54 protein-coding genes and 1 pseudogene (2 of these 55 cut by a window edge) are annotated in these 57671 nt (G+C 47.6%); 25 read left to right on the top strand and 30 right to left on the bottom strand.

Annotation, left to right across the window (positions count from 1 at the left end):
- Positions 1 to 309, top strand: the end of a protein-coding gene (locus AC0J20_RS07695) for an EAL domain-containing protein (RefSeq protein WP_473021243.1). 1413 nt of this gene lie to the left of the window's left edge; the window shows 309 of its 1722 coding nt (coding positions 1414-1722); its start codon lies off the left edge, out of view; it ends in the stop codon at positions 307 to 309.
- Between the two features lie 85 nt (positions 310 to 394).
- Entirely contained in the window at positions 395 to 601 is a 207-nt protein-coding gene (locus tag AC0J20_RS07690; RefSeq protein WP_473021242.1) for a hypothetical protein, read from the top strand.
- 30 nt (positions 602 to 631) lie between these two features.
- Here the strand turns inward: AC0J20_RS07690 and dapE are convergent, their stop codons facing one another.
- Complete coding sequence (gene dapE, locus AC0J20_RS07685) at positions 632 to 1867, bottom strand: succinyl-diaminopimelate desuccinylase (protein WP_473021241.1); 1236 nt, start codon at positions 1865 to 1867, stop codon at positions 632 to 634.
- Positions 1868 to 2011: 144 nt separating this feature from the next.
- On the opposite strand from dapE, the gene AC0J20_RS07680 reads away from it, so the two are divergent.
- Positions 2012 to 2182 (top strand): hypothetical protein, encoded by a 171-nt coding sequence (locus AC0J20_RS07680; RefSeq protein WP_229528675.1) that lies wholly within the window; start codon positions 2012 to 2014, stop codon positions 2180 to 2182.
- Between the two features lie 57 nt (positions 2183 to 2239).
- Here the strand turns inward: AC0J20_RS07680 and AC0J20_RS07675 are convergent, their stop codons facing one another.
- The 3 genes from AC0J20_RS07675 to AC0J20_RS07665 all read right to left on the bottom strand — a co-directional run bounded on the left by AC0J20_RS07675 (position 2240) and on the right by AC0J20_RS07665 (position 5509).
- Entirely contained in the window at positions 2240 to 3373 is a 1134-nt protein-coding gene (locus tag AC0J20_RS07675) for a sodium ion-translocating decarboxylase subunit beta (protein WP_229528674.1), read from the bottom strand.
- Between the two features lie 13 nt (positions 3374 to 3386).
- Complete coding sequence (oadA, locus tag AC0J20_RS07670; RefSeq protein WP_473021240.1) at positions 3387 to 5174, bottom strand: sodium-extruding oxaloacetate decarboxylase subunit alpha; 1788 nt, start codon at positions 5172 to 5174, stop codon at positions 3387 to 3389.
- A 77-nt stretch (positions 5175 to 5251) separates the two neighbouring features.
- A complete protein-coding gene (locus AC0J20_RS07665; RefSeq protein ID WP_473021239.1) occupies positions 5252 to 5509 on the bottom strand; it encodes an OadG family protein in 258 nt (85 codons plus the stop codon).
- Positions 5510 to 5809: 300 nt separating this feature from the next.
- On the opposite strand from AC0J20_RS07665, the gene lepB reads away from it, so the two are divergent.
- The 3 genes from lepB to AC0J20_RS07650 all read left to right on the top strand — a co-directional run bounded on the left by lepB (position 5810) and on the right by AC0J20_RS07650 (position 7591).
- The gene (gene lepB / locus AC0J20_RS07660) at positions 5810 to 6469 is read left to right on the top strand and encodes a signal peptidase I (RefSeq protein WP_473021238.1); all 660 of its coding nucleotides are present in this window, start codon (positions 5810 to 5812) and stop codon (positions 6467 to 6469) included.
- 152 nt (positions 6470 to 6621) lie between these two features.
- Positions 6622 to 7305: a type 2 periplasmic-binding domain-containing protein gene (locus tag AC0J20_RS07655; protein ID WP_473021237.1), complete on the top strand. Its 684-nt coding sequence runs from the start codon at positions 6622 to 6624 to the stop codon at positions 7303 to 7305.
- An 82-nt stretch (positions 7306 to 7387) separates the two neighbouring features.
- Positions 7388 to 7591, top strand: a complete 204-nt coding sequence (locus tag AC0J20_RS07650) for an NF038104 family lipoprotein (protein ID WP_473021236.1) — start codon at positions 7388 to 7390, stop codon at positions 7589 to 7591.
- A gap of 4 nt (positions 7592 to 7595) precedes the next feature.
- Here the strand turns inward: AC0J20_RS07650 and AC0J20_RS07645 are convergent, their stop codons facing one another.
- Positions 7596 to 7961 carry a response regulator gene (locus AC0J20_RS07645; RefSeq protein ID WP_229528668.1) on the bottom strand — a complete coding sequence of 122 codons (366 nt, stop codon included), beginning with the start codon at positions 7959 to 7961 and terminating at the stop codon, positions 7596 to 7598.
- A 90-nt stretch (positions 7962 to 8051) separates the two neighbouring features.
- Here AC0J20_RS07645 and aceK point away from each other — a divergent pair, with 90 nt between their 5' ends.
- Entirely contained in the window at positions 8052 to 9785 is a 1734-nt protein-coding gene (gene aceK / locus AC0J20_RS07640; protein ID WP_473021235.1) for a bifunctional isocitrate dehydrogenase kinase/phosphatase, read from the top strand.
- Positions 9786 to 9853: 68 nt separating this feature from the next.
- Here aceK and AC0J20_RS07635 read toward each other — a convergent pair whose 3' ends face one another.
- Positions 9854 to 10255, bottom strand: coding sequence for an MAPEG family protein (locus AC0J20_RS07635; protein WP_229528666.1), 402 nt, complete (start codon positions 10253 to 10255; stop codon positions 9854 to 9856).
- A gap of 87 nt (positions 10256 to 10342) precedes the next feature.
- On the opposite strand from AC0J20_RS07635, the gene AC0J20_RS07630 reads away from it, so the two are divergent.
- A complete protein-coding gene (locus tag AC0J20_RS07630; RefSeq protein ID WP_473021234.1) occupies positions 10343 to 11236 on the top strand; it encodes a 1-aminocyclopropane-1-carboxylate deaminase/D-cysteine desulfhydrase in 894 nt (297 codons plus the stop codon).
- A 65-nt stretch (positions 11237 to 11301) separates the two neighbouring features.
- Here AC0J20_RS07630 and AC0J20_RS07625 read toward each other — a convergent pair whose 3' ends face one another.
- The 6 genes from AC0J20_RS07625 to AC0J20_RS07600 all read right to left on the bottom strand — a co-directional run bounded on the left by AC0J20_RS07625 (position 11302) and on the right by AC0J20_RS07600 (position 21029).
- Positions 11302 to 13401 carry a TonB-dependent receptor plug domain-containing protein gene (locus AC0J20_RS07625; protein ID WP_473021233.1) on the bottom strand — a complete coding sequence of 700 codons (2100 nt, stop codon included), beginning with the start codon at positions 13399 to 13401 and terminating at the stop codon, positions 11302 to 11304.
- A 491-nt stretch (positions 13402 to 13892) separates the two neighbouring features.
- Positions 13893 to 14693, bottom strand: coding sequence for a polyphosphate--glucose phosphotransferase (gene ppgK / locus AC0J20_RS07620; protein WP_473021232.1), 801 nt, complete (start codon positions 14691 to 14693; stop codon positions 13893 to 13895).
- A gap of 72 nt (positions 14694 to 14765) precedes the next feature.
- A complete protein-coding gene (locus AC0J20_RS07615) occupies positions 14766 to 15245 on the bottom strand; it encodes a DUF192 domain-containing protein (protein WP_473021231.1) in 480 nt (159 codons plus the stop codon).
- A 72-nt stretch (positions 15246 to 15317) separates the two neighbouring features.
- On the bottom strand, positions 15318 to 15770 hold the full coding sequence (locus AC0J20_RS07610) for a hypothetical protein (RefSeq protein ID WP_473021230.1): 453 nt from the start codon (positions 15768 to 15770) through the stop codon (positions 15318 to 15320).
- Entirely contained in the window at positions 15767 to 16789 is a 1023-nt protein-coding gene (locus AC0J20_RS07605) for a 2-dehydropantoate 2-reductase (protein WP_229528661.1), read from the bottom strand. Before AC0J20_RS07605 ends, AC0J20_RS07610 begins: the two co-directional genes overlap by 4 nt.
- 109 nt (positions 16790 to 16898) lie before the next feature.
- The gene (locus AC0J20_RS07600; RefSeq protein ID WP_473021229.1) at positions 16899 to 21029 is read right to left on the bottom strand and encodes a S8 family serine peptidase; all 4131 of its coding nucleotides are present in this window, start codon (positions 21027 to 21029) and stop codon (positions 16899 to 16901) included.
- 177 nt (positions 21030 to 21206) lie between these two features.
- Here AC0J20_RS07600 and AC0J20_RS07595 point away from each other — a divergent pair, with 177 nt between their 5' ends.
- Positions 21207 to 21974, top strand: coding sequence for an isocitrate lyase/PEP mutase family protein (locus tag AC0J20_RS07595; protein ID WP_473021228.1), 768 nt, complete (start codon positions 21207 to 21209; stop codon positions 21972 to 21974).
- 51 nt (positions 21975 to 22025) lie between these two features.
- Here AC0J20_RS07595 and acnB read toward each other — a convergent pair whose 3' ends face one another.
- On the bottom strand, positions 22026 to 24638 hold the full coding sequence (gene acnB / locus AC0J20_RS07590) for a bifunctional aconitate hydratase 2/2-methylisocitrate dehydratase (RefSeq protein WP_473021227.1): 2613 nt from the start codon (positions 24636 to 24638) through the stop codon (positions 22026 to 22028).
- A gap of 277 nt (positions 24639 to 24915) precedes the next feature.
- Entirely contained in the window at positions 24916 to 26094 is a 1179-nt protein-coding gene (locus AC0J20_RS07585; RefSeq protein ID WP_473021226.1) for a tetratricopeptide repeat protein, read from the bottom strand.
- Positions 26095 to 26228: 134 nt separating this feature from the next.
- On the opposite strand from AC0J20_RS07585, the gene AC0J20_RS07580 reads away from it, so the two are divergent.
- Complete coding sequence (locus AC0J20_RS07580) at positions 26229 to 27128, top strand: hypothetical protein (RefSeq protein ID WP_229528656.1); 900 nt, start codon at positions 26229 to 26231, stop codon at positions 27126 to 27128.
- 11 nt (positions 27129 to 27139) lie between these two features.
- Here the strand turns inward: AC0J20_RS07580 and AC0J20_RS07575 are convergent, their stop codons facing one another.
- Positions 27140 to 27451 (bottom strand): hypothetical protein, encoded by a 312-nt coding sequence (locus AC0J20_RS07575; protein WP_473021225.1) that lies wholly within the window; start codon positions 27449 to 27451, stop codon positions 27140 to 27142.
- 139 nt (positions 27452 to 27590) lie between these two features.
- On the opposite strand from AC0J20_RS07575, the gene AC0J20_RS07570 reads away from it, so the two are divergent.
- The 4 genes from AC0J20_RS07570 (at position 27591) to AC0J20_RS07555 (ending at position 31746) form a co-directional block, all read left to right on the top strand.
- Positions 27591 to 28403, top strand: a complete 813-nt coding sequence (locus AC0J20_RS07570) for a helix-turn-helix domain-containing protein (protein WP_473021224.1) — start codon at positions 27591 to 27593, stop codon at positions 28401 to 28403.
- 239 nt (positions 28404 to 28642) lie between these two features.
- Positions 28643 to 30136 (top strand): WS/DGAT/MGAT family O-acyltransferase, encoded by a 1494-nt coding sequence (locus AC0J20_RS07565; RefSeq protein WP_473021223.1) that lies wholly within the window; start codon positions 28643 to 28645, stop codon positions 30134 to 30136.
- A complete protein-coding gene (locus tag AC0J20_RS07560) occupies positions 30133 to 30936 on the top strand; it encodes an esterase/lipase family protein (RefSeq protein ID WP_229528652.1) in 804 nt (267 codons plus the stop codon). The genes AC0J20_RS07565 and AC0J20_RS07560 overlap by 4 nt, the downstream gene beginning before the upstream one ends.
- A 93-nt stretch (positions 30937 to 31029) precedes the next feature.
- A complete protein-coding gene (locus AC0J20_RS07555; RefSeq protein WP_473021222.1) occupies positions 31030 to 31746 on the top strand; it encodes a hypothetical protein in 717 nt (238 codons plus the stop codon).
- Positions 31747 to 31769: 23 nt separating this feature from the next.
- On the opposite strand, the gene AC0J20_RS07550 is transcribed toward AC0J20_RS07555, so the two are convergent.
- The 4 genes from AC0J20_RS07550 to AC0J20_RS07535 form a co-directional block, all read right to left on the bottom strand.
- Positions 31770 to 32555, bottom strand: a complete 786-nt coding sequence (locus AC0J20_RS07550) for an SDR family NAD(P)-dependent oxidoreductase (protein WP_473021221.1) — start codon at positions 32553 to 32555, stop codon at positions 31770 to 31772.
- A gap of 78 nt (positions 32556 to 32633) precedes the next feature.
- Positions 32634 to 32897 (bottom strand): DUF1289 domain-containing protein, encoded by a 264-nt coding sequence (locus AC0J20_RS07545; RefSeq protein WP_229528649.1) that lies wholly within the window; start codon positions 32895 to 32897, stop codon positions 32634 to 32636.
- 291 nt (positions 32898 to 33188) lie between these two features.
- A complete protein-coding gene (locus AC0J20_RS07540) occupies positions 33189 to 33395 on the bottom strand; it encodes a hypothetical protein (RefSeq protein WP_473021220.1) in 207 nt (68 codons plus the stop codon).
- A gap of 423 nt (positions 33396 to 33818) precedes the next feature.
- Complete coding sequence (locus AC0J20_RS07535) at positions 33819 to 35903, bottom strand: M13 family metallopeptidase (protein WP_473021219.1); 2085 nt, start codon at positions 35901 to 35903, stop codon at positions 33819 to 33821.
- Positions 35904 to 36438: 535 nt separating this feature from the next.
- On the opposite strand from AC0J20_RS07535, the gene AC0J20_RS07530 reads away from it, so the two are divergent.
- Together AC0J20_RS07530 and AC0J20_RS07525 are read left to right on the top strand one after the other, a co-directional pair.
- A complete protein-coding gene (locus AC0J20_RS07530; protein ID WP_473021218.1) occupies positions 36439 to 36702 on the top strand; it encodes a hypothetical protein in 264 nt (87 codons plus the stop codon).
- Positions 36703 to 36856: 154 nt separating this feature from the next.
- Positions 36857 to 37192: a hypothetical protein gene (locus tag AC0J20_RS07525; protein ID WP_473021217.1), complete on the top strand. Its 336-nt coding sequence runs from the start codon at positions 36857 to 36859 to the stop codon at positions 37190 to 37192.
- Between the two features lie 54 nt (positions 37193 to 37246).
- On the opposite strand, the gene AC0J20_RS07520 is transcribed toward AC0J20_RS07525, so the two are convergent.
- The 7 genes from AC0J20_RS07520 to ampD form a co-directional block, all read right to left on the bottom strand.
- Entirely contained in the window at positions 37247 to 38605 is a 1359-nt protein-coding gene (locus AC0J20_RS07520; protein WP_473021216.1) for an IS4 family transposase, read from the bottom strand.
- Positions 38606 to 38698: 93 nt separating this feature from the next.
- Positions 38699 to 40123, bottom strand: a complete 1425-nt coding sequence (gene lpdA / locus AC0J20_RS07515) for a dihydrolipoyl dehydrogenase (protein ID WP_229528644.1) — start codon at positions 40121 to 40123, stop codon at positions 38699 to 38701.
- A 198-nt stretch (positions 40124 to 40321) separates the two neighbouring features.
- Positions 40322 to 42307, bottom strand: a complete 1986-nt coding sequence (gene aceF, locus AC0J20_RS07510; RefSeq protein WP_473021261.1) for a dihydrolipoyllysine-residue acetyltransferase — start codon at positions 42305 to 42307, stop codon at positions 40322 to 40324.
- Between the two features lie 12 nt (positions 42308 to 42319).
- Positions 42320 to 44992 carry a pyruvate dehydrogenase (acetyl-transferring), homodimeric type gene (gene aceE / locus AC0J20_RS07505; protein ID WP_229528643.1) on the bottom strand — a complete coding sequence of 891 codons (2673 nt, stop codon included), beginning with the start codon at positions 44990 to 44992 and terminating at the stop codon, positions 42320 to 42322.
- A 101-nt stretch (positions 44993 to 45093) separates the two neighbouring features.
- Positions 45094 to 45861, bottom strand: a complete 768-nt coding sequence (gene pdhR / locus AC0J20_RS07500; protein ID WP_229528642.1) for a pyruvate dehydrogenase complex transcriptional repressor PdhR — start codon at positions 45859 to 45861, stop codon at positions 45094 to 45096.
- Between the two features lie 228 nt (positions 45862 to 46089).
- On the bottom strand, positions 46090 to 46908 hold the full coding sequence (ampE, locus tag AC0J20_RS07495; RefSeq protein WP_473021215.1) for a beta-lactamase regulator AmpE: 819 nt from the start codon (positions 46906 to 46908) through the stop codon (positions 46090 to 46092).
- Positions 46909 to 46921: 13 nt separating this feature from the next.
- Entirely contained in the window at positions 46922 to 47467 is a 546-nt protein-coding gene (gene ampD / locus AC0J20_RS07490; protein WP_229528640.1) for a 1,6-anhydro-N-acetylmuramyl-L-alanine amidase AmpD, read from the bottom strand.
- 160 nt (positions 47468 to 47627) lie between these two features.
- Between ampD and AC0J20_RS07485 the strand changes: the two genes are divergently transcribed.
- The 8 genes from AC0J20_RS07485 to yacG all read left to right on the top strand — a co-directional run bounded on the left by AC0J20_RS07485 (position 47628) and on the right by yacG (position 53734).
- The gene (locus AC0J20_RS07485) at positions 47628 to 48104 is read left to right on the top strand and encodes a retropepsin-like aspartic protease family protein (RefSeq protein ID WP_473021260.1); all 477 of its coding nucleotides are present in this window, start codon (positions 47628 to 47630) and stop codon (positions 48102 to 48104) included.
- A gap of 89 nt (positions 48105 to 48193) precedes the next feature.
- Complete coding sequence (gene nadC, locus AC0J20_RS07480; protein ID WP_473021214.1) at positions 48194 to 49114, top strand: carboxylating nicotinate-nucleotide diphosphorylase; 921 nt, start codon at positions 48194 to 48196, stop codon at positions 49112 to 49114.
- A gap of 300 nt (positions 49115 to 49414) precedes the next feature.
- Complete coding sequence (locus AC0J20_RS07475; protein ID WP_473021213.1) at positions 49415 to 49843, top strand: pilin; 429 nt, start codon at positions 49415 to 49417, stop codon at positions 49841 to 49843.
- Between the two features lie 97 nt (positions 49844 to 49940).
- Positions 49941 to 51155, top strand: a complete 1215-nt coding sequence (locus AC0J20_RS07470) for a type II secretion system F family protein (protein ID WP_229528637.1) — start codon at positions 49941 to 49943, stop codon at positions 51153 to 51155.
- Between the two features lie 34 nt (positions 51156 to 51189).
- Entirely contained in the window at positions 51190 to 52074 is an 885-nt protein-coding gene (locus AC0J20_RS07465; protein ID WP_473021212.1) for a prepilin peptidase, read from the top strand.
- Positions 52074 to 52703, top strand: coding sequence for a dephospho-CoA kinase (gene coaE / locus AC0J20_RS07460; protein WP_229528635.1), 630 nt, complete (start codon positions 52074 to 52076; stop codon positions 52701 to 52703). The genes AC0J20_RS07465 and coaE overlap by 1 nt, the downstream gene beginning before the upstream one ends.
- Before the next feature lie 28 nt (positions 52704 to 52731).
- Positions 52732 to 53484, top strand: a complete 753-nt coding sequence (gene zapD, locus AC0J20_RS07455; protein WP_229528634.1) for a cell division protein ZapD — start codon at positions 52732 to 52734, stop codon at positions 53482 to 53484.
- 34 nt (positions 53485 to 53518) lie between these two features.
- A complete protein-coding gene (yacG, locus tag AC0J20_RS07450; protein ID WP_229528633.1) occupies positions 53519 to 53734 on the top strand; it encodes a DNA gyrase inhibitor YacG in 216 nt (71 codons plus the stop codon).
- A 51-nt stretch (positions 53735 to 53785) separates the two neighbouring features.
- Here yacG and AC0J20_RS07445 read toward each other — a convergent pair.
- Positions 53786 to 53845 (bottom strand): annotated as a pseudogene (locus tag AC0J20_RS07445) (hypothetical protein); the annotation flags it as partial.
- Positions 53846 to 54525: 680 nt separating this feature from the next.
- A complete protein-coding gene (locus AC0J20_RS07440) occupies positions 54526 to 55203 on the bottom strand; it encodes a hypothetical protein (RefSeq protein WP_473021211.1) in 678 nt (225 codons plus the stop codon).
- 262 nt (positions 55204 to 55465) lie between these two features.
- On the opposite strand from AC0J20_RS07440, the gene AC0J20_RS07435 reads away from it, so the two are divergent.
- A complete protein-coding gene (locus AC0J20_RS07435; RefSeq protein ID WP_473021210.1) occupies positions 55466 to 56263 on the top strand; it encodes a bestrophin-like domain in 798 nt (265 codons plus the stop codon).
- Positions 56264 to 56326: 63 nt separating this feature from the next.
- Here the strand turns inward: AC0J20_RS07435 and mutT are convergent, their stop codons facing one another.
- The gene (gene mutT, locus AC0J20_RS07430; RefSeq protein ID WP_229528630.1) at positions 56327 to 56725 is read right to left on the bottom strand and encodes an 8-oxo-dGTP diphosphatase MutT; all 399 of its coding nucleotides are present in this window, start codon (positions 56723 to 56725) and stop codon (positions 56327 to 56329) included.
- Position 56726: 1 nt separating this feature from the next.
- Positions 56727 to 57671 carry the final stretch of a preprotein translocase subunit SecA gene (gene secA / locus AC0J20_RS07425; RefSeq protein ID WP_229528629.1) on the bottom strand. Its footprint extends 1758 nt past the window's final position, so the window shows 945 of its 2703 coding nt (coding positions 1759-2703); its start codon lies beyond the right edge, outside the window; its stop codon occupies positions 56727 to 56729.

Raw genomic sequence — 57671 nt, 5'->3', positions numbered from 1 at the left:
TTTAACATCGCAATCGATGACTTCGGCACCGGCTATTCCAATTTAAGCCTGCTGACCCAGTTACCTTTTTCTAAAGTGAAAATCGACCGTTCACTGATAAACGAAATTCATTGCTGTGAAAAGACCGAGGCTCTGGTGAGTTCAATCGTATCATTCAGCAAACGCATAGGCTTCGTGGTGTTGGCCGAAGGCGTTGAAACGCCCGATCAGGCTGACACTTTGAAAGCGCTAGGGGTTGACGAAGTGCAGGGTTACCTTTACGGCAAACCCAGTCCACTATCGGCCATCAGGCAAGCCATTAAACACTAAAATAAGCGCGTATCAGGTAAACAAAATTATTGCTAATTAAGCATAAAAGGGTAAATTAGAAGGCTAAAAGAAAACGGAATTTCACATGGATATTAATGCAACACTTTACGGAAAAGTCTTCCTGGTTCTGGCCATTTTCATGGCTGTATTTTGTTATTACTTTGGCAAAAGAAAAACACAAACGCCGGTAGTTACCTCGGTACTTGGATTTTTCACAGCGATATTCCCCCCCTTAGCCCTGGTCTTTTTGATTGTCCTGGTATTAAAAGATGATCTGCCGCCCAAAGATTAGCACCCTCACTTAGTCACCCAAAAACAGCTGTTATTCAAACAGTAGATCGGCGAGTAAATCCGTGTAGATATCTTCCAGTGTTACCAGATCCGAAATATGAATCCGCTCATTGATCTGATGGATGGTTTTGTTTGGCACTCCAACTTCTACCACCTGCGTGGTGTCACTGGCAAAAAAGCGTCCGTCAGAGGTCCCACCAGCGGTTGAAAGCACCGGAAATCTGCCAGTATTCTTTACAATCGCCTGCTCTACGGCTTTGATAAGACTATGGTGCTGATCAACATGCGTAAAATAAGGAACACATGGTCGTTCCCATTGAATTTCGACACCATCAACTACGGCATCTATGCGCGCCTGTAACAGTGCTGCCAGACTTGCCATATCGTAATCATGGTTGTAACGAATGTTGAAACAAATACGGCAGTTTGCCGGTACTATATTGTCTGTAAACTCACCGGAATCAATATGCGTTATTTGCAGACTGGTACCCGGAAAATCTTCACTTCCGGCATCCCAGTCAATGCTATTGATTGCATCAATGACTTTGGCCATTTTGTGAATCGCATTCTCAGCATATTGAGGATAGGCGACATGTCCCTGCTTACCTTTAACATGGATCCGGCCTGAAATGGCACCTCTTCGCCCCACTTTAATCGTGTCGCCGGTAACCGTTTTGGCGGTCGGTTCGCCAACAAGAACACAATCAACCTGAATGTTCTTTGCATCCAGCCAGGCTTTAATGGCTTTGCTGCCGAACTCCGCTTCCCCCTCTTCATCACTGGTAATAAACCACATAAATTTGTGATTCAGTTGCCGCGATAGTTTCAATACCCTTTCACAGGCCGCCAGCATCGCAGCCACCCCTGTTTTCATGTCTGCGGCACCCCGACCAATTAATTCACTATCCGTAATGGTGGGTTCAAAGGGCGGTGTGTGCCATCTTTCCAGAGGTCCGGGCGGGACAACATCCGTATGGCCTGCAAACGCGATCACCCGCTCGCCTTCTCCAATTTCTGCCACCAGGTTCTTTACCCCCTGTACTTCAAAAGCATGACAGGTAAACCCCAGTAACCGGAGCTTTTCCTGCAACCAGTCCTGACAGCCAGCATCCTCAGGGGTGATTGACTGTCGTGACATTAGCTCTACACTATAAAGTATCGAACGGGTCTGTCCGGCAATAGCAAAGCTGGTAAGTGGGTTAATCTCAGGAGTGTCAGGTGATAAAAACTGCGATTGAAAAGCTTCTGGTGCAAGGGGCATTGACATAAAATAGCGATCCCGTCTAACGTAACACCCGTATTAGACGCTGACCTGATGACAGACTGATTTCAAAGATGTAACACTTTTTTGAAAATCGACAGCGATGCACTACCACTGCCTTAATGATAATAACTAACCAGGGAGCCAGCCTTGATCCGATTTTTGTTTTTGATACCACTATTGCTGTGCCTGGGTTGGTTTGTTTACCTAAAACAAAATGGCTACACCCTGGAGCAAGGTAAAAAAGGCTTTATTTATATTTTGGTGATCAGTACTGCTATTGCCGCCTTCTATGGCATCTTGATTCCGCTCACCCACTAACAGAAACAAAAAGGAAGCCGCAGCTTCCTTTCTGAACACAAGTTATTAAGCCTGAGGCTAGGGCCCAACCAACGCCAGCAGAATGCCCGCTGCGACTGCTGAACCCAGTACACCAGCTACATTAGGCCCCATGGCGTGCATTAACAGGAAGTTGTGGGGATTGGCTTCCAGCCCGACTTTGTTCACCACCCGTGCCGCCATCGGAACCGCCGAAACACCGGCGGCGCCGATTAACGGATTAATCTTACCACCACTGAGCCTGCTCATCAGTTTTGCCATCATAACACCCGCTGCCGTACCAATTGAAAATGCCACAGCGCCCAGCGCTAAGATAGCTAAGGTTTCGCCGGTTAAGAATTTATCAGCAGATAACTTAGACCCTACCGCAAGACCCAGAAAAATAGTTGTGATGTTGATCAGCTCGTTTTGTGCCGTCTTGCTCAGGCGATCGACTACGCCACTTTCTCGCATCAGATTCCCCAAACAGAACATGCCAACTAAGGGTGTCGCGGTGGGCAAAAACAGAATCGTCAGGCCCAATACCGCCAACGGAAAAATGATCTTTTCCCGTTTACTGACGGTGCGCAGTTGCTGCATTTCGATCTTGCGTTCTTCCGGCGTCGTTAACGCCTTCATGATAGGAGGCTGAATAATGGGTACCAGCGCCATATAGGAGTAGGCCGCTACCGCTATTGCCCCCAATAAATGGTCGGCCAGTTGCGACGCCAGGAATATCGCGGTAGGTCCGTCAGCACCGCCAATAATCGCTATAGCGGCAGCTTCCTGCATAGTGAACTCCAGTCCGGGTACCAGATTGAGTAAAATTGCACCAAACAAGGTAGCGAAAATACCAAACTGCGCGGCCGCACCTAACAATAACATGCGCGGATTCGCGATAAGAGCGCCGAAATCCGTTAGCGCACCGACGCCCATAAAGATCAGCAACGGAAACACGGTAGAGCCAATACCCACCTCGTACACATAGTACAAGATCCCGCCTGGATCGGTGAAACCACCCAGTGGTATGTTTGTCAAAATAGCCCCGAAGCCGATCGGCAATAACAACAGCGGCTCGTATTTTCTGGCAATGGCCAGATAAAGAAGTAAAACCCCGACAGCCATCATCAGAAGTTGCCCCAGCTCAAAATTCGCCAGGGCGGTGGTTTCCCACAGTATTGTTAGTTTTTCCATTTAGCTGACTACCTTAAGCAAAAGTAAGCAGAGGTTGCCCGGCCTGCACAGCATCACCTTCTTTGACAGCGATACCGGCAACGGTGCCAGCTTTAACGGCCCGGACTTCGGTTTCCATTTTCATGGCTTCCATGATCAACACTACATCACCCGCATTTACTGCCTGCCCGGCAGAAACATTGATACGCACAATATTGCCTGCAAGGGGTGAATTTAATGGCTCAGCGTTCCCTTGGGAAGCGGCCGGAGCCGGAGCGGTAGGCGCGGCAGCGCCGGCTGCAGGTGCGATGTCTGTCAGGCTGCCATCCGGAGCCACTTCAACGCGATACACCTTGCCATCGACGCGCACAGAATAAGCCGCGCCCCCTGCAGAGTCAGACGTTGCTGGTGTTACCGCCGCGGGCTCTGCCTCGTTACCCGGAGCCGGTTCAAAAGCATCCGGATTATTGCGATTTTCCAGGAATTTCAGGCCAACCTGCGGAAACAACGCATACGTCAGCACATCGTCAATGGTATCCTGAGCCAGGTTGATATTTTTTTCAGCGGCAAGCGTGGACAGTTCTTCTTCAAGTTTGCTTAATTCAGCGTCCAACACGTCGGCAGGACGACAGGTAATGGGTTCCGCGCCCTCCAGCACACGCGCCTGTAACTCTTTGTTTACCGGTGCTGCGGTTGCGCCATATTCACCTTTCAACACCCCTGCGGTTTCTTTGGTGATGCTCTTATAGCGCTCGCCCGTCAGTACATTCAGCACCGACTGGGTACCCACGATTTGTGACGTAGGTGTCACCAGTGGAATAAAGCCCAAATCTTCGCGCACTTTCGGGATTTCCTGTAACACTTCGTCCAGCTTATCTGCTGCGCCTTGCTCGCGTAACTGGTTTTCCATGTTGGTTAACATGCCACCCGGTACCTGAGCAATCAAAATACGGGAGTCAACGCCCTTCAAACTGCCTTCAAATTTTGCATATTTTTTGCGAACTTCTCTGAAGTAGGCGGCGATCTCTTCCAGTAATCCCAGATCCAGACCTGTGTCACGCTCGGTATTTTCTACAATGGACACCATGGTTTCGGTGGCACTGTGCCCATAGGTCATACTCATTGAAGAAATAGCGGTATCCAGCATATCGATACCGGCATCAATGGCTTTTTGATAAGTGGCGGTACTTAGCCCGGTGGTGGCGTGACATTGCATTGCAATTGGGACAGAAACCGTTTCTTTCAGTCGGGTAATTAATTCTTCACACTCGTAGGGCTTCAACAAGCCCGCCATGTCTTTAATGCAGATGGAGTGAACACCCAGATCCTCCAGCTGTTTAGCCATATCCATCCACAACGACAAGGTATGCACCGGACTCACGGTGTAGGACATAGTGCCCTGAGCATGAGCGCCAACCTGAATAGCCGCCTTTACGGCGGTTTGCAGATTGCGCATGTCGTTCATGGCATCAAAAATACGAAAGACATCTACCCCATTTTGGTGGGCGCGCTCAACGAACTTTTCCACCACATCATCAGCATAGTGGCGATAGCCGAGTAAGTTTTGTCCACGCAACAACATTTGCTGCTTTGTATTGGGCATGGCTGCCTTCAGTTTTCTGATGCGCTCCCAGGGATCTTCGCCCAGATAACGAATACAGGAATCAAAGGTTGCTCCACCCCATGATTCCATCGACCAGTAACCAACCTGATCAAGTTTCGCTGCAATCGGCAACATATCTTCGATACGCATACGGGTAGCCAGTAATGACTGATGCGCATCTCTTAAAACCAGCTCCGTTAAGGCCAATGGTTTTGCCATAATTTGTTCCTCTCCAACAAGTGATGCTTTTTATAATTTGGTGGCTGTCGAACCACGTTCAGTTTGGTTACTGATTATTATTTTTTATTACGGTATTGATGTATTGCACTGCTAATCGCAGCGACAACCTGAGGGCTAACCTCATTATTTTGGGTTGCTGTAGCAGATACTGCTGACGCACCTTGCGCCAGTTCAGTGTCGGGAAATTTGTTGCAAATCCATTCGATCAAATGAATTGCGCCAATTAATATGGTCAGAAACACAAAAACAACCGACATACCTACCAGTAGTAGCACGGCTGAATCCGTTAAAATTGTAGAAATATCGTTATTCATAGAAAACCACTTTTTTCGCGACAAACCCGCATATTAACCAGACAAGTGCCTAAAAGACAAACAAAAGTGCTGAATATCACAGCGAATCAAGTGATGTTTTATGCACTTTTTAAGCATAATTAATCACTTCTGATTCTTGACAGTCTGTGCTGATTTATTTTGCTCTGTTGAGTGTAGAAAAGCCCGTCTGTTCCTGCAATATTAGCCATGACATAGTTTGTAACAGCTGCGGGCACAGATAATCGAAACTCTCAGCGACTATTTTAGTCCAAGTTTAAAATCGACTAACGGATACCTGAAATGCTAAAAAAACTACAATCTGTCTGGATCAACAACCGCGTCTTTGTGCTATTTATCGCCTTAATGATTGTGTTTCGCAGCGCAGTAGCCGACTGGAACCACGTGCCAACCGGCTCGATGCAACCTTCAATTCAAATCGGCGATCAGATTACTGTAGACAAACTGGCTTATGATGTACGGCTGCCATTAACGCACATATCTTTACAGGCGCTCAACGAACCTCAACCCGGTGACGTGGTGATATTTGATTCTCAGGTTTCTGATAAACGCTTGGTTAAACGCGTGATTGCGATCCCCGGCGATCAGGTTGCCATGCGCAACAACCAGTTAATAATCAACGGCAACCCCCTGCGCTACGACACTCTGAGGGAAGAAGGCAACATCCAGATCCTGACTGAACATTTACACGGCACACAGCACACCATTCAGATCCGAAAAAATCCATCTAAATGGGCGAACTTTACCGAAGTTACCGTACCGGCCAATCACTTTCTGGTGTTGGGTGATAATCGGGATAATAGTGCAGATTCTCGTGCCATTGGCTTTGTTCCGCGCCATGAGATAGTCGGTAAAGCGGAAACCGTGGCCTTTTCACTGGATTACGACCATTATTATCTGCCGCGCCTCAATCGTATAATTACGCCAATTGACAAGATTTAGCGAGCAAGGCGCTAAACAGCGCCACATTTTCGCGCTAAACTTGCATTGAGTTCTCTGTTTTTGGTGGTCACATGACAGCGTTACGGCACGCCACTTGTTTCCTGTTTATACCTGGTTTGTGCCTTCTTTTGCAGGGTTTTGCTGAAGCCCAAGTGCTGAACACAACTCAAAAAACCTATAAACTGGGGGTGCAAAATTTCGATTATTTCCCTCATTACAATTTTATCGATAACAGCAACGACTCCTATTTAGAAGAATTGATTACCCTGTTCACGCTAAAAACAAATATACGCTTAGAAGCGGTTCCCCTGCCCACAAAGCGCCTTGAATATGCGTTTTTTGAAAACCTTGAACTGGATGTTATTTACCCCGCTAATTCACGTTGGTACCAGTCAAAAAAGCAAGATATTATTTACAGTGATACCTTCATTGTTTCAGTTGCTGGTACAATGGTGCGGGAGCCTGGAATTCCGGCTGACAAAATACGCTCGGTAAGCATTCCTTTTGGTTTTACCCCTGTCAAATGGATTCAGGATGAGCGCACCCGACAGGTTCAAATCTTCGGTGTGCCAACAGCCAATATGGCATTGCAGATGGTCGCAGCCAACAGAACCCAGGCAGCGGATGTTGAATTCAATGTGGCACAGCACCTGAATATTATGATGGGTCACGGTTTGGTCTTAGATCCAGACCTGCCATTGTCATTTCCTGAGTTTCAATTTGCCAGCATCAAGCACCTTGAACTAATCGCACTGCTGAACGCTTTTTTAATGGAAAATAAGGAAGAAATTGCCAACCTGAAACGCAACCTGAACCTCAGAGAATCGGTTGACTGAATACACCTCGTAGAAAATCGAGCAACAATTAAAATGAAAATACTAGCTATGGACCTGAAGGTCTGTTGAGGAGATTACAATAATGAAAAAACAATTACTTGCGTTACTGAGCTGCCTGTTGCTACTCAATCTGAGCGGCTGCGTTGCGGTTGCCGTAGTTGATGCTGCAGTTGGTGTGACAACGACCGTTGTTGAAGGCACTGTGGATGTGGTTGATGCGGTGACACCTGATGTGTTCTCAGATGATGAGGATGACAACGAAGACGAGGACGAGGACGAAGAGTAACCGGTTAATACAAGCCGTACATTTGTAATGACTGAAGCAGTTTTTCCTGAGAGACGGGTTTCTTAATGAAATCCAGTGCCCCAAGACCCAGTACCCGTTCTCTCATCAAAGGCTGTACATCTCCTGATACAACAATCACAAACACTTCCAGTTTTTCCGCCCGAATCGCTTCCAGTACTTCTACGCCGTCCATCACAGGCATGGTCAGGTCCAGGAATAATATCGTAATATCCTGAGTGCGCAGTAATTCCATTGCCTCCTGACCGTGGCCAGCCATGTATATTTCCGACGCCAGCCCATCAGGTAAGCTGCGTTCAACAGACTTGCGCCCAAGTTTAGAATCGTCACAAATTAAAACGGGAAAACTCATGCCTTATCGGGACTTCCATTATTGATTTATTAATATTATTGTCAGGTAATACCAGTTTTGGCCTGCGTTAACATACCAGCGGAATTTCACATGTCAATCAAGCAAATTACCACCTCAAAAATTGCCTATGAAATCCTGAAAGGATTTGAGAAGAGTTTCCGTTTGTACAACCGCATTACCGCCGAAGCCCAAAAGCGCTTTGAAACAGCCCAATGGCAAGCCTGCCAGCGGGCATCGAAAGAACGCATCTCGCTGTACGAAAAAAGCCTGTCAGAAACCGTTGCGCAACTTTATGAGCTGTTTTTACCGCAACAGCAAAGCCTGACTTTCTGGCAGCAATTGAAGCAGGATTTTATTCTGCAACTGGATGACCACCCGCAGTTTGAATTGGCCGAGACATTTTATAACTCAGTCATTGGCCGGATTTTTAAACATCAAAAAATTGATAACGACATGATGTTTGTATTGCCAAGCCGCTGCTATTTATCAGGCTTCAACCGCCCCAGAGTGATCAATACCTTTTGCACCGATAGCACCGTTAAATCCACCCTGCAGCAAATGTTTACTCATTATCGCTTCAACGTGCCTTTTGAAGACTATCAGCGGGATTTACACAACCTCACCAGCGCCATCAAACAACGGCTCAGCATCAGAGAACTGACCCGGGTTCAACGGGTCGAAATGCTGCAGTCCGAGTTTTTCCGTGGCCGGGCCGCCTATCTGGTCGGTCGAATTTGCTTTGCCGACCACTATAAGCCATTTGTGGTAGCCCTGCTGATGAGTGACCAGGGTGAGTTATATGTTGATACCTTGCTCACTGAAAAGCGCGATCTGAGCGTTCTGTTTGGCTTTGCCAGGGCCTATTTTATGGTGGACACCCAATACCCTGCGGAAGTCGTGGCCTTTTTACATGAGTTGCTACCCAACAAAAAACACTTTGAATTGTATACCTCGCTGGGTTTTTACAAGCACGGAAAAACCGTGTTTTACCGCAATTTTTTACAACACCTGGATGAGTCAGACGACCAGTTTGAAATCGCCCCCGGGATACGGGGCCTGGTGATGATGTGTTTTCACCTGCCATCCTACGGCGTGGTGATAAAAATCATTAAAGATGAATTCGCGGAAAGCAAAAAAATTACTCGCCAACACGTGATTGACTGCTACAAACTGGTCAAATCACATGACCGAATCGGACGCATGGCAGATACTCATGAGTTTGCCAACTTCCGGCTTCCTAAAAACCGAATTCACCCTGACCTGCTGCAAGAGTTACTGGATACCTGTAAAAACAGTATTGAAATACTGGATGACGAGGTACTGATCAAACATCTGTACATTGAACGTAAAATGACGCCGTTAAATCTCTACCTGGCAAGCGAAACTGATGCAGACAATATCCGCAATGCCATTCAGGATTTAGGGCTGGCCATCAAACAAATCGCTGCAGCGAATATCTTTCCCGGTGATATGTTGCATAAGAACTTTGGCATCACCCGACATGGACGAGTGATATTTTACGACTATGATGAAATTTGCTACATGTCTGAACGCAATTTCAGAAAGTTACCGCACTCTGATGATCCCTACGCCCTGGATACCTTATCAGTGGCACCGAATGATGTTTTTCCGGAGCAATTTGAGCACTTTATAATTGGAAAGCGCGAACTCAAGGCCATTTTTAAAACGTTACACGCTGACTTGTTCACCCCTGAATATTGGCAGCAAGTTCAGAAGCAGGTAGCCAATGGCGATATTATTCATGTGAACCCCTACCCTGAAGAAGCCAAATTTCCCCGTCAGGCTCTGCAAAAGCAGGCCTGAATGGGAGACCATGTCAGATGATACCGAACTACAACCTACGCAATGGCTTAGGTTTCAGATGGTGGATACTACCAACTCGCCACCATTGCCATAGCCTGCCATAACATCAGCAGCGAAAGTACAAAGCCGACGCCCCAAAAGGTACTACGCAAAATATGCTGATCCAGCCAGTACATCAGTAAATAACAAAACCGGGCAAACACAAAGCCCATGGCGTAATACTCGGTTAATGGGGTCACCGCATCAACTGCCACCACGGCCAGCGCCCCGGGAATATACATAATCAACGCCTCAAAACTATTGTAATGGGCCGCTTTGCACCTGGCGCCGAAGCCCTCCAGACGATCCTGCTGTTGCCTTGGGTTGCGATTGTCATAGCCCTTTAATCTGTGCATCTCTAACGCCAACGGGGCCTTGGCCAGAATGGGCATAACAGTGGCAATAAACAAACTAATCAAAACAATTTCCATAGCGCTCTCAACTTTTTCGCAATTATTTGAATATTCACAAAGTTGCAATTAGCATACTCCCGAATTAGCACTACAGCCAGTTTTGTCATGACCAGCAACACATTACCGGGCCTGACCCTTCCCTCTCCCTGGCAACCACTCACCGGATTGCCACATGCGGATCTGTGGGTAAAACGGGATGACCTGATCCACACCATCATCTCCGGCAATAAATGGCGCAAGCTACAGGGTTTCATGACGCAAATCAGACAACAACCTCCGGCAAAGATCATCAGCTTTGGCGGCGGCTACTCCAACCATTTACACGCACTTGCCTACCTTTGCCATCAGTTGGACATTCCCTTTATCGCCATGGTACGCGGTAATTATTCTCTTAACATGACACCCATGCTAAATGACATCCTCAATTGGCAGGCGCAAATACACTGGCTGAGCAAACTGGAGTATCAGCAGAAGCACCACGAGCACTGGCTGGCCAGCAAAATACCAGATTTAGAACGATGTTTAGTGATCCCTGAAGGGGGTTCTGCCATAACGGTTCATGCGGGAATGTACAACTTAGTTGCGGAGCTACCGGATAACCTGGATCTGTTGATATGTCCGGTGGCCAGTGGCGGCACTATGGCAGGGATAATTCAGGCCCTGTGGCAACAACGGCGTAAAACCCGGGTGATGGGCATTGCAGTATTGAAAGGCCTGGATTATCTGGAAGACCTGGTACTGAATCTGCTCAGCGACGCACAAGCCAAACACCATCCCTGGCAAATCAATCATGATTTTCACTTTGGCGGGTACGCCAAAACAAGCGAGGAACTCAGCCAGTTTTGTCACGACTTCAGCCAGCTGACTTCGGTGCCGCTGGAACCCGTATACAGCGGCAAAGTGTTTTTTGCCCTGCAACACATGTTGCTCAACGGAGCGCTGCCGGAACATGAAAAAATAGCAGTGTTGCATACTGGTGGGTTACAGGGAAAACGCTGAGCCTCCCCTGGATTGAATCCACAATTATCCGTTATCAATAGCGACCGTTTCCGGTCGCATTGCTGTCAGCTTCCAAACTGCACGCGGAAACCGGCATTTACCGTAAAACCATCATTGCGTGACCAGATATCGGTAGTCCATCGACCACTTGCGGCCTGTTGCATTAACAACAGTGGCTCTTCTCTGGTTTGACGTATGTTGAGCAAATTCTCAGCATTTAAGAACCAACTGACCCGCCCGGTCGTTATTTGCCCCAACAGCCCCAGATGCCAGTATGGCTCGCTTCGGTCGCGATAAGGATTCCCTTCCAGGTGTTGTGTACCGGTGTAATAGGCTTCAAAGCCCAGTAAGTGACTACCGTGTTCTTCCCACATGATAACCAGACCTGCTGAGTGTCGGGGTGTAAGTGCCAGCGGTATGCGGTTGCTTTGCCCTTCGCCGGGTTTGCTGGCATCCGAGTATAAATAACTTCCGGTAAACTTGATATCTCGCCATCGATAGCGCAGCAGCAATTCTGCGCCGGAGATTTCAGTTTCGCCCTCGACATTCACCAGCTGCACCCTGGTATCGGTGACAGCACTTTCGGGTATTACCTGCAATTCCGTGACATTTTCCACTTCGGACCGAAACAATGTCACACTGGTTTCCAGACTGTTTGTGATGTAACTGATATCCATGGATGCGGTGGTCGCCTGCTCCGCTTCCAGATCGTGCAATGGCGCCAGTCGTGATAAGCCCGCGTCATCTATCTCTTCAATAAAAGGGGTAGGCGCAAAATAACCCTGTCCAAAGGCTCCCCTGAAAGTCCAGTTTTCCGGTCGGTAGAGCACAGAAACCCGTGGACTAAATTGGATTCCGTATTCGCTGTGCCAATCGGCTCGCGCACTGACAGACATGGCCAGGTTATCCCTTATGTCGTAGTCTACCTGTGAAAACAGGCCCGGTATTTCATAGTTATAATCAAACAACGGGAATGCTTCAGAGTCGAAGCTTTCCGCCTGATAAGCGGTACCGATTAGCCAGGCCAGATTGTCACCAAATCCGGATAGGCTGGACTCCACCAACCAACTCTTGTGATTATCGTCTTCAAAAACAGTCCCAAATTGGTGTTCGTGGGTCTGGTCCATTATTGAGCCACGCAGATTAAGATTCAGGTTTTCATTGAGGGGGGTATCAAAAACAAAACCGAAATCGGCTCTTTGGGTGTCCTGGTTTTGTTGAAACTCATCTCCACCCGGCACCGACGCCGTGTCCAGTGTTCCACCTCGACGATTTTCCTGCATCGCACCCACGGTCAGATACAGATTTTCGCCATCGTCACCTTGCCAATACAGTCTCGGCCGGACACTTCCTCGCTCATGCCCCGCCAAATCAATCCATCCGTCATCATCCAGATCTTGTTCTTTTTGATGGTGCAGCCCGGTGGTTACCGAACCGCTCCACGATGAATTAACCGGCGCAGACCAGTAAGAGGTAATATCCTGCCCCTCTTTTGAGGTGACATTCACTAATATTTCCCCTTCGAATTCATCGGAAGGTGTTTTCGATATCAGGTTGATTAAACCTCCCAATGCCGAACCACCATACAAAGAAGAGGCAGATCCTTTAATGATTTCCACATTAGCCAGGTCCGTTGGCGGGATTTGTAACAAACCAATCGATGCAGACTGGCCACCATAAAGCGGCAGGCCATCGCTTAGTAGTTGCGTGTATCGGCCATATAAACCTTGTAGTCTGATATTGGCGCTGCCCAGTGCCGGAGAGGTGGTTTGCACACGCACACCTCCCGTTTCAGCCACCAGCATCGAGATATTCCCCGGCCGCATCAGTGCCTTTTCCTGTATTTCCTCGCCATTGATAATCTCTGTTCGGGTGGCTGATTCGGTAACAATGCGCCCTAACCGGGAAGCCCTAACCTGAATCCTCTCTACCGCTTTGTGCTCATGTTCGTGATGATCATGTTCGTGATGATCATCATGAGCGTGCCGCTCCTGATGATCCTGTCGGTCCTGATGTTTGTGCTTTGTATGCGCAACCTGTTCCTGTTGCTCTTCCTGGTGATGTTGCTCTTCCAGGTGATGTTGAACGGCCTGCTGTTCTGTTGCGATGGCAGGTAAAGGCAACATTACAATTGCCAGTGCAATATGGCTATGCTTAGTAAGCATGTTAAACCTCGTCAATGCTTAAACTGAGTTTTGTTTTTTAAATAGTTGTTTTTTAAGGCCCGGGAAAGGGCCTATCAGACGCACTGATCCCGGGAAATGGGAGGGCGGTAGACGGGGTTTATGACAGAGTTAGGAGATCGCTGGCAATAATCGACAACGGGTTCACTCAGTAACCTGGTGTGCATTACCGAAAATTGGACTACCCAAAAAGTGCTCCCCGAACAAAGTCCTTCGGAACAAGGACAACCAGCCGAACAGCAATTTGCATCGCAACACGCTTCGTCATTCTCATGGCTGTCGACTACGTTGTTGCCCGATAATGCTAAATGGGTCTTCTGGCTCACTGCTGACTCATGAGACGTACCACAGGGGGTGATTGTTACAGCTGCCTGCAACTGGCCTAAAAAGGAGGCAAGCAGCAATATCACACTCATTATACGAACACATGGACTAAACATATTCTGCGCTAAATTGTCTTTTAGTAATTTTGCTTACATTGCATTATGGCGGGTGGCCAGCCTGATTTTACGGGCGATGGCTTGTTGCCGTTTGCGTTCAGTTTCAGCGTAAACCGCGGCGCCAATTATCCCGGCTTCGTTGAGTAATGTGGCAGCCACTACGGGTGTCTTAAGCGTTAACAAAGACTCGAATTTTTCCATTTTTTTACTGGCACCGCCACCCAGAATGATTAAGTCTGGCCAGAAAAGCGCTTCCATCGTAGTTAAATAATGGTTGAATCTGGGGGCCCACTGTTTCCATTTCAAATCCTCGCGTTTCCGTGCTGAATCGGCGGCGTAACGCTCGGCCTCATGGCCATTATCCAGGTAGATATGCCCGAGTTCGGTATTGGGCAGCAACTCACCGTTGGTAAATACTGCGGTCCCCAGGCCCGTGCCAACCGCCACAAAGATCACTATCCCTTGTTTGTACTCCTGGCCCTTACCCAATTTAAACTCTGCCATTCCAGCGGCATCTGCATCATTAACGCAGTAGACATCACAACCGGTTGTTGCAGCGAACAGCTTTTCAATATGGGTATCGATGAAGGCATCATCGACATTCGCCGCGGTTTTTGCGACACCGTGCTGGATAGCGGCAGGAAAACCACATCCAATTGGCCCCTTCCACTGGAAGTGCGTCACTAACTGCTTGATTGTATCAGCAACAGCCTGGGGGGTGGCCGGTTGTGGAGTGGGGATTCGGTGACGCTCAGTCAACATCTCTCCGGTGGCGGTATCGACTATCGCGCCTTTAATCCCGGAGCCCCCGACATCTACACCTAAAATTCGCATAATATGTTCCCGACTATTATTTAAATTTAAGCCTACCAGGCTTTTGTAAAATCGCAAATGGCGCAATTATCCCTATTGCGACAGCGCTTTTTTCGCACCGGTCTGCAAGATAGTAATGCGATCCCCTTCATTTATGCCATTTTGGGAAAACCAATCGACATTCATTTCCAGAGCGTACAAGACGGGCGCAGAGCTGGGTACCGAAGTCAGATCCAGAGGCTGCATTTGTTTTATATCTACGATTTCACCGTCACTTTTAAAAAACGCCACATCCAAGGGGATTAGAGTGTTCTTCATCCACATGGATATCAGGCGTTCGCGGTCAAACCGGAACAACATGCCACAATCTTTGCAAAGTTCGGTGCGGAACATCAGCCCCCGGGCACGAAGCTCCCAGGTGTCAGCATATTCAACCTGCAAATGTTTACCGTTAATCGCAATTGAAGCCTGTTTAAACTCCTGTTCCTGAGGAGTTAACTCTTGAGCCTGGACGCTGCCAAACAATGCCAGACTTACCCATATCAGCCATGTAAAAAATTGATTTTGTCGCATAATAACATCCATTTTTTCTCGCACTTTACTGTCTCTTTAACTAAAACAAAAGGACAATCTGGCGGCCCGGGGTCAACTCAGGCTGATTTGCTCTGGCAAATACTCCAGTCGTACCTTGCTGCCATAATGGACGCCCTTAATGGGCTGGCAAATGACTTCCAGCAAAGAGGCATCGTGAAAATGTTGGGTTTTGGTTTCCGGGTGGGGGTAATAAACAAATCCCTGATAGGCTTTACCTGAAAACCAAACCGTACACTCAGCAAAAGAAAAGGTTTCAGCGTTGAAGCCCGCTATCCAGGCCACCTTTTCAAAGCAATAAGCGGGATTGAGCATTCTAAACTGAGCCGGTGCCACTGAAATGTTTAATGTGCCTGGAAAATAACCCGTGAGATCCAATCCCAACGCCTTAAAAAAGGGCATTTGCAGGGACACACTTCCGCCCGGATAAGGACTGTCTTTGGCCATCCCTGAAGCAATTTGATGCCCCTGCACAACCACCCCATGGACAAATTTAGATTGTGTCATTTTGCGTTTTCCGATGATTCGCTTTGTACCTTGTTCAGTAACATTTTGGCGGGAATGCCTGGCTTAAGCATTCCGGATTCGACCTCTTTAATCAGATGATAAATTGCGGTATTTGCCGGTGCGGCCTGGTTAACCGATTCGGCAAGCTTTGCCACAGCTCCGTTTAAATAGTCTATTTCAGTTTTTCTGCCACTGCTCACATCCTCCCACATTGAAGAACGCGCCTGCGGATCGATAGCCAACATTTTCTGCGCAATCAGCGTAAACAGCCAGTCAGGCAACCTAAGTATAAAGGGGATCCAGTCCGGGGCCACGGCGGTAAGTTTCGCCAGTTTAATGTTTTTTGTCCGGCAGTATTGCAATAGCTCTGTCTGACACTGTGCCAAAACCCGTCGGTAATCTCGCTGTTGCAATTGAGATTTCAAAGGAATATCCGACAACGCATTGATGGCATTATTGAGATTCAGGAGTAACTTGCCCCACACAATCCCCTCCAGATTTTCATTCAACTCGCAACCCAGGCCATACTCCTGCCATGCGCTTTGCAACGCCATCAATGGGGCTCTGATTGGCAAATGCAGACCGCCCTCTGTAGCGCGATGAAAACGCGCGCCGGCGGATTGCACAACATTAAACGGCGTGATCCCGGCAAAGACTTTAAAATCCGGCATCGCCCGCTTTACCTGTTCCACGGCCCCCACCCCATTTTGCATACACAATATCAATGCACCGGGATTAGCATGTTGTTGCATTTCAGCAATGGCCGATTCAATGGCTGTACACTTCAGGGTAACCAGAATGATATCGGCTTGTTGCAACACCTGCGGGGAAGTTTCAAAGGGCACATCTGTGACCCGGTCATGTCGGCCCTCATAATCGCTCAGGGTGATTCCGCCAGCCTGCTGGATTTCATCTTTGATACGTTGCCGTCCCAGCAAAGTCACGTCGACATGCTGAAGATGTAAAATAGCCCCGATATAGCAGCCAATCGAACCTGCGCCATAAATAACTGTGCTCACAACGGTACCAGAAGTGATTAATACTGTTTCTAGGCTATGCCTGTGTCAGCATTTTTGCAATGTAAAAAGGCTGCGCACTTTTAATTGGCAGCCCTTAACACTTCCCGGTTTACTTTGAACAGCGATATAAGGCGTTGAGGTTGTGATAAAACAGCCTCAGCAACAATGCGATACACAGTAGTGCTAATAACGGGTACATACTCCCACCACTGGATTGACTGCGATTAAGTACCGTTACGGTAAGGGTTTGCGCTTCACTGTAAAGCTGGTTATCACTGGCCTGAATTCGAAATGACAACTGTGTTTTTTCGGAAACCTGCGGTGCCGTGAAACGAAGCTGTTGCTCATCAGCGTTGATAGCAACCACCACACCGGCGGTTTGCTCTACCTGAAACGTCAGCTCATCACTGTCAGGATCGCTGGCTTGCGGAGTAATCACCACAGACTGCCCTTCCTCAACCGTGATGCTGGAGAATGCCTGCAAGGTTGGCGCGTCATTCACCGGCGTTACCGAAACGGATACAGGTGTAGCACGCGCATACTTTCCGCTGCCATCAGCCACCTTGTAGGTAAACTGGTCGTTTCCACTAAAATCAGCAGCAGGCGTATAGCGAAACTGCCCCGCAACCAGCTCTACCGTGCCGTTCGCTGGCTGCGTTACCAGCTCCAGCGAAGCAGCATCCAGTCCTCCTGAAGCTTCAACAAAAGCCGTGGCAATCGCTTTGTATTCGATATCGAGGTTCATCTGCGATGTTAAGGTCACCGCCGTGCGGGTTTGGTCGTTGTCCAGTACGTCCAGGGTCATCGCTGAGTCTTCGGTCACTGTCAGTGTGTCAGCAACACCATAATCCAGCTCTCCCGTCAGTTGCAATTGTGCCTCCAGCGTGACCTTACCTTCTTCCACGGCTAACAATTTAAGTGCCGAACCCGATTGAGGTAACTGGCCTGTAGCCGGATTAAGTTCGTCGTAATAAAACTGCGTCACACCAATGGTGCCATCCCGATTTTCCGCGCCGACAGAAACAAACGCTGGTTGATAGGGAATATTGAGGTAATTGAACCAGATGTTGTCGGTGTTTTCCTGAATGATAAGTTGAAATGTAAAGCCTGAGCGATCAGTCTGTGGTTGTTCCGGATTGTCACCTTCCCCTTCAGGTATTTCATTCAGGTTAAAGGGTTGCACATTATCCCATTCAACGACCAGGTAGTTCAGGTCATCTATCACCCGAATCGCGGCGCGCATATGGCCACCGCCTGTGTCACTCTGTTCACTGGGGTCGATGAGGTCAAACTCTGTCCAGAATGGTGCTATTACATTATTTAGGTTATCAGCTTGCGGAAATTGCTGATTAAACAACGCGCTGAAATAGCTGATATTGCTCGCGCCTGGCACAGCAAAGCCATTATCAGTGACGGTAACAGTCTGGTAGTTTTCGCCATTAAACTGAAAATCAAAATCCAACACCAGGCTAAAACCATTGCACCCATTTGAACAAGGTAATGGCGCTACCTGAGCATCAGACAACAAGAAATCATCCCACAATCCCTGCGGGGCCAGAGACATGCTGCCAGCCATCAATTGCCCCTGCCAGTTGAGAGTCTGATTATCATCTGACAATGCAAATTCAGCAGTTATGGCATTGGTGACGGTTACCTCCTCGGAACCCGCCACAAATTGCGCGTTGTCTGGTGCAATAAGCTGCGCAGAAGCCTGCTCAGTAGTCCCAATGTTGCGCAGTCGCGTGGTGAAACTAACGGGGTCAGCAGACTGCAATTCAGTGCCATCGTAACTTACCAGCAAACTGCCTTCATCACTGGTATCGTTTGCATAGATCACCAGCGGCATGTGCTGCACATCTCCCTGACTGTTGGTGGCGGTCAGGCGGCCAAATACCCATTTATCAAACAGGATATGCTCGGGATTGGCTCTGGTAGCATCGACATTCAGGGCGATGTTGGCATGGTCGGCGTCTTCACCTTCTGGCGCTAACTCGATAACCTCCGGCGTAACTGTTCCAGTCGTTTCACCATCAAAAAATGCCACACTCAGATGCCACTGCTGTGTTTGAGATGTTTCGTTATACAGGGTGTTTTGATGATTACACTGGCCGATACAGGAAGGCGAAGACCAGGAAGGGGCTGCCAATCGCAGCCTGGCATTTAGCGCCGCCAGAGTATTGAGGCGTCCTGCCCCCTGATGAAATGCATTGGCCGGATCTATTCCCAATTTTATATCTGTCTCTGAAGTGGACATCAAAGCGGATTTTATCTGCTGCGGTGTCCATTGAGGATATTGCTGCTTTAACAAGGCGGCTGCCCCGGCAACCTGAGGCGATGCCATACTGGTGCCGGTCAACATTGCAAAGACCACATCGTCTTCGGTGCTATCGCCTGACACGGCAGTTGTCAGGCCACCTGGCCCATCGGGAAATGGGTCAAACACAAATTCGTCAGGCGAATAAGCAGACAATACATTGGTCCCCGGCGCAGCCATATCCGGTTTAAGTACCGATGGGTTGTTGTTTGGGCCAGTGGAACTAAACGGGTTTACAATATCCACATATTGCGCTTCTACGCCCTGCTCCGACTGATGGCTAATCGTTAGGCGGTAGTCTCCTGCATAGGCATCATCCACCAGAGTTAAGCCATTTTCACGCGAAACACCAAAAAGCGGGATACTGTAGACTCCCTCGTACGGCACAAACGGTTCATAGGTGCCCATACCAAAGGCACCGCCCTGATATATGAGTACCGCTTCACCGCCGCCACTTTTGATATTGTCAGCCACCTCTTCCAGCGAACAAAACGGGCGATAATCCACCAGCACAATAGCACCGGAAAAATAATCCGTGTCCATTGCTCCACAACCGCTATCGTCCAGTGGGCTAATGCTGTTTAAGGATTTTAAGGTTAACGTAATGGCTTGCTCAATTTGTTGATTATTCCCCTGGTACGCCAGGAATTGCTTGCCATTAACGCTGAGAGGATGCCCGATAAACCGACCGTGGGTGGTGTTTGCCACGGCAATTCCTGACTCGATACACGCCGGACAATTTATTGTGGCCCCAGGATGAGCGGTGTTGCCGGCGGCATTAACCACAACAATACCGGCAGCCTCGGCATTCGCAAAAGCCTGATTGTAAATCGAAGCCGCCGGGTCCTCACCACTGCCTGCACCCCATGAATTATTAATGATATCCGCGCCATCCAGTACCGCGGTTTCCAGTGCTTCCAGCAGCATAGTGTCAGTACCATAAGCCAGTCCCATATCACTCATGTATAGTGCCTTATACACCATCAGATAAGCACCTGGCGCCACACCGGAAATGTCCAGGTTTGCCTGGTTATAAGTAATGTTCAGCGGGTTCCCCACAGCAATACCGGCCACATGGGTGCCGTGACCATCAAAGCCTTTAGGTGAGTGATATTCACCGGCATAAACACTCATACCATGTACCGCCGGATCAATATAACGAGCAGCGATAAGCTTGTTATTACAAAACCCGGCGTCACCGTTTACCGAGCGACAATAATCTGGATTGGTGACAATATGGCTGTTGTCAGGTAGTTCCAGGGGGTCAAAACCGGCATCGTCAAACATCGGGTTTTCCGGGCGGATCCCGGTATCAATAACCGCTATTTTAATGCCCTTACCGGCCTCCGCCTGACCACCCAACAGCTGCCATGCTGACGCGGTTTGTGTTATCTGGTGGCTGGCATCTAAATCGACATAGCGCAACCGCACCGGATATACCGCTTTCACCTGTGCATGGGATTTCAGTTGTTTTAGTGCTGCATGATTTGCACTCACCTGGACGCCATTGAATAAAATACTGTGAGTAGCGTGAACCTGAAGCCCGGCAATCTCCGATTTGAGGCGCTTAACATTGGCTTTAAGCTGTGTCTCAATACGACTTTTCAGAGCCACATCCTGTGCATTTTTGCTCGCCAATCGATTTCCTTTGGCATGGCTATTCCCCTGGGACACTTGCTTTGCCAGGGGCGCTTCATAGAATTCCACCAGGTAACGGTCCTGCAATGCGCTGTTAGCGCGTAAAAAACTGGCTTCCATGCGTCTCTCAACTGCACGCACATCCACATCCCGGGAAATATGAGCCTGTCTGACGGGCGCCGGTTTTAACTCCTGAGACGTCTGAATTTGCGCTGTTGAGGCGGTACTGAAGATAATAAGACTCAATACCACCGAAACTGTCACTAACTGACCACCTACATTTTTCATTTTGCCTTCCTGAATCCACAACACTGGTAAAATTATGAACAATTGAGCGCACCCAAGACTCGCCATAATTGTTTAGAATTGTGTTCAAAGGTAATCGACGTTGAGTTCCGGTTTTATCGCTATACAAACCCTCGTTTCGGGCAATATGACGACCAGTAAATCAACGAGAAGATAATCATGAATACCAAAAATTACGCTAAATTTTGTGCTTTACACGACCACAATGCGCCGCTGCAATTAGTCAATATTTGGGATGCTGCCGGAGCCAGAATATTGTCGAAAATGGGAGCCAAAGCCATTGCCACCAGCAGTGCGGCCATCGCCTGGTCATTGGGGTATGCCGATGGCTACCAGATGCCACAGGAGCAGTTGCTGGCAGCGATAGAGCGAATTATCAGAGTCACTGAGCTGCCTGTTACCATTGATATTGAAAACGGCTACAGCGATGTCCCTGAAACAGTGGCCACACTTTGTAGTACATTGACAGACATGGGCGTTGTGGGAATTAATCTGGAAGATGGTCTGCAACCGGCTGAGGGACTTAGTGACAAAATTTCAGCAATCAACGCCATGACCAGTCAGCTGTTTATCAATGCCCGTACCGATGTTTTTTTGCATAACGCCAGCAACGAAACTCTCATGAGCGAAGAAACCCTGCGCCGGGCTCATCTGTATCGTGCTGCCGGCGCCAATGGCCTGTTTGTACCCGGTCTGAGCAATTTGCAGATCGCGCGTTCAATAGCACAACAGATACAATTGCCTCTCAATCTGATGGTGAGCCAGCAGGACGACATGAAGCAGGCCCGCCAGGCAGGCATTGCCCGTATATCAATGGGGCCTGCCCCTTTTCTAATGGCTTATTCTGGTTTAATCGCGCTGCAGGACGATAGCGCCCAACATCACAACCCATTGCAGTATGAAACCATGCAGAACTATCTGGGATAAAAAAACCGGGCTGCAAGGCCCGGTTCGGTTACAAATGAGCAATGCAACTTATCAGGACAAATTCAGCGTTGGAATAATGTTTTTCTTCGCTTTTTCTTCTGCCGCTTTAAAGTCAGGCATTTGATCAAAGTTCAGGTAACGGAACACGTCAGCGCTCATGGATTCGATTTTGTTGGCGTATTCCATATACTCCGCAGCAGTCGGAATTTTACCAACAATTGCTCCCACGGCGGCCAACTCAGCGGACGTCAGATAAACATTAGCGCCGTCCCCCAGACGGTTGGGGAAGTTACGGGTGGACGTGGATAAAACGGTCGCTCCGGCTTCAACTCGTGCCTGGTTCCCCATACACAGTGAGCAGCCTGGCATTTCAGTGCGAACTCCCGCTCGGCCATAAATATTGTAATAGCCTTCTTCCATTAGCTGTGCCTTATCCATTTTCGTTGGTGGTGATATCCACAAACGAGTAGATAAAGGCGCTTTGTTTTGGTCCAACAATTTACCGGCGGCACGGAAATGACCGATATTGGTCATACATGAACCGATAAACACTTCATCCACTTTGTCACCCGCCACATCTGACAGGGTTTTCGCATCATCGGGATCATTCGGGCAGCAAACGATTGGCTCCTTAATCTCGCTCAGATCAATATCGATGGTTTCCAGATATTCTGCATCATCGTCAGCCCGCATCAGTTGTGGTTCCGCCAACCACTCTTCCATCTTCTGCGCCCGGCGCTCGAGGGTCCTGGGATCACCGTATCCTTCGTTGATCATCCAGCGCAACATGGTAATGTTGGAGCGCAGATATTCGCTGATGGATTCTTCCGACAACTTAATGGTACAGCCTGATGCTGACCGTTCGGCTGAGGCGTCAGATAGCTCAAAGGCCTGTTCGACGGTTAAATCTTCCAGACCTTCAATTTCCAAAATGTTACCGGAGAAGATGTTCTTCTTACCTTTTTTCTCAACCGTTAATAACCCTTGTTTGATGGCGTATAACGGAATGGCATGCACCAGATCACGCAATGTAATACCAGGTTGCATCTTGCCTTTAAAGCGCACCAATACCGATTGTGGCATATCCAGCGGCATGACCCCGGTTGCTGCTGCAAAAGCCACCAGACCGGAACCCGCCGGAAAGGAAATCCCCAGAGGAAAACGGGTGTGTGAGTCACCGCCTGTACCCACCGTGTCCGGCAGTAACATACGGTTTAACCAACTATGGATGATACCGTCGCCAGGGCGCAGCGAAACACCACCGCGGTTCATAATGAAATCAGGTAGCGTGTGCTGAGTATCGATATCGACAGGTTTGGGATAAGCTGCCGTATGACAGAAAGACTGCATCGTTAAATCCGCAGTAAATCCAAGGCAGGCCAGATCTTTTAGTTCGTCACGAGTCATAGGACCGGTTGTGTCCTGTGAACCCACGGTTGTCATCTTAGGTTCGCAATAGGTGCCGGGACGGATACCTTCAACGCCACAGGCTTTACCGACCATCTTCTGCGCCAGCGTGAAGCCCTTACCCGTATCTTTGGGTTGTTCAGGTTTACGGAACAAATCAGAGGATTCCAGCCCCAGTGATTCGCGCGCTTTCTCGGTCAGACCACGACCGATGATGAGATTGATACGCCCACCGGCACGCACTTCATCCAGGATGACTTTTGATTTGTAGCCAAACTCTGACAAGAGTTCGCCGGTTTCGGCGTTCTGAATTTTGCCGTCCAGAGGGAAGATATCAATAACATCGCCCATTTCCAGTTTATCAACATCGGTTTCAAACACTAATGCACCGGCATCTTCCATGGTATTAAAGAAGATAGGTGCCACTTTGCCCCCGATACAAACGCCACCACCGCGCTTATTGGGTACGCCGGGTAAATCTTCACCAAAGTACCACAACACCGAGTTTGTGGCTGATTTACGGGAAGAACCGGTACCGACCACATCACCGACAAACGCCACCGGATGGCCTTTGGCTTTTACATCTTCAATTTGTTGCAGGGGGCCAGTTTCGCCATGTACTTCCGGCTCTATGCCATCTCGCGTCATCTTATACATTGCTCGCGCATGCAACGGAATATCCGGACGTGACCAGGCGTCCGGTGCCGGGGATAGATCATCAGTGTTGGTTTCACCGGTGACTTTAAAGACCGTCATGGTGATTTTTTCCGGGACTTCGTCACGCGCAGTAAACCATTCACCCTCCGCCCAGGACTCAATAACGTCTTTGGCAAACGCGTTGCCCGCTTTCATTTTGTCTTCAACATCGTGAAAGGCATCGAACATGAGCAACGTGTGTTTCAATTCTTCGGCAGCCAGTTCTGCCAGGTCTGAGTCGTCCAGCAACTCAACCAAGGTTGCTATGTTGTAACCGCCGTGCATGTTACCCAACAATTGCACCGCAGCCTCTTTGGAGATAATCGGCGAACTGGTTTCTTCTTTCACAATGGCAGATAAAAAGCCCGCTTTGACATAAGCAGCTTCGTCTACACCGGGAGGTACTCGCTCTGACAATAACTCTAACAGAAAGTCCTCTTCTCCGGCTGGAGGTGATTTTAGTAATTCAACTAAAGCAGCGACTTGCTCAGGGTTTAGTGGTTTAGGGGGGACGCCTTCCGCAGCGCGTTCCTCGACATGTTTGCGATATGCTTCTAACACAACAAGCTCCTCATAAAATGTTTCGCACAGACGTGCAAATTGCAATGATAATCATTCACGTTACGCTTATTTTCAAGCAACGCAATTCAGCGTGTGAATAAGCAATCATTTCATAACAGGATAAGAAAGAAGCCTAGTATAAAGAATCCAGACAATAAAGGAAAACCAGAGACGTATTTTCTGCGGAATAGCCGCCATAAACATCAGTTATATAATACTGAAATTTCATTAATGTCTGGAATACAACACAACAATGGTGTGTTGTATTCCATTGCTATTATTCCTTTTCAGGGTCAAATCGCCGCGCCTGCAGGGCTGACAATTTGGCGTAGTACAGATTTCGCTCAGATTGTTCCCAGGATTTCTCAGCGGCCACGCGCATGGCTTGAGCTGCACTTTCATAATCACCACGTTGGTATAAGCTCTTCGCCAGACCAAAATAAATTTCATCCAGGTAAGGGGCCAGGGCCATAGCCTTTTTATAATAATTGATAGCGCGGGAATGATTCTCTTCCTGATACGCTTCATGCCCTAACTTTATCCAGGCATAGGGATTATTATCGGGAAAATCCAACAATCGCTGCCTGATTTTTTCAGCTTCACGGGTCCGGTTTTGCGCCTCCAATAATACCGCATAGTTACTCAACATATTGGTATTATTCTGTGCTACAGTCATTCCATACTGGTAATACTGCTCAGACAATTCTGGCATTGCCAGGCGCCGATAAATGATAGCCATCAGATTAATGTTTTCCGCATCCTCTGGTGCCAGCTCCAGAGCCTTTCTGGTTAACCAAAAGGCATTACGGGTATCGTTTTCCAATAACGCATCAGCAGCCAGGTTGCGGTAGTACATACTCAAAAATAACGCCTCGCTGACTGCATTGCCCGGAACATCATAACGACTGGGAAAATAATCCACGACAAGTCTGGGCCGTATTAACGTAAGCACACCTTCCTTAGGTTGCCAGTTTGGATCGTACAAATAGGTGCGTACATGATATGAGAGCAACAGTACGTTGTTTTTTTGCTTAAACACCGGCGTTGCATTCACCATCTGAAAGCCCGTTTCAATGCCGGCCACCCGGGCCAAAGCCGTTGTCATCATCGCCAACGACAAACAGTTGCCGGCTTTTTCAGTCATTGCTTCAGATGCGGTGTAAGTGTTTCCCCGGTAATCAAATCCGTAGGTATAGCTCTCCAGGTAATTGTACAAGCGTTCATGTGGCTCTATATCAGCGCGATGGGGCGCATCATACCAGGCGCGAAACTCTGCAATTTGTGTATCAGTCAGTCGGAAAAGTTGCTGTTCATCATACTGTTGCAATGGCCCAACCTGGTTTGGAACAACAATCTCAGGCACCCTGTTTTTAAGCGCATTTTGACTATCCGCATCCCTGACTGCACAACCTCCAAGTATTGCTGTACAAATAATCGCTACAATAAGTTTTTTCAATCCTTTCAGTTCCTTAACTTCGTTTGCCCGACACAATAAAAAATTTTCCCGCAGGTATCAATCAGAAATGGCAATTCATGTAAAAACCGTAAATTTAATGCGCAACTTCTGTTAATTATTTGTAATGAATACGTATGCGAAACGTTGTCACCCTACCAACTTCCAGGATACAACTTAAACAACGCAAAACAATCAAACCACATTCACCCGGCGACAATAATCTAAACTTCATGACTAAAAATGAATTGATCCTGCAGAGGTTGGAACAAATCCGATTCGTCATCGCGGCGCAAAATCATGCCCTGGCGATGCTACTTCCCAACAAAAGTGACAAGCTTCACTCTTTGCGCGAGAGCGACTGTGATATCGGGCTAACAGTATTGGTTGAGCCTGGTTGTAAGCAGTTGTTTTTAGACGATATTCGTTGGCTTTCTGACATTCAACACATTGCTTTCGAGTTCAGGAGAAGCCCCGGGCATTTTCGCTTTTTATTTTCGGACGGTATATTTTGCGATCTGACCATTGTTGAAAAACAGGAATTAGAACCCCGCGAAATCAAAAACAACAGTATCGCCTGGTTACACAGCACGATGGATTCCGAGATTTTCGACGTTGCGGTGCCGCAAAGCACCCGACACAGTCCGGATACCATCGAAGAATACCGCGATCCGCAATGGCTGCTGGGTGAACTGCTAACCAATTTGTTAATCGGCTTAAGACGTTACAACGAGGGGGATAAGTTGTCGGCATTTTATCTGATCCAGCATCATGCGCTTTCCAGGCTGCTCACCCTGGTAGAGAACTGGGAACAAAAACAAGGCTCTGAATCCGTCAGTTTGCACATTGAACACCAGAGTTTTGAGCAAAATTTCCCGCAACTGGCCGATATCGTTGCGGGATTTGCACAGGGTTATGAGGCGTCACCACGCTCCGCCATGGCCATTCTTGATTATGTTGAACAACACGAAAGTATTAACTATTTTATCAAGGACCAAATTCTGAACCTGATCAAACCTCACAGCAATCTTCACTGAGCACAACCGGCTTAAACCCGTTGTACTTCTGGCTTTTTATCCCACTCCCGACACAACAGATACACCAGGATCGCAATCGAACCCGTGGCAGCAATGGCTATTAACCAGGGCACCGGATTCATCGCTCTGGACTTTGCATCTGCAATCATCCAACTACTAAACACCAGACAACTAACCACCAGGTCCAGTAAAATTTGTAAAGCGACGGGGGAAGCAAACCCGGAAAGCCAGATCCCCATATATCCCTCCTGAATTAGTACCCAGACGCTGTAACCACCGAATATCAACAAAGTCAAAAACAATAACACCACACGCAAATTCATAGTAACTCTCCAAATGAACTGTGCTGCTACGTTATCTGATGACAAGGTGTGACAGCAATTACCTGAAAGGTAATTGTACTGTGATTAAATTAGGCTAAATTGAAGGTACTTAAGGCCCTTTATACAGCGACAAGTCATCATGGAAATCAAACAACCAATATCGCCTTTTTCAGCGGTTTTAAAGAAATGGCGAAACTACAGAAAACTATCGCAACTGGCCTTGTCACTGGAAGCCAATATTTCACAACGGCATATCAGTTTTCTGGAATCCGGACGTTCGCGACCGGGCAAGGACACTATATTGCAACTGGCAGGTGCGCTGGACATGCCACTCAGAGACCGCAATCAGTTGTTGATCAGTGCCGGTTTTTCGCCAATTTACAATGAGAGAACCTTGAACGATGCAGCAATGACCAGTATCAACAACGCACTCAATATGATGCTGGCGCATCACGAGCCTTTTCCTGCGCTGGTTGTAGACCGCAACTGGAACCTTCACATGGCGAACCAGGCCACCAATAAATTGCTCGGCCTAATCGGCCCACCGGACAGCACTTTGTTTGCAGAAAACAAGCTCAATATCTACCGCCTGACCTTTTCCGACAAGGGGTTTCGTCCCTTCATCAGCAACTGGCAGGAAATCGCCAATCCGTTGCTGTTGCGATTGCAGCGAGAGGTAAACGCAGACCCGGACAACTCATTTCTGAACGCTTTGTTTGACGAAATGCAAACCCTGGCAGGCAGTTGTCATTATTCCAGTGCAGATATTGCAGCTACCATTGCACCAGTGCTTTCTGTGCACATTCGGGTCGCTAACATGGAGCTTAAACTCTTCAGCATGGTATCTGCTTTTGGTACCGCACTCGACGTCACGGCTTCAGAACTCAAAGTAGAAACGTTTTTCCCTGCCGATGAACTAACCCGGCAGTTTTTTATAACTCAAAGCGAATAACGGCGCCTGGTCAAACTCTGCTCTTTGGCTGGCCCTATGCCCGGAGGCATCTTTATGTGATCGCTGGAAAAACCTCTGTGACCGCACAGTGAGGCCTAAAAATCGAAGGTGCTATCTCCCATATCCTGCTTCACCCAGCCCTGGCAAAGAAGGGGATTTGAAAAAATCAAACGGTTGTTTCACTTCTGTGCAGTTCCTACTTATACTCACAGTAACTGAGTCGATAAATGTGGAATATTATGCAAGCCTTATCTGGTCTGGACGCCTCCTTCCTGTTTCTGGAAACCAATAAAATCCCGATGCATATTGGCGGAGTAGCCATATTAGAGGGCTCTCTTAGTTTTGACAGCTTCCAGCAATTTCTGGAGGAACGCATTCATTGTGTGCCACGATTAACCGAAAAATTAATCACCTCCCCATTAAATGTAGACCGCCCTCATTGGCGTTATGATGAAGATTTCGATATTAACTTGCACCTTCACCGCACGGCCCTGCCCCGGCCCGGAGGTTGGTCTGAATTGCGCTATTTAGCCTCCAAGGTGTTTTCCTTAAAATTAGATCGCGACCGCCCTTTATGGGAATTCACGTTTGTTGAGGGGATAGACAATATCCCTCAGGTACCAAAAGGTTCCGTAGCCTTAATTTCCAAAATTCATCACTCCGCATTTGATGGAAAATCCGGTGCACAACTGATGAGCATGTTATTTGACGTCTCGCCTAAGCCGCGAAAAGTGCCACAACCCGGGGAACGAAAAAAAGAGAAGTTGCCAGGCACAATCAGTATGTTGACGCAGGGAGCGATTAATTTAGCCTCCAGAACCACAAGGTTGCCAGGGCTGTTGTGGGAAACCGGCAAAGCAACAGTAAAAACCAGTTATATCGCAAAAGTACATGGCATTGACATGCCCACATTGCCATTCACCGCTCCGCCCACTCGCTTTAATGATATCGCAGGACCTCAGCGCATTTGGGATTCTTCCATTTTGGATCTCACACGGGTGAAAGCCATCAGAAAGGCTGTAAAAGATGCCACGCTGAACGACGTGGTGCTGGCGATCTGCGCCGGTGGTTTGCGCCGTTATCTGCTGGAAAAAAACGAACTACCTGAAAAACCACTGGTGGCCATGGTGCCGGTTTCCACCCGTTCCAATGAACAGCAGGAAGATATGGGCAACCAGGTCACTGCCATGTATATCCAGTTGGCCACCAACGAGGCTGACCCGATAAAGCGGCTGGAAACCATTCATATCAATACGGTTATCGGAAAGTTGTACCACGAAGCAATTGACGCTGAGAGTTTAATGGGTTTTGCTGAAGTCATCCCGTTTGGTCTTGCTGGTGTGGCTGCCCGTTACTACAGCAGAGCCAATATCGCCAAAAAACACAATCCCATTTTTAACCTGATCATTACCAATGTCCCCGGTCCACAAATTCCACTTTACATGGCCGGGCACAAGTTACATGTCAACATGGGAACCGCGCCCATTATTGATGGCATGGGGTTAATTATGCCGGTGTTCAGTTATAACGGTACGATTTCAATCAGCGCCACGTCCGCCACCAACCTGATGCCGGATATGAATGTGTTTGTGCGATACGTACGTGAAGCGGCTAATGAACTGGAAGCCGCCGCTTTGGTTGCGCTTTCAGAGACACCGGCCAGCGAGCCTATTGCGAAAAACACGACCGATGAGGCAGATGACATAGGCAGGCCGGGAGGCGAAAGTTCATGACAGCCCCATTGCTGAGACACACTCTGCTGGAAAGCCGCACCATTTTGGAATTTGCCGCGACTACCCTGGCATTGCCCTTCTTACTCAGAGCGCCTTCCGGCAAACATCCGGTGATGGTTTTGCCAGGCTTTTTGGCGGGTGATAACTCCACACTGGCACTGCGCCAGTTTCTGAAAATGAAAGGCTACCGAGCCTTTGGTTGGCAACAGGGGCGTAATCTCGGACAGCACATAGTCCCAACTGAGAAGATGATTCGGGAAGATCTGTTAGAGCGCGTACTGAACCTGGTAGAACAGGAAAAACAACCCGTGCACCTTATTGGCTGGAGCCTGGGGGGTATTCTGGCCCGGGAAATTGCCCGGCTGATGCCTGATATGGTGGCCTCGGTGATCAGTCTCGGCAGCCCGTTTAATACGCCAGAAGCCTCTGCTCCCATGGCATCACGAATTTTTAAACGATTCAATCAAAAACGCATGGGGGATGACTACATCATTCCACCCGAATTGGCACAAGCGCCGCCGGTTCCCTGCACATCGATTTATTCCCGCTCTGACGGCATAAGCCATTGGCAGGGATGTCAGCAACTCGGCCACGAGAAGCACTTTGAAAATATTGAGGTCAAAGGAAGTCATTTAGGGCTGGGTCACCATCCGGGCGTCATATGGCTTATCGCTCACCGACTGGCCGCCAATGCAGGCTGTCGAAGTTTGCAAGAGTGGCAACCTCTGAATACCAATGAGGCCCCGCGTTGGTTAGCAGGAGATATCGTAAGTCAGCATAATCATAGCCGGGAGGACTGATCAGCAGATTGACTTTTTATCCCCTGCGGTGTACTCCATAATGCTACGGTTTACCCTATAATGGTAGTTGTCTGAATCTCAAGCGGGGGTGCTATGTTACATAGTCTAAATTCACTTGAAGGATATAAGATTATCGGTAGTGATGCCGAGCTGGGTTACTGCAAAGACTTTCTGTTTAACGACGAAAGTTGGAATGTGCATTATATGTTGATCGACACCCGTAAGTGGTTGCCCGGCGGCAAAAAAGCACTGGTGCATACGCGACTGATTGACGCAATCGACAACAGTCGCAAGCAGATTTCACTGCAACTTAGCAAACCGGAACTTAAAGACAGCCCGTCTTTGCTCAGCAACGACCCCATTGCCCGTGCCTATGAAAAAACCTACATGTGCTATTTCGAATATGCCACCTGGCATGTGGGCCCGGAGCCTCTGGATACCTATTTAACCGGAGTACATCCGGAACAGGTAAAACTGGTGGGGTCGCCGAAGGAGCCTGCCTCTGAAAAAAACCACGTGCATTCAGCCAATTTTGTAGAAGATTACGAATTACAGTCTGATGATAACAAGCATGGCCATATCAAAGATTTTGTGCTCGATTCGAATAACTGGGATATTGCTTTTCTGGCAATCGTCATGAACAAATTGCTAGGCCATGAAAACCCCATTTTGCTCAAACCTACAGCGCTGGAAACCATTCACTGGCCCAGTCAAAAAGTACTGGTAAACCTGACAGCGAAACAGATCAATCAAAGCCCGATTTATCACCCCAGGCTGTTACCAGCAGCGGAGCATTCCGAGCTTTTATAAAATAATATCTATTTAATATTGGCTCAAAACCGGCTGAAAAAGCCACTCACTCCACGAACAAACCACTTTGGATACAAGCGGGACCATTGCACCAACGCCTTGTTGTGAAATTTATGCACATAAATGGTGTCCCCTTTCATCACAGCCTGATAGGCATCTTTCACCAGTGATTCCGGGGATACTTTCAGAAAACCCGGAACGATATTTTCCAGCCCGTTGCCCGCCAGCATCATATTGGTATTAGTAAACCCGGGACAAACACAATGCGTACTGACATGGCTGTATTTAATTTCTTCACTCAGCGCCTCGGTGAAAGACAAAACAAACGCTTTTGATGCCCCATAAACGGCAAATTTTGGGGTCGGCACAAAGCTGGCAATCGACGCGACATTGACAATTTTACCATTGTCTCTGGCTAACATCTGCGGCAGAAACTGCCGAGTCAGACGAACCAGCGCATTGATATTAAGTGCCAGCAACTGTTCAATCTTGTCAGGATCACTGTTGCAAAAGTCTTCCACATACATCTGACCGGCATTATTAATCAGAATATCCACCTGCAATTCTTTATCCACCAGCTGTTGCGCCAATGACACGGCTGCATCCTGCTGAGTAAGGTCCTGGGCAAGCACAGTGATCTTGGCTGCATATTCCCGGCGTAAAACTTCGGCCAGTTGATTGAGTTTATCTTCCGACCGGGCAACCAACACCAGATCATGTCCCTGACGCGCAAACTCCTCAGCGAAACACTTGCCGATACCTTCTGAAGCGCCGGTGATCAGTGTCAGATTAAGTTCAGGGTGAATCATGCAGTGTGTCCATTAATTACCATAATTAACAGTGTAGAAGGTGATCAGGGGAATAGGAATATTTAACTAAGTCTGAGGTTATTTTTCATCGTCAGCATCAAACAAAGATGACTGGCTGGCAACCGAAGGCGCATTTTTTTGCGCCTGATTTTGTCGATACATCACGCGTTTTTTACGCAATTTACACGCGGCGATAATTTGTTGCTTAACAGCATTATCTACCTGATGCCAATAGACACGCTCATCCCTGCTGCGAAAACAGCCCTTGCAGTAACCCTTATTATTAACCTGACACACGCCAATACAAGGGCTGGGGATCTCGAAAAATTCCAGTTGCTCCATAGCTGTGTTATAGAGGGATTATGATATTTGCACAAGGTGTATAAATGCACAGTGGTAGCAAAAGTTATGCTGTACATACCCCCCATTTAACCAGCCGTTGTTGACCCTGGCCTTATATTTTCATCGTTTTGCAATTGTAACCGCCCCGCGGAATCAGGAAGTTCTGCAGGCTCCGGTGGCAGTGCTTTGGTATTACAAACCCCACTGTTTTTTACAACAGTTGAGTCTCTATGCCACTGACACTGCTAATTTTATTGAAGAGTTGTAGCGCAACCGGAAGAATGGCGGTAGCTATTCCTCGTCAGCCAGTTTTTGCTTCTTTACCAGCCCATATATCTCATAATTTAACGCTAAAATACCAAGCAATGCCGCCGCAATAAAATAATCAGAAAGGAAGATATAAAGGTTGTTATTTAGCGCATCAAACGCAGCCATAAAGAAACAATAAACAAGATTAAAACCAACAATAATGTTGCCGAACAATTTTATGTTTTTCATAGTGTAATAACGCGTCCATCAGGACGCGCCCTAATTATTGACGTCTGTGAATAGAATCGTATAAGCCACGGCCCAAACCTGCACCAAAATCAGCCGCAGTCTGAAGTGCACCAATATAACCAAAACCCCACATCAGTGCGCCAAGCACCGGAGCCACTCCACCACTGATGGCTTCAACATCTTCATCAGTGAGCGGTGAGATTGCTTTTTTGTGGTTAATTTCTGCTGCTCTGCATTACTACTGAACAGCTATATCCTACAGCCTGAAATCAAAAATAAAACTGTACCGAAGTACAGGTTTTCGCCCAGAGACACCCAAAATAAGCCTGATCAAATACGGCTACAGTAGGCTACTGTGTTTTAAGCTGGCAATCAAAAAAGGGCCGCAATTGCGACCCGTTTCTTACCAAACATACAAGTTAGTTACCAGATTTTAACTCTGTCTTCCGGCGCCAGATACAGGGCATCTTCCGGACTGATATCAAAGGCCTGGTAGAACTCGGGCACATTGCGCACCGCACCATTCGCTCTGAAGTGGCTGGGTGAATGGGGGTCGGTATCAATCTGATTGCGCAGCGCCTCATCGCGATACTTGTTAGCCCACACCTGGCCAAAACCCAGGAAAACTCTTTGTTCACCGGTGAAGCCATCCATTACCGGTGCTTCTTTACCGTCCAGAGAGAGTTGATAAGCTTTAAGCGCGATACTGATACCGCCAAGATCACCGATATTTTCTCCCAACGTAAATTCGCCATTTACGAAAACACCCGGCAGCGCTTCAAACTGATTGTACTGCTCGATTAATTGCGCCGTGCGATTCTCAAACTCCTGTTTGTCCACATCAGTCCACCAGTTGCGCAACACGCCATCACCGTCAAAAGTGCTACCGGAATCATCAAAACCGTGGCCAATTTCATGTCCAATAACAGCGCCAATACCACCGTAGTTAACAGCATCTTCAGCTTCCATATTGAAAAATGGCGGTTGCAGTATTGCCGCCGGGAAAACGATTTCGTTCATAGGCGGATTGTAATAGGCATTGACGGTTTGCGGGGTCATGGCCCATTCATGTTTTTGTACTGGCCCACTCTGTTTTTCCAACATTTGCTGGTACTGCGCTTCGGACGAACGCATCAGATTGCCGTATAGATCGTTAGCATCCACTTTCAGCAATGAATAATCACGCCACTTGTCGGGATAACCAATTTTAGGGGTAAACTTGGACAGTTTATCCAGCGCTTCTTTTTTGGTGTCTTCTGTCATCCAGGTGAGGTTTTTAATGCTGTCTTCATAAGCCAGCAGCAGATTCTCTACCAGCTTTTCCATGCGCGCTTTTGCTTCCGGCGGAAAATGCTGCTTAACGTAAACCTTACCAATGATTTCGCCGACATGATCATTCAACAAGGAAACGCCACGTCGCCAGAGAGGGCGAGGCTCTTCTACGCCGTACAAGGTTTTACTGTAAAACTCGAAGTTTTGAGCATCAATCTCTTCATTCAGGCGAGAAGCCGTGGCATTGACCAATCCCCACTTCAGGAACGTCTTCCAGTCTGCCATCGGTGTTTGCTGGATAATGTCGTTGAGCTGCTGCATATAATCCATCTGGGTCACCACCAGACCATCCAGATTGGATAATTGCGCCTCTTCGAAAAACACATTCCAGGGGAAGTCAGGCATCACAGTGGTCAGTTCTGGCAACATCACCTTGTTGTACAAAGCCACCATATTGCGGGTTTCTTCTTTTTTCATGTGGTGACCAGCAAGCCTGGTTTCCAGCGCCATAATGGTATTGGCGTTCGCTTCGCCATCACCTAAGCCGGTTAACTCAAACATCTTTGCGATATGGGCCAGATATTTACTGCGGATTTCCTGACTGGCTTCGTCCGCTTTAAAATAGTACTCGCGATCCGGCAATCCCAGGCCAGCCTGCCAGCTGTAAATCATATAGGTTTCCGGATTTTTGAAATCCACATATTGCCCAATGACAAAAGGAGCACCAAAACCATACTTGCTGGCACGCGCAAAATACCTGGCCAGGTCTTCTTGAGATTCAATGGCGTCAATGACAGCCAGTTCACCGGCTAATGGCGTTACGCCCAGCGCGTTACGCTTCTCCATATCCATATAGGAATTATACAAATCTCCTACTTTTTGCTCGTCAGTTCCTTGCGCAAAATCCCCTTCAGCCGAGGCATTGATAATTTCCAATACCTTTTCCTGGGCTTCATCACGCAAAATACCGAAACCACCATAACTGGCTTTGTCAGCCGGGATTTCTGTTTTGTCATACCAGCTGCCATTGACGTAGCGGAAAAAATCATTGCCGGGCCTGACACTGGTATCCATGTTCTCGAGGTAAATACCCGAGCTGTAGGATTGTTCTGCCGTCGCTTTTTGTGCCTGAGGCTGTTCTGATGAGGCGGTTTCCTGTGGCGCTTTGCTGCAACCCGCAGCAGTGAGGCCCAGTGCCACCGCGACACTTAGAACCAGTATGTTTAGCTTCTTCATGGTGTTCCTTAATTATTGTTTTCTGTCGATTACTCAGTGTACTTTCAGCCAGGCAACAAGGCAAAACCAATCACTCACATTTTGTTGAGTGCCCTTAACAAGTCGAAACATTGTGGAGAGTTAAGTTGGAATGGTAACGATGAACAGGCAAAGGGTCAGGATTAGGGTTTATCCGGTTGCTTTTTCAACAGCCCATACATATCGGTGACGTCTGTACCAAACAATGAATCCAGTTTATCGCTGCAGGTTTCGCATAACCCCGTCTCTGAGGGCAACATTTTTTTGTTGCAATGGGTACAGCGGGTTTTACCACTGAACCTGGGTGAGCCTTTTGATAAATCCAGAAACACAATCGATTAGGTAAGTTGATTACAATATTAAAAATATACCGCAAGCTCAGTCCCCACCAGAGTGAGCGATTGCAGCCATAGCCTGTAAGACTTTTCGGACATTTATGTGAGATCAACGAATAAGTATTTAAAAGGTAATATATTTATGCGAACATGCGTTTTCTTGTCCTTTATGCAGTATTATTATGGAAAGAACCCCCTCCGCCACTGAAAGCCTCAATGAATTATCGTTCGAACTGGGATGTATGGTAATACTTACCTTTGTGCTTGGTATCGCTACCGGTTTGCTTATCTGGGGGATAAACGTTGCTGATTTTGTTCAGTTTAACGCTACATCTGTGTTACTAAGTACATTTGCATCAGCCCTGACAATTGGCCTTTATTTTTACATCAGTTACGCCCGTGCCATTTTCAAAAGTCTGAAAGACGTTACAATTCAGGGTAACTAATCCGGTAGTTTGTTTATAACGAGCGCGGTGTTTTGCGAGACACCGATTTCTTCAGGTATGGCTTCGGGCATGATCTGCTCCAGGTTTAGCAACAACGGCACATGAGTTCAGTGTGAATTATTTTTTCCTATATAATTTTTTATTCAGCATTACAGTGTTCTATTTACCGCTGTCTCGTTTCTCATTTTCTGAAGAAAGTACGATTAACCTGAGCATTAACTTCTTAATTTTTGTTGCGATCACGACCATGGTGTATTTCAGAGGCAGATATGCACTGAAAGTTAAAGACGGCTCATTGTATTGCTATAACTTTCCATTTTTGAGCAAGTTCCCATGTGAAGAAATAAAAGAAATGACGTTAAGTAACAAAAACGTCAGGCTGAAACTGAAGGCTAAAGAAGTTGATATAGATTATTTTTTCGGGATTCAACATGCCATTCACACCGATGTTTTGCAGCTCAACGTAGCAACTGAATTCACCAAAAATTAGCGTTTAACTACCCGATTGCATTAAACAAAAAAGGCCGCTTGCGCGTAATGCCAGTCAGTTAAGCTGACTGGCATTTCTTTTTTTAGTCGGATAACGCGCTTTTTTCGGCTTTATCCACCTTGGATAACTCCGTCCTTCTCTTCTTTCAGGCAATATTAAATAAGTCATCGTAGTAATTAACGCTTTGTAGTGTTTTGGGAGATTTCCTGCACTTCTTAATGGTAGCGATGCGAAGTATTGAGTTACCGCCATACAACAACTGGTGAAGCTTAATTGGTTTGGTAAAATATCCCCTTTCTCCCTGGCTGCAATTGTCATGGCATGCCTGATAAGGTTGTAGGACAACAACACACCCCATAGCTCTTGCTCTACCATGTCTGGACGTTTACTGCGTAGAGTATAAACGGAGTTCAGAAGCGATTGCTTCATTTCACGATACCCCATTTCGATTTCCCATCGGTATTGGTACAACTCAACAATCTCCTTACCTGGAAACCTCAGACTGTCGATCATTGATGTTAGTATGTAGTATTCTTTCCCTTTGATTGTCTTGTTCAGCAACCGGGCTTCGATTGTTGCAGGTAAATCTTCAAATCGCTTTCGAGCTTGTGGCGTTGATGTCAGCCGAACCAGGCGATCCCCCTTTCCTAACTCTCGCAGCACCTCAAATTGCAGGTCTTTGCGAGCCGGAATAAGCCAGTGCCGGTGTTCACCAGTAGTATTCCAACGATGGAGTAAACCTAATGAATAATACCCCTTATCAAACAGAGTCCGGGAGTGGTCTGGAGTATCTTCAATGAGTTGTTCTGCCAGAACCATTTCATTCGTACGATAACCGGAAAATACACTATTAATCAGTTGATGGCTGGTGACTTCCATATGGCAAACCATACGTATTTTGGGGAAGGCGTCTTCTGCATATTGGTTGCTCTGACGACCAAACTGTTGATCATTTTCAGGTGTATCCGGAGTGCGCCATACAACACCGTCCACAGCCAGCAAATTTAACCCACACCAGGTTTCAAAGTTATTCTGTTTATAACTGTTGTCTGCCATCAACCGAAAAACTTCTTTAACTGCATCCGCTCCCAATCTTTGTCTGGCCTGCACGACAGCACTTGGGGCAACCAGTGGGGTTTTCCCCGGCAGTGCAATGTCCAATTGATTAGCAATATCCCATACAGATTGTTGCCGGAAAAGGCTCATGCCAATAACTGACCACAATACAACTTCAAGAGGCAGACGCCTTTTTCTTACTGTCGCGACACCGGCATTTTCCAGTGCTTGCGCAATTAGGGTGGGAGATAATAACTCAGAGAACTTTTCAAAAGTGTTAAATGTATTGCAGGCTTTAAGTGTTTCAGCCAAATTTGTTTCAAGATGCACAAAAAAATCCGATGACCTTACGATCATCGGATTTTGATCCTCTTCTGCCGAATGTCAACTTCTTAACTGATCGGCATTACGCTTGCGCGACCTTTTAAAAGTTCAACACGCTGTGGTTAATTACTTCTTCTTTTTTGCCTTTGGATTTGGCAAATCAGTAATAGAACCTTCGTACATTTCTGCCGCCAGGCCGATAGACTCATTCAGCGTTGGGTGAGCATGGATAGTCAATGCGATATCTTCCGCATCTGCACCCATTTCAACCGCAAGGCCGATTTCGCCCAGCATTTCACCGGCGTTGATACCAATCATGGCACCACCTAATACGCGATGTGTGTCTTTGTCGAAGATTAATTTAGTCATACCTTCGGTACGACCAGAAGCAATCGCACGACCAGAAGCCGCCCACGGGAATGTCGCTGTTTCTACTTTTAAGCCCTGTTCTTTCGCTTCTTTCTCGGTAACACCTACCCAGGCAACTTCCGGATCAGTGTAAGCCACTGAAGGAATGCAGCGCGGATCGAAGTAATGCTTCATACCAGAGATAACTTCAGCAGCCACATGGCCTTCATGCACCGCTTTGTGAGCCAGCATTGGTTGGCCAACCAGGTCACCAATGGCATAGATGTTATTTACGTTAGTACGCAGTTGCTTATCAACGTTAATAAAGCCACGATCATCAACGTTTACACCGGCTTTATCAGCGTCAACCAGCTTGCCATTTGGACGACGGCCAACCGCTACCAACACTTTGTCGTAACGCACTGGCTCTTTAGGTGCCTGCTTGCCTTCAAAGGTAACATATAAGCCGTCATCTTTAGCTTCTACAGCAGTCACTTTGGTTTCCAGCATTACGTTGAACTTATCTTTAACGTACTTCTGATAAACCTTGATAATATCTTTGTCGGCCGCCGGGATAAGCTGGTCAAGGAACTCAACCACGTCAATTTCGCTACCCAGCGCGCGATATACCGTACCCATTTCCAGACCGATAATACCACCACCTAACACCAGCATTTTGCCAGGGATGTCTTGCATCTCCAACGCACCGGTTGAATCAATGACGCGAGGATCATCATGTGGGATGAATGGTAAAGTAACCGGCTCAGAACCTGCGGCAATAATGGCGTTGTCGAAGTTAATCGTGGTCACACCGTCTTTGCCGTCAACCACCAGGGTGTTGCTACCAGTAAACTTGCCATAACCCTGAACATGTTTAACTTTACGCATTTTCGACATGCCAGACAGGCCTTTAGTGAGCTGTCCGATAACACTGTCTTTCCAGCCACGAACCTTATCCAGATCGATTTGAGGCTCGCCAAAAGTCACACCATGAGCGGCCATTTCTTTGGCATCATCAATAACTTTCGCAACGTGCAATAAGGCTTTAGAAGGGATACAGCCCACGTTCAGACAAACACCACCCAGGGTGTCGCGCGCGTCTACAAGAATGGTTTCGATGCCTAAGTCTGCTGCACGGAATGCCGCAGAGTAACCGCCTGGACCGGCGCCCAGCACTACCAGCTGAGTTTTAATTTCGCTCATGATGACCTCAAAATTGTGTATTTGGTTGTTCTATCTTGTTCTGCTGCATTAATTGAGGGCAGCAAATAACTCATTGTTCTTGTGGCCTTTCACCCTTTTTCAATGAGGCTTAAGCCATAACTCGGGTACAAACGCCGCAAGTGTAAACAGCAAATGCCATAAAGGCAAAGGCAGGAAGTGATTCCTGCCAATTTCTGTTTACATAACCAGGCGACGGATGTCGCTAAGTACCTCAGACAGGTGCACCGCAAAGCGGGCCGCCAGGGCACCGTCGATAACCCGGTGGTCGTAAGACAAAGATAACGGCAAGGTTAACCTTGGCTCAAACTCTTTACCATTCCACTTGGGTTTCATATCGCTTTTCGATACACCCAATATGGCGACTTCTGGCGCATTTACAATAGGCGTAAACGCGGTACCGCCAATCCCGCCTAAGCTGGAAATGGTGAAACATCCACCCTGCATATCAGCCGCCTTCAACTTACCGTCGCGGGCTTTTTGGCTGATTTCCATCAATTCACGCGAAATTTCAATCACGCCCTTTTTGTCCACATCACGCACAACGGGTACCACCAAACCATTAGGCGTGTCTACCGCAATACCAATATGCACATACTTTTTCAGAATCAGGGCTTCACCCGACTCTGACAAAGAGGAGTTAAAGGTTGGGTATTCCAGCAACGCACTGGCAGCTGCTTTCATGATAAAAACCAGTGGGGTGATTTTCACGCCCAGCTTTCTTTTCTCATTGATGGCATTCTGCTCTTTGCGGAAAGCTTCCAGATCGGTGATATCCGCATCTTCAAATTGTGTAACATGCGGGATAGTGACCCAGTTGCGGTGCAGATTAGGACCAGAAAGCTTCTGAATACGGGTTAATGCCTGCTCTTCGATTTCACCAAACTTGCTGAAGTCGACTTTAGGCTGTGCCAGTACCTGTAAACCGCCTGCGCCTGCTGCCGTCGAGCTGGCGGCATTAGCTTTAGGACGAGACAATTCATACTTCACATAAGACTGTACGTCTTCTTTCAGAATACGACCTTTGCGCCCTGACCCTGACACCTGAGTCAGGTCTACGCCAAATTCACGCGCTAAGCGGCGAATAGAAGGCGAAGCATAGACGCTACCCGACTTCGGCTTTTCGCCGGCAGACGGATGATGTGGCACTGGTGGTGCTTTAGGCGCAGGAGCCGCTGGTGACGGAGCCGGAGCTTCGGCTTTTGCCGCAGGAGCAGACTCACTTTTTGTAGCAGGTGTTTCGCCAGCCACTTCCAGCATGATCACCGGTGAGCCTTTGCTCACCTTATCACCGGTTTTCACCAGCATTTCTTTTACCACACCGGCTTTAGGCGAAGGCACATCCATGGTGGCTTTGTCGGTTTCCAGAGTGATTAAGCCGGTTTCGGCATCAATACTGTCTCCGACACTAACCAGCACTTCGATAACGTCAACATCGGCTGCATCACCAATATCAGGAACAGAGACTTCTATCACGCTGCTGCCTGATGCTGCGGCCGCAGGTTCTGCTTGCGCCTCAGGTGCAGGTGATGCAGCAGACTCTTCACTGGCAGAGCCACCGTCGCTGGTCTCCAGTAACAGCACCAGACTGCCTTTAGAAACTTTGTCACCCACATTAATTTTAAGTTCTTTCACTACACCAGATTTAGGTGCAGGAACATCCATGGTGGCTTTGTCGGTTTCCAGCGTGATCAGGCCATCTTCGGCCTCCACGCTGTCGCCAGCTTTCACCAACACTTCAATCACATCAACATCGGAAGCATCGCCAATATCAGGGACTGTTACCTCAATAACACTGCCACCAGAAGCAGGTTTAGCTGCCTCAGTTTCGCTTTGTTCTGCTTCTGCAGGAGCTGGAGCCGGTGCTTGTTCAGCCTTCTCCGAAGATTCTTCTGATTTAGCGTCTTCGGTATTCGCATCTTCTGAATCCGCTGATTCCATTTTCATAATCAGCTTATCCTGACCCACCTTATCACCTACAGCCACCAGAATTTCGGTGATCTTACCGGCAAAAGGCGCGGGAATATCCATGCTGGCTTTGTCACTTTCTACAGTGATCAGCGAATCTTCAGCTTCTACACTGTCGCCAACACTGACACAGACTTCAATAACTTCGACTTCTTCGCCGCCCACATCCGGGACTAAAACATCATTGCTCATTGCTATTCTCCCGTTTGTTTACGCGTTCAGCGGATTAATTTTGTCAGAGGAAATACCAAACTTGTCGATAGCACCGGTGACCACTTTGGCGTCGATGTCGCCCGCTTTGAGCAACTCAGATAAGGCTGCAAGCACCACGAATTTCGCGTCTACCTCAAAGTGGTTACGCAGGTTGGCACGACTGTCTGAACGACCAAAACCATCGGTGCCCAACACTTTATACGCACCTGGTACATAGGCACGAATTTGCTCGGCAAAGGACTTCATGTAGTCCGTTGCAGCGATAGTCGGACCTTTCACACCGGCTTCCAGTACTTCGGTAACGTACGCTTTTTTCGCTTCGGCCGTTGGATTCAGCATGTTCAGGCGTTCAACGTCTTGTCCGTCGCGGCCCAGGTTGTTGAAAGAAGTCACACTGTACACTTCTGAGGTAACACCAAAATCCTCTGCCAGCATAGTGGCTGCTTCGCGCACCTGCTCCAGGATAGTACCGCAACCTAACAGCTTCACTGACAATTTAGACTTTTTAGCTTCCACCGTATCCAGCTTGTAGATACCTTTGACTATGCCTTCTTCAACACCGTCTGGCATTGCCGGTTGTACATAGTTTTCGTTCATTACCGTAATGTAATAGAACACGTTTTCCTGTTCCTGGAACATGCGACGCATACCGTCCTGTACCACCACAGCCACTTCGTAACCATAGGTAGGATCATAAGTAATACAGTTGGGAATCGTATTCGCCTGAACATGGGAATGACCATCCTGATGCTGTAAACCTTCACCATTTAGTGTGGTACGCCCAGCCGTGCCACCTACCAGGAAGCCACGGGCCTGTGAATCACCAGCCGCCCATGCCAAATCACCAATACGTTGGAAACCGAACATGGAGTAGTAAATATAAACCGGGATCATTGGCAGGTCGTTGATAGAATAAGACGTACCTGCGGCTAACCAGGAAGCCATGGAGCCTAATTCATTGATACCTTCCTGCAGCACCTGGCCTTTTTTGTCTTCGCGGTAATAAGCGACCTGATCAGAATCCTGGGGCTCGTATTTCTGCCCTTCGTGGGCATAAATACCCACCTGACGGAACAAACCTTCCATACCAAAAGTACGGGCTTCATCAGGAATAATAGGTACTACACGCTTGCCGACTTTTTTGTCTTTCAGCATGGCAGTAAGTACTCGTACAAACGCCATGGTAGTGGAGATTTCACGACCATTGGAGCCTTTAAGAACGGCATCAAAAGCACTCAACGGCGGCGCTTCAAGTGTTTCAGAGCTTTGCGGCAAACGCTTGGGCATGTAGCCGTTCAACGACTCGCGACGAGCGCGCAGATAGCGCATTTCTTCGCTGTCTTCTGCGAATTTATAGTAAGGCAGATCAGCCAGTTGTTCATCAGCCACAGGAATATTAAAGCGATCGCGGTATTCTTTGATTGCTCCTGTATCCATTTTCTTCACGTTGTGGGCGATGTTCTTACCTTCACCAGCAGTACCCATGCCGTAACCTTTTACGGTTTTAGCCAGGATCACCTGAGGGCGGCCTTTGGTCTTAGTCGCCTTGTCATAGGCAGCGTATACCTTCACCGGATCGTGACCACCGCGGTTCAGACGCCAGATGTCGTCATCTGACATGTTAGCGACCATTTCTTTTAATTCGGGATATTTACCGAAGAATTTCTCACGGGTGTAGGCGCCACCTTTGGCTTTGAAGTTCTGATATTCACCGTCAACGGTTTCCATCATCAGATCCATCAATTTGCCGGAAGTATCGCGCGCTAACAGTGGATCCCAGTAACGGCCCCAAATCACTTTAATGACTTCCCAGCCGGCACCGCGGAATGTACCTTCCAGTTCCTGAATGATCTTGCCATTACCACGTACCGGACCATCCAGACGCTGCAGGTTACAGTTGATAACAAAAGTCAGGTTATCCAGGCCTTCGCGCGCTGCCAGGCCAATCGCCCCCAGGGATTCAGGCTCATCAACTTCACCATCCCCCATAAAGCACCATACACGCTGATCAGAACAGTCTTTCAAACCACGGTCAGTTAAATATTGTAGGAATCGTGCCAGATAAATGGCCTGCATCGGACCAAGGCCCATAGAGACTGTGGGGAACTGCCAATAGTCTGGCATTAGTTTCGGGTGCGGATAAGAAGACAAACCTTCGCCATTCGCTTCCTGACGGAAGTTGTTTAGCTGGTCTTCAGATAAGCGACCTTCGATGTAAGAACGGGCATAAATACCAGGTGCGGAGTGGCCCTGTACAAACAGGTAATCGCCGCCGCCGTTATCACCCGGGGCACGGAAGAAGTGGTTAAAACCAACATCATAAAGCATCGCTGAAGATTGGAAACTGGAGATATGACCACCTAATTCCAAATCCTTTTTAGACCCTCTCAAGACCATCATCATGGCATTCCAGCGGATCACGTTTCGGATTTTAGTTTCCATAGTCTGGTCACCCGGCATTGTGGGTTCCTGACCAGCGGGAATGGAATTAATATACGCGGTGGTGGATTTATGAGGTAAATGAACGCCACTGCGGCGTGCTTTATCAATCAAAGATTCCAGCAGGAAATGAGCGCGATCTGCGCCTTCTTCTTCCATTACTGCATTGAGTGCGTCTAACCATTCTTGCGTTTCTTGTGGGTCCAAGTCTGGTTGCATCGTATCAGCCATGCTGTGTTCCTATGTTTGTCGTTTTAACCTGAGCAAGCGCCAATTTAAGTTGGTACTTACCATAATAAAAAGGATGAACCGCTAACAATTCATCCTGTAAACTAGTGTGAGCGTTTGCCCCCAACCTCAATACGGCGCAAAGCGCGCTGCATTTGAGTATCCTCTGAATTAATTTCCAGAAGCGTTTTTTCAATAAAGGCCAGATGCTCATTACTGGCTTGTCTGGCCAGCTCCGGATTACCGGAAACAATCGCGGCCACAATTTGTTTTCGTTGCTGATGTATCTGCTGATACTCATCAGGGCGTTTGCGCAATAACGCCAGGTTGCCCTCTATGTTGTCTTTCAATACATCCAGTAAATTACCCATGATGTGCAGCAATACGACATTGTGAGAACCTTTAGCCATACACAGATAAAATTCCACCAGTGATTCAGCCTGCTTTTCAACGCAATCGTCTTTATACGCCACCTCAGTGCGGGTCAACGCCTGATTCAACGCCAGAAAGTCACCTTCATCACCGCGCAACGCAGCATAGTAGGCGGCCATGCCTTCCAGCGCATGCCGAAACTCCAGCAAGTCAAACTGACTCTCCGGATAGGTAGCAATAAGTTGCATCAATGGATCAGTCACCTTTGGTGCTAATTTATCACTGACCCAGGTACCGCCACCTTGTTTGCGCAACAGCAACCCTTTTGCTTCCAGCTTTTGTATTGCCTCACGCAGTGAGGGTCTGGAAACATTAAACTCTTCAGCCAGTTGACGTTCAGGAGGCAGTTTTTGACCGGCCAGGAATTGACCTTCCAACAACATGGCTTCTAATCGTTCAACAATAATGTCAGACAATTTTTTATTTTGAATTTTTTGCATCTGCTTCTGCTGGGTCGAATTAAATCAACCTGAAATTTTCAGCTTAATAAATAGGTAAATTGGTCTTACCAATTTATGAAGGATATCGAATATGACTCGTCAGGTAAAGCCAATACCACCTTCGGATTACATAGTTGTAGTCGTTAAATGCTAAAAAGGCCACGTATTACGTGGCCTTTTTAAGGTTATCAGTGCTGGTCTGACCTCGATTCAATGGTTATTTTTCAATCAACTTATCCAGCCACTTAAGGTCAGTACCGCTGTTACGGCCAACAACAACATCATATTGCGCTTTGCCAGGCGCAGCATGGTACAGGGTTCTTCTGTACAATCCTGGTTATCCGGCTCAACTTCTTCACTGGATTTTGCCACCTGGGTGACGATCTCCTTAGCGCTAATGGTGACATCTAACAGGTATCTGGAAAACGCTTTAACGCCTTGTGTAAAATGCCCCACCAGTAAAAAGCCACAGGCAGACAGACGCGCCGGTATCCAGTCTAATATAGTCAGTACACGCGCAGCAGAATGTCGCGAAGCTTCATCCGGCGCCTGACTTTCCACTATACGGGCTGTCAAATACAGCACGGCCCCGGTACCCCCTAAGATTAAAAACCACACTGCAATGGCAAAATAATAGCGAAAATTAATCCATACCATGTGCTGGCCAAACGAAGTCCCGGTGTCAGGCTGGTATTTCAGTTCATCAGCAAACAAATCTCTGGCAGCAAAGTCGCCACGATTAGACGCCTGCAAATAGCCTTTGTACTTATCGCGGATATGCGGACAACCCACGGCGACAAACAAAATCGCCAGATTGCACAGCAAAATTAGTAACGAACTGTCCAGATACTGAAACAGTGCCCAGGCCAACAACGCAGGAATAGCAACAGCGAGGTAGGATTGCCAGGGTTTATCCGGTGAATACAACCATTGACTGGATTTCATAAAATCCAGATAGGGTAGCATATAGGTTTCACTGCGCCAGATATCAGATTTAGTGGTCAATCTGTCCAATGCGAGCACGAGCAGTAAACTGATCAGGGTCATAAAGTTTCTCTAGTTATTTTTCCAAAGCCTGGCGGTAGTAGCCCCAATCAAAGGCTTCTCCGGGATCGGTTTTCCGGCCAAAGGCAATATCATTATGCCCTACTATACGCGCTAAGTTAATCTCTGGATATTGGACCATTAGCGCTTTAGTGAGTTGCACCAGGGCGTCGTATTGCGCTGCAGTATAGGGGAGATGATCAGTGCCTTCCATTTCCACGCCAATGCTAAAATCGTTACAGCGAGGTTGTCCCTGAAAGACCGACACGCCGGCATGCCAGGCGCGCTCATCAAAAGACACAAACTGACAGATTCGGCCGGTGCGTTCGATAAAACAATGCGCAGAAACCCGCATCTGGTAAATCTCCCGAAAGAACTCGTGTTGCTCAGGATTGAGTTGCCCCATAAAAAACGGCGCCACATACCCCTGGCCAAACTCTCCCGGAGGAAGGCTGATATTGTGGATCACCAGCAAAGTGGGCTTGATACCATCAGGCCTTTGATCACAATGAGCGGTTTTATAGTGGCTGACCTGCTGAATCCAGCCATCAGATATTTTCAATACTTTCACTCCGAGACGTTATGCTCAACAATTATTACACGTTTTTTTTGGAAAAAAGGCCCGGTTTTGATAGTTTTCTTGCGGAGACATAACAAAGGGTGTCAGGAGTAAGCGATTGTCCAGCGAAAATCACAACAGTACCTCAAAATTTGGCACAGCCATGTTCATATTGGCCTGGATAGCGGGTCTTGGCCTGGTAAGTGTGCTGTTTGAAGAGTCATTAATGGCGCAATTCAACCCGAATGAGGCACCTGAATCTCGCTACGAAAACGGCAGACCAACAGTGGTACTAAAACGCAACCGATATGGCCACTATGTGGCGACGGGTCTCATTAATCAGCAGGAAGTGGTGTTTCTGGTGGATACCGGCGCTACCAATGTCTCAATTCCTGCAAATATCGCTGAACAACTCAACCTGAAACCCGGTGCGCCAGCCAGAAGCCAAACCGCTAACGGCACGGTCACCGTGTATCGCACCCAAATCCCTTCGCTGCAGATCGGCAACATTTTGCTGAACAACGTGTCGGGTAATATCAACCCCGGCATGGAAGGCCCTGAGATTTTATTGGGTATGAGCGTACTTAAACAGTTAGAATTTACACAACGTGAAGACATCCTGACCCTTCGTCCGTTATAATTGCAAATTCAGTAAACTAATGAGGTCGCTTTCATCTGTTTGCTGACTTTGATGTACCCCATTCTGCTAGTCTATTTATCGGTATTTGCATGAGCCAACAACAATCTTTACTCAACGACGAAATTTATCATTCTGTCATCACCAGCTTATGTCAGGACCTAGGAATATTTGCGTCTGAGTTTTTTCAACAGGGACTACCGGCGCCAGAGCAGGCCAAAAAAATCTTGCGGGCGGCGTTGCAACGAGATGTAACGGCCAACCTGATTGAACCAGATGAACGCGACAGTGCTTCAGTGATCTGTAAAGAGGCTTGTGTTTTCGTTGGAAAACAATGGGTCGAAACCACCTTTACTCTGCTGGCAGATGATATAACCCTGACCTGGCATACTCATGATGGACAACATCATCAGGCGGGCGACACCTTATTTTCCCTGCAGGGTAATACCCGGGCGATTTTGACCGGAGAGCGTACAGCCCTAAATTTTGCGCAAACCCTGTCTGCGACCGCCACGACCGTCAATCACTATGCCCGGATACTGGACGCCTATAAAACCCAAATTCTGGATACCCGAAAAACCCTGCCCGGATTGCGCTATGGACAAAAATACGCCGTTACCTGCGGCGGCGGTGCTAATCATCGAATTGGTTTGTATGACCGCTTTCTCATCAAAGAAAACCACATTATGGGGTGTGGCTCCATTTCTGCCGCCATTCAAAAAGCCCGTCAAATGCACAGCGATTTACTGGTAGAAGTGGAGGTTGAATCGTTAACTGAGTTGCAGGAAGCGCTGCACGCCGGTGCCGACATTATCATGTTGGACAACTTCAGTTTAAGCGACGTAATTACCGCTGTGGCCATCAACAAGGGACAGTCTAAATTAGAAGTATCGGGCAATGTTGAGGCATCCCGTCTTACTGAAATCGCCGAAACCGGGGTAGATTTTGTCTCTTCAGGTGCTATCACCAAAAATATTCGCGCCATCGATCTTTCGCTGAGGCTCCACAATTAACTGTTTTCCTTCAAATTAGCGCAAAATAGTTGTGAACAGTTTCACATACCTGCCGCATTTTCGGGCTAAAAAACCAACTTTGAGAATCAGTTATCAAAATACATGCTTTATCAAGTGGTTTTTTGTGTCTAATCTTGTCATTACAAACTAAATAGCGGAAAGCGAACTTGCCCAATGCAAATTGCCTTCTATACTGAGTTTGGAAAGTCGGCTTTTTGTTGTAAATCCAATAAATAGCGACTTAACTATAATATGACAGCTAACAACAATGCCGCATAATTGCGCAACTGGAGATAGAAAATGAATCAAGTTAAAAACAACCAAAAAGGTTTTACGTTGATAGAACTGATGATTGTTGTCGCAATTATCGGTATCCTGGCAGCGATTGCACTACCTGCATATCAAAGCTACTCTGCCCGTGCTTCATTTAGTGAAGTCATATCCGCCGCCAGCCCGGCAAAAACGGCGGTTGAAGTTTGTGTGCAAACCGGCTCACCTGCAGACTGCTCAAACCTCACTGTACAGACTGGCTGGACAGCATCATCACTGGTTAACACCATCGCCTTTGGTGGTAGTGCTGCTGACGGTTACACCATTACCGTCACCCCGGCAGCGGGCGTTGTTTCAGGTGTTACAGCAACGGAAACTTATGTTCTGACGGGTACCGTTGCAAATGGTGCAGTAACCTGGGCTCAGTCCGGTGGTTGTCAGGCTGCTGGTTTATGCTAAGCCTCTGATATTGATACAAAAGCCCGGTGAAAACTGGGCTTTTTACGTTAGAGCGTATTGCACCTTCATTTCGTAACAGGATACTCCACTTAAGATTATGGCAGCCAAAGAAGCAGGTAAAATTGAATTCGTCTGGTCGGGGAAAAACAAAAAAGGACAAACCATCAAGGGAGAATTTGTCGCCGACTCACTCAACGAAGCCAAATCTATTTTACGCCGGCGTGGCATTTCAATTTCAAAAATAAAAAAAGCACCCAAACCGCTACTGGGCGGCGCCAAAATTGAAGCACTCGATATATGTAACGTATCCAGGCAAATAGCCACCATGTTGACAGCCGGGGTCACCTTGATTCAAACCCTGGAAATGATTGGTCAGGGACACGACAAAGCCCCAATGCGCAAGATGCTGGGGCACATCACCGCCGAAGTACAATCAGGTAACCCCCTGTCTTCCTCATTGCGAAAATACCCGGATTATTTTGATGACCTGTATTGTGACCTGGTGAAAACCGGAGAACAATCCGGTGCACTGGAAGACATTTACGATCGCATTGCTACTTACAAGGAAAAAGCAGAAGCCCTGAAATCAAAAATCAAAAAGGCCATGTTTTATCCGGTTGCGGTTGTTGTTGTGGCATTTGTCGTGACCACCATATTACTGGTTTTCGTGGTACCGCAGTTTGAGGAGATTTTTGCCGGATTTGGCGCAGAACTCCCCCCCTTTACTCAGTTCGTATTGAATATTTCAAATTTCGTACAGAACAATGGCCCCTTTATCGCCATAGGGATGATAGCCTTTGCTATTGCCTTTAAACGCGCCTACAAAAACTCTCAAAAACTGCGGGACACTTTAGATGCAAAATTACTCAAGGTACCGGTAATTGGTGAAATATTAGTAAAAGCATCCATCGCCCGTTTTACCAGAACCCTATCCACCACGTTTGCTGCAGGGGTGCCACTGATTGAAGCGCTGGAATCGGCCGCAGGTGCCGCAGGCAACGCAGTTTATCGGGATGCCATTCGCTACATGAAGTCTGAGGTCGCAGGCGGTGAACAAATGAACATCGCCATGCGCTCAACCAATGTGTTCCCGCCTATGGTGGTGCAAATGGTGGCCATCGGTGAAGAATCGGGTTCTGTGGATGCCATGCTGGGTAAAATTGCCACAATATACGAGCGTGAAGTGGATGATATGGTGGACGGTTTAACCTCTTTATTAGAACCCATCATCATGGCCGTGCTTGGTGTGGTCATCGGTGGACTCATCGTTGCCATGTATTTACCTATATTCCAACTGGGTATGGTGGTGTAAACTCTGCCCTTCATGCCTAAGAAGAAAAATAATAATGGAAAATCTGTTACTCGTATTTGATGTCTACCCCTGGCTGTTTTGCGTCGTCGTGTTGTTTGTTGGTCTGACAGTGGGCAGTTTTCTCAATGTGGTGATTTATCGCTTACCCGTGATGATGGAACGAGACTTCAGGTGCGCTTGCGAAGAACATTTTCAAACCGATATAGCCGTGTCTGACAAAGCGGCACTGCCGCAAAGATTTAATCTTGCGGTACCGGCTTCAACCTGCCCTGCCTGTGGCCACAAGATTCGCGCATGGGAAAATATCCCGGTACTCAGTTGGATTGCGTTAAAAGCCAAATGCAGTCAATGCCAGACCCCCATTTCCGTGCGCTACCCGGCCATCGAAGCCCTCACCGGTCTGTTATCAGTGGCTTTTGCGCTGTACTTCGGACCCGGTGTGCAGTTGTTGTTTGCATTACTATTTTTATGGTGTCTGATTACGCTGACCTTTATCGATATCGACACTATGCTGTTACCTGATCAAATTACCCTGCCCTTACTGTGGCTGGGCCTGCTGCTCAGTATTGACAATACCTTCGTATCAACCACAGACGCACTTTTAGGGGCCGCGCTGGGTTATTTGAGTTTATGGAGCGTCTACTGGGCGTTTAAATTGCTCACCGGCAAGGAAGGAATGGGTTATGGTGATTTTAAACTCCTGGCCGCGCTTGGCGCCTGGACCGGATATAGTTATTTACCCGTAATCATCATTTTATCGTCGTTTGTCGGCGCACTTATTGGCATTGCCATGATGCTGACCCGGCAATCCGAAAAAGGTCAGGCTATCCCCTTTGGGCCTTATCTGGCTATTGCCGGATTAATCACCTTTTTCTACGGTGACGTTATCGTTAACTTTTACTGGCAACTGATACTCTGATGAGCAACTTTATTGTTGGCCTGACGGGTGGCATAGGGTCGGGTAAAACCACAGTTTCCGACTTGTTTTCACAACACTTTAACATTGACGTTGTCGATGCCGATGTCATTGCCCGGCAGGTAGTGCAACCCGGTACCCCGGCCCTGAGTGCGATCACAGAAAAGTTCGGCCATGCCGTGTTGACCAAAGAGGGTCACCTGGATCGCGCGCAACTGCGGGCGCAAGTGTTTAGCAATACCGAACATAAAAACTGGCTTAACGGGCTTTTGCATCCCCTGATCCGGGCAGAAATGCAATCTCAATGTCTGGCGGCGAAGTCTGCTTATGTAATTTTATCGATCCCCTTGCTGGTAGAGAACCAATTGCAATCCCTGGCGAATCGCGTTTTAGTGGTAGATTGTCCGGAAGAAATACAATTACAACGGGCCAGCCAACGGGACGGGGTTGGAGAAGCGCAAATAAAAAGTATAATGCAGGCACAGGCTGGCAGAAAAGAACGGCTGGCTGTTGCCGATGACGTCCTTGTTAACGATAGCGATACCGGACAATTGCTGACACAGATAGCAAGATTACATAGCCAATATTTAACTTTGGCTGCGGCACATAATGCCACAGCCCCAAAGCAGTAACGAATAATAACCGAATTGAGCCATTTGCATGTCTAACACCGTTTATGAGTTTCCACTCAACGAAAAAGTACGCACATATCTGCGTCTGGAGCAGCTTTTCAAACAGTTGCATTCCGCCAGAGAGTGTTCAGAAGACTGGCAGTTTATTCACTTTTTTGATTGTTATTTTACCCTGCTGGAATTGTTAGAGCGGCTGGACATGCGCACCGATATTCTGAAAGATATCGATAGTCATGAAAAAAATCTGCGCCTCTGGGCACAGCATCCCAAAATCGACAAAGAAGCGCTGGAGTTGGCGCTGCAGCGCATTCTGGAGTTAAAAGCTAAACTGAAAAGCAGCGCCAAAGTAGGTTCGGGTTTGCGCGGTGAGCGCTTTTTGCTCTCAATCAAACAGCGCTTTTCAATCCCCGGGGCGACCTGCAGCTTTGATCTACCCAATCTTCACTACTGGTTAAAACAACCTGAAGCGAATATCAAAGCGGATATCGAGCGCTGGATTGGCGAATTTAGCCTGATCCAGCAAGCCATCGAGATCACCTTGTCCTTTTTACGAGAAAGAGGTCGCTTCGAAGCTGTAGAGGCCATGAAAGGATTCTATCAGGGAGTTGCGGATGACAAAAACGACCTGATCCGTATCCACTGCGGTGCTAACGACAACTATTATCCGACCCTAAGCGGCAATAAATACCGCTATGCTATCCGCTTCATGTTGTTTGAACCTGATGAACTGGGACAGGTATCTGTCGATAAAGCCATCAACTTTAAACTGGCCTGTTGTTAACAGGCATCACTCTTCTAACCTGGTATTCTATTTAATGAAAGTAAACTGCCCTACCTGTCAAACTGAAATTGTGTGGTCCAAAGACAACCAGCACAGACCATTTTGCAGTAAACGCTGTCAACTCATCGACCTGGGTGAATGGGCCGACGAAAGCCACACCATTTCTACCCCCATTACGCAATCCAGTGAAATCAGTATTGATCCTGAAGACATCGAAGAGATGTTGGCTAAACAACAGAATCAGCACTGAAGCCTGGAGACCGTCTAACATTTCCATAGGACCCGGGCGTTCTGCATTTTTACGTATTTCCAGGTGAAGATGAGGCCCGGTGGTCGTGCCGGTGGCACCCACCAGGCCGATAGTCTGCCCTGTGTACCATTTCCATTAACCGAATAAAAGGGTTAAACCAGGTCAACGCGACAGTCAGTCGCCTTATCACAAAGTCGCTGTAAGCCGATGAACTAAATACACAACTGACCAAGCTGCACCACCAGCCCCCGGCATAAATACGCCATAGCAGCAAAACCGAACTATTTGTTGAACTATGTGTTGAACTATGCGTTGTAGCTGTTAACTCTGTTTCCGCCGTTGCCGATGCGATTACAGGTATTATCAATGCGGCAAGAGCAGACAGTGTTACTGTGCCCGGTATGGCGCTGAATTCAATCCAGGAGGGTACCGGCATGAACGGAAAAAGAGCCAAAATCAGCATTGCCCACCAGATATATGTATGTTGTGGAGGTCGCTTTAACGACAACGTCCCCTGAGCATTTTTAGCAGGGTAAGTTCTGTGCTGTTTGGTTTCATCTTACCCCAGTGTGACATATGTCGCAGAATAACAAACAGCGAAGTGCGACACAGGTCGCACTAAAAATAAAATCCGCGGTTGTGGCTCCAGGGATTCCTGAATGAACACCCGGGCTTATGGGCTTGTTGATAATGGTATAATCGTGCTGCCCGAGACGCAACGAAACCCGCTTGCTTATACCTGGTTTCAACGGGTTTAATTAGCCGGCGACATTCAGTTTATCAACGCAGTATTAACACACCATGTTAACTTCCTGATCAATGAGATTTTCCCTCAAGGTCTTATTTCCCCAGGTATCAACATGCCACAGGTTTGCACCATTTCGACCGTTACAATTAAACCATTGTGTCAATACCAAATAACCGTCATCTACCGCTTTATAGTAATCTGGGAACTCTCCACCGTTAAACATAAAGCGCAATTCATGTGGTCGATCTATATCTCCCAAAAACAGAAGTAAATCCTCCTGATTATCCACGACAGTGACCTGTTCTCCCGTAAGCGCCACCAGATAAATTGCGCACCAGGAAGGCAGGCAACCATAGTCATATCCATACTCACTGAAAGCTTCATTCAGATAAAACAATTGATTTTCAGAAAGCGTTGTTTTTATCGCACCATCCAATTCATGCCGCACCTCAAAGCGGGGATTGCTGTCCTGGCTATGCTCTGACTGGTACATGCGGATTTCTACGTACTCGGGAACACCTGAAAACTGATAATCCGCCAGCACTGACTCGTTGATTGACGTTAGACTATGGTAGTTTTGCTCAGCGGCCAAATTGTCCAGGTAGGCAGAGATATCTGTCGGGTTACCAGGGGTCTGGCTATTTTCATCTGACGGATTACTTCCACCTGAGCCACAGGCATTCAACAACAACAAAAGACTACAAATTAGCGCACGTTTCACTTTAACACTCCATGTAAGATTAAGGATTAGCGTCACCGCCAGGTGACTAAAATAACCCGTTAGTGATATTGAACATATACAAAGACGGCTAAAGAGGATTTTAATTCCCTGAAAAAGGAAAAAAAATGCGATATTTTTTACCCCAGGTATGGAGCACATCGTGATACATTTGTTTTATTATTCACGAAGTCCCGAGTTTAACTGGTGAAAGGGCCAATCCGTCCGTAAAATAGGCGTATTCAGCCAGTAACTTAGTCTTGCTATGTCCCACGAGCACACTTCATTTTTATTTGGTTTCAGCAGTATAACTATTGCCAGCGCACTGTTCTTGATTATCATCTTCTGTAATGAGCTGTGCTATCGCATTGGCGTCCTGGTGCAGGCGAGAACTGACGACGAGGTCAAAGCCTTAACGGCCTCGGTGCAGGTGAGCATACTTGGTTTGCTGGCGCTGTTAATAGGCTTTACCTTTAGTATGTCAATGCAACGTTTCGACAACCGCAGTATGGCGTTAATCGACGAAGCCAATGCCATTGGCACCGCCATACTACGAGCGGACCTATTGCCTGCTGAGCAACAAGCCGCCATAAAACCGGTAATGCAAAAATACCTACAGGCCCGCATTGAAATGTCTGGTGTAGACCTGACACTCGCCGAAGACCGGCAGGCCTACAGCCAGCGTATTGCAGCCATCCAGGCAGAACTGTGGTCTCTGGCAATAGCCGCCTCTGAGGCTGACGCGAGGCCCGCCACAACCGGTGCATTCCTGAATTCGTTAAACGAACTGATAGACAGACAAAGTAAGCGCAGTGCGCTGTTAAAAGCTCACGTTCCCGAGCCAATATTGTTGTTATTACTTTTTGTGATTGTGGCCTCTATCAGCATGATGGGTTACTCATCGGGGCTGAGTAATAAACGCGTCTTTGTGCCTTTAGCATTAATCTCGTTCTTAATTACCCTAATAGTGTTCATTATCATTGACCTGGACCGGCCTAAACGCGGATTGATCACCGTAGATCAAAGTGCACTGGTGGAATTGCTTCAAAAGGACACTGATTAGGGATAAGAAAACAAGGTTTTGTGAGGAATTTTCAGCCCGACAACGACTGGCGATCAGACGTCGTTAGCTGTCAAACTGGCTTAGTAACTTGTCAACGATTACGCCGTTCGCCGCAGGAAAATCCACTTCGGGAAGATGGTTGATGGCGACCCAGCGGTACTCCAAATCCTCTTTAGATTCGGGTTCGTTAGCAAATTCAGAGACCGTATACACGTCCAGTAAAACGGTTTTATCGCCATAATCGTGATTAATTTGAATCAGTGGGCTGGCACTGAGTACCTCAATGCCCACTTCTTCCTGAAGCTCTCTGGACAGCGCCTCAGTCATAGATTCATGGGCTTCGCGTTTACCACCCGGGAACTCCCACTTACCGCCCTGATGCGCATCGCTGGCTCTGCGAGTGAGGAATACCTCTTCGTCTCGCAGAATCACGCCAACGGCCACTTCTACCACTTTAGTCATGTCAGCTCAGTTTACCGTGGCATTGTTTGTATTTCTTACCAGAGCCACAAGGACAAGGATCGTTGCGACCAACTTTGGGTTGATTGCGCACTACCTGTTGCTGCCCCTGATCTTCCGACTGGTTTGGAGACTGATGTTCAAAGTTCTTTGGTGCAGCCTGTTCCTGCTGGCGGCGCTTTTCTTCTACCGCATCTACATCCGACTGAGCACGTACCTGTACTTTACTCAGAATGCTGATCACTTCGATTTTCAGGGTTTCCAACATCTGGCTGAATAACTCGAAAGACTCACGCTTGTATTCCTGTTTGGGATTCTTTTGTGCATAGCCACGCAGGTGAATGCCCTGACGCAAATGATCCATAGCCGCTAAATGTTCTTTCCAGTGGCTATCCAGATTTTGCAGCATGATAGCCTTTTCAAAATGCCGTAGTACTGAATCACCAACCTGCTCTTCTTTCTCGGCATACGCTGAATCAATGGCCTGGTGAATTTTTTCACGCAATGATTCTTCATAAAGCTTGTCGTCATCTTCTAACCACCTGGCGATGGGCAAATCCAACAGGAAATCGGCTTTAAGACGCTCTTCAAGACCACTGACATCCCACATTTCTTCCAGGCTTTGTGGTGGAATATACTGATTAATCATATCGTCAACCACATCGTTGCGGATAACGTCTATGGTTTCTTTAATATCGCCTTCGTCCAGCAATTCGTTGCGCTGCTCGTAAATCACCTTACGCTGGTCATTAGCAACATCATCAAACTCTAACAACTGCTTACGGATATCAAAGTTGCGACCTTCGACTTTGCGCTGAGCGTTTTCAATGGCTTTGGTTACCCAGGGGTGCTCGATAGCTTCACCCCGTTCCATTCCCAGACGCTTCATCATGCCAGCCATGCGGTCTGACGCAAATATGCGCATCAGAGGATCTTCTAATGACAGATA

This window comes from Planctobacterium sp. R6 (genome assembly GCF_055755215.1).
The sequence above is the reverse complement of the archived record's forward strand: the minus strand, read 5'-3'. Positions and strand labels throughout refer to the sequence as shown.

Bases quoted from the DNA above. Each gene is read 5' to 3' on its own strand.
- AC0J20_RS07690 (WP_473021242.1), top strand. From the start codon at position 395: ATGGATATTAATGCAACACTTTACGGAAAAGTCTTCCTGGTTCTGGCC.
- dapE (WP_473021241.1), bottom strand. From the start codon at position 1,867: ATGTCAATGCCCCTTGCACCAGAAGCTTTTCAATCGCAGTTTTTATCA.
- AC0J20_RS07675 (WP_229528674.1), bottom strand. From the start codon at position 3,373: ATGGAAAAACTAACAATACTGTGGGAAACCACCGCCCTGGCGAATTTT.
- oadA (WP_473021240.1), bottom strand. From the start codon at position 5,174: ATGGCAAAACCATTGGCCTTAACGGAGCTGGTTTTAAGAGATGCGCAT.
- AC0J20_RS07665 (WP_473021239.1), bottom strand. From the start codon at position 5,509: ATGAATAACGATATTTCTACAATTTTAACGGATTCAGCCGTGCTACTA.
- lepB (WP_473021238.1), top strand. From the start codon at position 5,810: ATGCTAAAAAAACTACAATCTGTCTGGATCAACAACCGCGTCTTTGTG.
- AC0J20_RS07650 (WP_473021236.1), top strand. From the start codon at position 7,388: ATGAAAAAACAATTACTTGCGTTACTGAGCTGCCTGTTGCTACTCAAT.
- AC0J20_RS07645 (WP_229528668.1), bottom strand. From the start codon at position 7,961: ATGAGTTTTCCCGTTTTAATTTGTGACGATTCTAAACTTGGGCGCAAG.
- aceK (WP_473021235.1), top strand. From the start codon at position 8,052: ATGTCAATCAAGCAAATTACCACCTCAAAAATTGCCTATGAAATCCTG.
- AC0J20_RS07635 (WP_229528666.1), bottom strand. From the start codon at position 10,255: ATGGAAATTGTTTTGATTAGTTTGTTTATTGCCACTGTTATGCCCATT.
- AC0J20_RS07630 (WP_473021234.1), top strand. From the start codon at position 10,343: ATGACCAGCAACACATTACCGGGCCTGACCCTTCCCTCTCCCTGGCAA.
- AC0J20_RS07625 (WP_473021233.1), bottom strand. From the start codon at position 13,401: ATGCTTACTAAGCATAGCCATATTGCACTGGCAATTGTAATGTTGCCT.
- ppgK (WP_473021232.1), bottom strand. From the start codon at position 14,693: ATGCGAATTTTAGGTGTAGATGTCGGGGGCTCCGGGATTAAAGGCGCG.
- AC0J20_RS07615 (WP_473021231.1), bottom strand. From the start codon at position 15,245: ATGCGACAAAATCAATTTTTTACATGGCTGATATGGGTAAGTCTGGCA.
- AC0J20_RS07610 (WP_473021230.1), bottom strand. From the start codon at position 15,770: ATGACACAATCTAAATTTGTCCATGGGGTGGTTGTGCAGGGGCATCAA.
- AC0J20_RS07600 (WP_473021229.1), bottom strand. From the start codon at position 21,029: ATGAAAAATGTAGGTGGTCAGTTAGTGACAGTTTCGGTGGTATTGAGT.
- AC0J20_RS07595 (WP_473021228.1), top strand. From the start codon at position 21,207: ATGAATACCAAAAATTACGCTAAATTTTGTGCTTTACACGACCACAAT.
- AC0J20_RS07580 (WP_229528656.1), top strand. From the start codon at position 26,229: ATGCGAAACGTTGTCACCCTACCAACTTCCAGGATACAACTTAAACAA.
- AC0J20_RS07575 (WP_473021225.1), bottom strand. From the start codon at position 27,451: ATGAATTTGCGTGTGGTGTTATTGTTTTTGACTTTGTTGATATTCGGT.
- AC0J20_RS07570 (WP_473021224.1), top strand. From the start codon at position 27,591: ATGGAAATCAAACAACCAATATCGCCTTTTTCAGCGGTTTTAAAGAAA.
- AC0J20_RS07565 (WP_473021223.1), top strand. From the start codon at position 28,643: ATGCAAGCCTTATCTGGTCTGGACGCCTCCTTCCTGTTTCTGGAAACC.
- AC0J20_RS07560 (WP_229528652.1), top strand. From the start codon at position 30,133: ATGACAGCCCCATTGCTGAGACACACTCTGCTGGAAAGCCGCACCATT.
- AC0J20_RS07555 (WP_473021222.1), top strand. From the start codon at position 31,030: ATGTTACATAGTCTAAATTCACTTGAAGGATATAAGATTATCGGTAGT.
- AC0J20_RS07550 (WP_473021221.1), bottom strand. From the start codon at position 32,555: ATGATTCACCCTGAACTTAATCTGACACTGATCACCGGCGCTTCAGAA.
- AC0J20_RS07545 (WP_229528649.1), bottom strand. From the start codon at position 32,897: ATGGAGCAACTGGAATTTTTCGAGATCCCCAGCCCTTGTATTGGCGTG.
- AC0J20_RS07540 (WP_473021220.1), bottom strand. From the start codon at position 33,395: ATGAAAAACATAAAATTGTTCGGCAACATTATTGTTGGTTTTAATCTT.
- AC0J20_RS07535 (WP_473021219.1), bottom strand. From the start codon at position 35,903: ATGAAGAAGCTAAACATACTGGTTCTAAGTGTCGCGGTGGCACTGGGC.
- AC0J20_RS07530 (WP_473021218.1), top strand. From the start codon at position 36,439: ATGGAAAGAACCCCCTCCGCCACTGAAAGCCTCAATGAATTATCGTTC.
- AC0J20_RS07520 (WP_473021216.1), bottom strand. From the start codon at position 38,605: ATGATCGTAAGGTCATCGGATTTTTTTGTGCATCTTGAAACAAATTTG.
- lpdA (WP_229528644.1), bottom strand. From the start codon at position 40,123: ATGAGCGAAATTAAAACTCAGCTGGTAGTGCTGGGCGCCGGTCCAGGC.
- aceE (WP_229528643.1), bottom strand. From the start codon at position 44,992: ATGGCTGATACGATGCAACCAGACTTGGACCCACAAGAAACGCAAGAA.
- pdhR (WP_229528642.1), bottom strand. From the start codon at position 45,861: ATGCAAAAAATTCAAAATAAAAAATTGTCTGACATTATTGTTGAACGA.
- ampE (WP_473021215.1), bottom strand. From the start codon at position 46,908: ATGACCCTGATCAGTTTACTGCTCGTGCTCGCATTGGACAGATTGACC.
- AC0J20_RS07485 (WP_473021260.1), top strand. From the start codon at position 47,628: ATGTTCATATTGGCCTGGATAGCGGGTCTTGGCCTGGTAAGTGTGCTG.
- nadC (WP_473021214.1), top strand. From the start codon at position 48,194: ATGAGCCAACAACAATCTTTACTCAACGACGAAATTTATCATTCTGTC.
- AC0J20_RS07475 (WP_473021213.1), top strand. From the start codon at position 49,415: ATGAATCAAGTTAAAAACAACCAAAAAGGTTTTACGTTGATAGAACTG.
- AC0J20_RS07470 (WP_229528637.1), top strand. From the start codon at position 49,941: ATGGCAGCCAAAGAAGCAGGTAAAATTGAATTCGTCTGGTCGGGGAAA.
- AC0J20_RS07465 (WP_473021212.1), top strand. From the start codon at position 51,190: ATGGAAAATCTGTTACTCGTATTTGATGTCTACCCCTGGCTGTTTTGC.
- coaE (WP_229528635.1), top strand. From the start codon at position 52,074: ATGAGCAACTTTATTGTTGGCCTGACGGGTGGCATAGGGTCGGGTAAA.
- zapD (WP_229528634.1), top strand. From the start codon at position 52,732: ATGTCTAACACCGTTTATGAGTTTCCACTCAACGAAAAAGTACGCACA.
- yacG (WP_229528633.1), top strand. From the start codon at position 53,519: ATGAAAGTAAACTGCCCTACCTGTCAAACTGAAATTGTGTGGTCCAAA.
- AC0J20_RS07435 (WP_473021210.1), top strand. From the start codon at position 55,466: ATGTCCCACGAGCACACTTCATTTTTATTTGGTTTCAGCAGTATAACT.
- mutT (WP_229528630.1), bottom strand. From the start codon at position 56,725: ATGACTAAAGTGGTAGAAGTGGCCGTTGGCGTGATTCTGCGAGACGAA.